Source organism: Streptomyces sp. MUM 203J (genome assembly GCF_022414595.1).
In the GTDB taxonomy this organism is placed as follows: domain Bacteria; phylum Actinomycetota; class Actinomycetes; order Streptomycetales; family Streptomycetaceae; genus Streptomyces.
This window is the reverse complement of sequence record NZ_JADWYO010000054.1, coordinates 1-43,236: the sequence shown is the minus strand read 5'-3', so window position 1 is coordinate 43,236 and position 43,236 is coordinate 1. Positions and strand designations below refer to the sequence as shown.

Below are 43,236 nucleotides of genomic sequence, written 5' to 3'. Positions count from 1 at the left end.
CGAGCGTCTACGTGATCTACTCACCACCTGAAACCAAGTGGTGTTGCGACGACCCCTGGAACCCAAGCATCGAGCGGGGCCCTCCGCCGTGCGCCGATCCGGTCGGCTACCGGCTCCGGCGCCGGCCCTCCAGGGTCGTACGGACGTCCGCGTCGTGGTAGTAGGTGCGTCCGCCCTGGGACCGGCGGCGCCACTGGTGCTCGCTGGCATGGCGGTACACACTGCCGGGCGCTATCCCCCACAGTGCGGCGATGTCACCGGCGGCGATCCAGCGCACCTCCTCCGCCGGGGAGTTCCCGGAGTCTCCCGGCTCCCGGACGGACTCCGCCCCGCGCTGCCCCGCCATGAGGCGGCTCAGCTGAAGCCACTCGTGGCCCAGCCAGCGGTGCGCCGGGTCCGTGTCGCAGGTGATCTCGGCCGGGAACCGCGCGTGGCTCGGCCGAACGGTGGCCGTCAGTCCGCCGCTGCAGTCCGGCTTCGTGCAGGCGCCGATCGTCACCCGGCGCAGCGGTTCCGGGTCGATGACCCGCCGTGCCCGGCGCACCAGCCGGGCGACCTCCTCCGAGACCTCACCGGCGGCGTCGTGCGCGGCGAGCCAGTCGGAGTGCCGTACCAGGAAGGCGGCCAGCTCGGCCACAGTGCCGGGCGTCCGTATCGCCGCGGCGTGCCGGCCGCCCCCGAACCGGTCGTCGAGGACCATGGCCGCCCAGGAGCGGAGGACGCCCACGACGGACGAACGCGCCTCGGCTGCCGCGGTGTTGAACGGCATGCCCGGCAGCGGCCCCCCGCTCGTCCGCTCGCGCGGCTGGTCGGAGCCGGCGAGCAGCGTCCCGCACTCCTCGTACAGGCCCGGCAGTGCCTTCAGTTCCGCGACGAAGCGGTGTCCGCACCCGGAGCACAGCCGGGTGTTCTGTTCGGCGTGGCGGCGGGCGCGGCCCGCGGCCTCCTGGCGGCGGCACCCCGCGCCCTCGCACGCCGTCACGACCGCGGTAGTCCGGAACGTTCCCTGGCTCATCAGTTCCCCCATTCGTCGAACCGCCCTCAACTTATTCGCGCGTTTGAGCGAGGACAAGGCGGCGGCTTATCATTTGTGATTCCCGTGTAGTCAATTTCTGCTACCGCTGGGACACCTGTGCCCGATCTGCGGAAGCGCTGCGGTTTTTCGCACCTCTGTAGACCGCCTGACAGAACGTGACAGAGATCTGAGACGAAGCCGGTTGACTCCCGACCCGGAAGCGAAGAAGCTCTTTCGTAGCCTCCGCTGAACTGTGTGGAGATCAGGTCCCGCAATCGACGCACGGACCGTCCGCGCATCTTCGAACCGGTTGCCAGAGTCCCTTCCGGCTATTCCCGTCAGCGGTTTCCGATGCCTATTCGGCTGCCCTTCCAGGCATTCTTCCGGCTGTGCCTTCAGTCGCTTCTCACGCCTTTTTCGACCACACCCAAGGAGAGGTACATGGACGCTGCGGTGATCATCGCGGGCGCCGGTCCGGCGGGGCTCATGCTCGCCGGGGAACTTCGGCTCGCGGGAGTGGAGGTCATCGTCCTGGAGCGGCTGGCTCAGCGGACCGGGGAGTCCCGCGGTCTGGGCTTCACCGCGCGGACGATGGAGGTCTTCGACCAGCGTGGCCTGCTGCCCCGGTTCGGCGAGATCGAGACCAGCAACCAGGGTCACTTCGGTGGTCTGCCGGTGGACTTCGGCGTGCTGGAGGGCGCCTGGCAGGCGGCCAAGACCATCCCGCAGTCCGTCACCGAGACACAGCTGGAGGAGTGGGCCACCGACCTGGGCGCCGACATCCGGCGCAGCCATGAGCTGCTGTCCCTGACGGACCACGGGGACAGCGTCGAGGTCGAGGTGCGCGGCCCTCAGGGTGTGCACACGCTGCGCGCCTCCTACCTGGTGGGCTGCGACGGCGGGCGGAGCACGATCCGCAAGGCCGCCGGCTTCGACTTCCCCGGCACCGCCGCCACGCTGGAGATGTTCCTGGCGGATGTGAAGGGCCTCGACCTGGAGCCCCGCATGATCGGGGAGACCCTGCCCGGCGGCATGGTCATGGTCGGCCCGCTGCCCGGCGGCATCACCCGGCTGATCGTCTGCGAGCGCGGCACCCCGCCGCAGCGGCGCACCGAGGCGCCCACCTTCGAGGAGGTGGCGGCTGCCTGGAAGCGGCTCACCGGTACGGACATCACACACGGCGAGCCGGTGTGGGTCAGCTCCTTCGGTGACGCCACCCGTCAGGTCACCGAGTACCGGCGCGGCCGCGTCATCCTGGCCGGCGACTCGGCGCACATCCACCTGCCGGCCGGCGGGCAGGGCATGAACACCAGCATCCAGGACTCGGTGAACCTCGGCTGGAAGCTGGCCGCGGTGGTGAACGGCTGGGCCCCGGAGGGCCTGCTGGACACGTACCACGGCGAACGCCACCCGGTCGGGCAGCGGCTGCTGATGAACACCCGCGCCCAGGGCCTGCTCTTCCTGAGCGGTCCCGAGGTGCAGCCGCTGCGTGACGTGCTGGGCGAACTCATCCAGTACCGGGACGTCAGCAAGCACCTCACGGGCATGGTCAGCGGTCTGGAGATCACGTACGACGTCGGCACGGGAAGCCACCCGCTGCTCGGCAAGCGCATGCCGCACCTCGAACTGGTCGGCGAGTCCCGCAAGACCAGCAGCACCGAGCTGCTGCACGCGGGCCGGGGCGTCCTGCTCGACCTGGAAGACAACCCCCGGCTGCGGGCCAGGGCCGCCGCCTGGTCGAGTCGTGTGGACATCGTGACCGCCGCCCCGCACGGGGTCTCCGAGGACGGCGCGCTGCACGGCACGTCCGCGGTCCTGATCCGTCCCGACGGCCATGTCGCCTGGGCCGCCCCGGGCTGCCACCACGACCTGCCGATGGCCCTGGAGCGCTGGTTCGGCGCCCCGGTCGGCCACCTCACCGTCTGACGGCCACCGCACCCGCCCGTCGGCGTCCCAGGTGCTGACCACAGGGACCGCCCGACCGTTCAGGAGCCACCCATGACCCCACACCCCGTCATGCTCACGCCTCCGCGTCCCGGGCCTGCGGAGGAGGGCCGCGCCATCGAGCGCGCGGCACTGAAGGTCTTCGCTCGCGAAGGATGCACCCGGACCCGGCTCGACACCGTCGCCGCGGAGGCGGGTGTCTCCGTGAGCACGCTGCTGGAGCACCACCGTGACCGGGACCGGCTGCTGCTGGCGGTCGTCCTGAACAGTTCCGCGTCGGTCGCCGCCGCCTTGGCGGACATCGCGGAACGCCAGTTGTCCGGCGGCGGCCGTACCGACCTGGAGGCCGACCTCGTCGCCTTCGGCAAGGCCTGGCTGCGGCCGCTCGCCGACTTCCCCGAGCACTTCGCCCTCGTGCGGCAGCTCACCGCCGAGGTCGAGCGGCTGCCGGCGGATGTCCTGGAGGTCTGGCGCAGCTCGGGCCCGCAGCGGGCCGAGCAGTCGCTGGCCCGGGCGCTGCGGAAGGTGGCCGAGCTGGGGCTCCTCGACATCGAGGACGCCTGCGGAGCGGCCGAGCGCTTCGTCCTGCTGGTCGCGGGTCCGGTCGCCCAGCGGTCGTTCCACGGCGCCGTCCCGTTCACCGACGCCGAGACGGACGCGCTGGTCACCAGGGGCGTACGGGACTTCCTGCGCCTCTACCGGCCCGCGACGGCCGGCTGATCTCCCGGCCGGTCTCCGCCGGTCCGGCCGCCCCCATCCGCCCACGGAAGAGAGAGAAGCATGCACAGCACCCTGATCGTGGCCCGTATGGATGCCGAGTCGAGCATCGACGTGGCCAAGCTCTTCGCGGAGTTCGACGCGACCGAGATGCCCCACCGCATGGGCACCCGCCGTCGTCAGTTGTTCTCGTACCGGGGCCTGTACTTCCACCTGCAGGACTTCGATTCCGACAACGGCGGCCGGCTCATCGAGGAAGCCAAGACCGATCCGCGCTTCGTCGGAATCAGCGAGGACCTCAAGCCCTACATCGAGGCGTACGACCCGGCGACCTGGCGGTCCCCGGCCGACGCGATGGCCACCCGCTTCTACAACTGGACGGCCTCCTCGTGAAGCCGTCCGCCGACATCATGGGAGGCGGTTCCTAGTGGAACGCCGCGTAGTAATCACCGGAATCGGAGTGCTGGCCCCAGGCGGTATCGGCACCAAGAACTTCTGGAGCCTGCTGAGCGAAGGCCGCACGGCCACGCGTGGGATCACGTTCTTCGACCCCTCCTCGTTCCGTTCCCAGGTCGCCGCCGAGGCCGACTTCGACGCCGAACTGCACGGCCTCGGCCCGCAGGAGATCCGGCGGATGGACCGGGCCGCCCAGTTCGCCGTGGTCACCGCCCGGGAGGCGCTGGCCGACAGCGGTCTGGACCTGGCGGGTTTCGATCCCCACCGCACCGGGGTGACCATCGGCAGCGCGGTCGGCGCGACCACCGGACTCGACGACGAGTACCGGGTGGTGAGTGACGGCGGGCGGCTCGACCTGGTCGACCACGCATACACGCCGCCGCACCTGTACAACCACTTCGTGCCGAGTTCCTTCTCGGCCGAGGTCGCGTGGGCGGTCGGCGCCGAGGGCCCCAACACCGTGGTCTCCACGGGCTGCACCTCCGGTCTCGACTCGGTCGGACACGCCGTCGAGCTGATCCGCGAGGGCAGCACGGACGTGATGATCGCGGGCGCCACGGACGCGCCCATCTCGCCCATCACCATGGCGTGCTTCGACGCGATCAAGGCGACCACCCCCCGCAACGACGACCCCGAGCACGCCTCACGGCCGTTCGACGGCACCCGCAACGGGTTCGTCCTCGGCGAGGGCTCCGCGGTGTTCGTCCTGGAGGAGCTGTCGGCCGCCCGGCGGCGCGGCGCCCATGTCTACGCCGAGATCGCCGGCTACGCCTCCCGCTGCAACGCCTTCCACATGACCGGGCTGCGCCCGGACGGCCGCGAGATGGCCGAGGCGATCACGGTGGCGCTCGACGAGGCGCGGCTGAACCCCGAGGCCGTCGACTACATCAACGCGCACGGTTCGGGCACCAAGCAGAACGACCGGCACGAGACGGCGGCGTTCAAGCTGAGCCTCGGAGAGCACGCGTATCGCACTCCGGTCAGCTCGATCAAGTCGATGGTGGGGCACTCGCTGGGAGCGATCGGTTCCATCGAGATCGCCGCGTCCGTGCTGGCGATGGAGAACAACGTGGTGCCGCCCACCGCGAACCTGCACACCCCCGACCCCGAGTGCGACCTCGACTACGTGCCGCTCACCGCGCGGGAGCACACCACCGACGCGGTGCTGACGGTCGGCAGCGGATTCGGCGGGTTCCAGAGCGCGATGGTGCTGGCCCGTCCCGAAAGGAGCGTGGCATGAGCGCGCGTACCCCCCGGGCCGTCGTCACCGGAATCGGAGTGGCCACCCCCAACGGGCTCGGCGTGGACGACTTCTGGTCGGCCACCCGGGTCGGCAAGAACGCCATCGGCCGCATCACCCGGTTCGACCCCTCGCCGTATCCGGCCACGCTGGCCGGTGAGATCCAGGGGTTCACAGCCGAGGACCACCTGCCGAACCGGCTGATCCCGCAGACGGACCGGATGACCCGGCTGGCCCTGGTGGCCGCCGACTGCGCCTTCGAGGACGCCGGGGTGAAGCCCGGTGACATCCCCGAGTACGACATGGGGGTCGTCACCGCCAGCACCTCCGGCGGGTTCGAGTTCGGCCAGAACGAGCTGAAGAAGCTGTGGAGCAAGGGCAGCCAGCACGTCAGCGCCTACCAGTCGTTCGCCTGGTTCTACGCGGTCAACAGCGGCCAGATCTCCATCCGCAACGGAATGCGCGGGCCCAGCGGAGTGGTCGTCAGCGACCACGCCGGCGGTCTCGACGCCATCGCCCAGGCACGGCGGCAGATCCGCAAGGGCAGCAAGCTGATCTTCTCCGGCGGCTTCGACGCGTCGATCTGCCCCTGGGGCTGGGTGGCGCAGCTCGCCAGCAACCGGATCAGCACCCGCACGGAGCCCGAGCGCGCGTACCTGCCGTTCGACGCCGACGCCAGCGGATACGTGCCGGGCGAGGGCGGGGCGCTGCTGATCCTGGAGGAGGCCGAGGCGGCCCACCGCCGGGGCGCGCAGAACGTGTACGGCGAGATCTCCGGCTACGGCGCGACGTTCGACCCCAAGCCGGGCTCGGGCCGGGAGCCCGGGCTCCGGCGGGCGATCGAGCTGGCGCTGGCCGACGCGGAGCTGGCTCCGGACCAGATCGACGTGGTGTTCGCGGACGCCGCCGGCACGCCCGCGCTGGACCGCGCCGAGGCCGAGGCGATCAGCGCCGTGTTCGGCGCCGGCCGGGTGCCGGTGACCGCGCCCAAGACGATGATCGGCCGGCTGTACTCCGGGGCCGCGCCCGTGGACGTCGTCTCAGCGGTGCTGTCCATGAGGGAGGGGCTGATCCCGCCCACGACCAATGTGACCCTGTCGCCGGAGTACGACATCGACCTGGTCGCCCACCAGCCGCGCGCCGCCTCGGTGCGGGCCGCACTGGTCCTCGCCCGCGGCTACGGCGGCTTCAACTCGGCCGTGGTCGTCCGCGCCGCCGACTGAGCCGAATCGATTCTTCCCGGGCCGCGCACCACGGCCACGGGATTCCACCACCACTCATGAGGGAGACCCACATGTCCGACAACGAGTTCACTCTCGAGGCTCTCAAGCGCATCCTCCTGGAGGGCGCCGGCGCCGACGAGGGCGTCGACCTCGACGGCGACATCCTCGACACCGAGTTCGAGGAGCTGGGCTACGAGTCGCTGGCCCTGCTGGAGACCGCCGGCCGGATCGAGCGCGAGTTCGACATCGTGCTCGACGACGACGTCTTCACCGAGAACCCCACCCCGCGCGGGCTCATCGCCGCCGTCAACGCGCAGGTCCGGATCTCCGTCGCGGCCTGACCCTCCTCCGGCCCCCCACAGCACGAAACCCACACCCCCCACGCCCCACACCCCGCGGCCGTCGTGCCGACCGGCCTCGGCACGGTCGGCACGACGGCCGCGGCCACATCACCACCCTGCATTGGAGAAGAGATGTCGCAGCAGGACCAGCGCGTCGCCCTCGTCACCGGCGCGACCAGCGGGATCGGCCTCGCCGTCGCCCGCCTCCTGGCGAGCCGGGACCACAAGGTGTTCATCGGGGCGCGCAACGCGGAGAACGTCGCCCTGACCGTCAAGCAGCTCCGCGACGAGGGCCTGGACGTCGACGGCGCCGCCCTCGACGTGCGCTCCGCAGACGGTGTGCGGTCCTTCGTCCAGGCCGCCGTGGACCGTTTCGGCACCGTCGACGTCCTGGTCAACAACGCCGGGCGCAGCGGCGGCGGCGTCACCGCCGACATCGACGACGAGCTGTGGGACGACGTCATCGACACCAACCTCAACAGTGTCTTCCGGATGACCAAGGCGGTGCTGAACACCGGCGGCATGCGGCACAAGGACCGGGGCCGCATCATCAACATCGCCTCCACCGCGGGCAAGCAGGGCGTCGTCCTCGGCGCCCCCTACTCGGCCTCCAAGCACGGCGTCGTCGGTTTCACCAAGGCCCTCGGCAACGAGCTGGCGCCCACCGGCATCACCGTCAACGCGGTCTGCCCGGGCTATGTCGAGACCCCCATGGCCCAGCGCGTCCGCCAGGGCTACGCCGCCGCCTACAACGCCACCGAGGAAGCCATCCTCGAGAAGTTCCAGGCCAAGATCCCGCTCGGCCGCTACTCCACCCCGGAGGAGGTCGCCGGCCTGGTCGGCTACCTGGCCTCGGACACCGCCGCCTCCATCACCTCGCAGGCCCTCAACGTCTGCGGCGGCCTCGGCAACTTCTGACCGGCCCGGCGGACCCGCCGACGGACACCGACAGACATCGACGGACAAGGACCCGAAAACCATGACCAAAGAGGTCGAGCACGAGATCACCGTCCAGGCCCCGGCCGCCGAGGTCTACCGCCTGATCGCCGAGGTGGAGAACTGGCCGCGGATCTTCCCTCCCACCGTGTACGTCGACCATGTCGAGCGCGGTGACCGCGAGGAGCGCATCCGCATCTGGGCGACCGCCAACGGCGAGGTGAAGAACTGGACCTCGCGCCGCACCCTCGACCCCGAGGAGCTGCGCATCACCTTCCGCCAGGAGGTCTCCGCACCGCCGGTCGCCTCCATGGGCGGCACCTGGATCATCGAGCCGCTGGCCGACGGCGCGTCCCGGATCCGGCTGCTGCACGACTACCGGGCGGTCGACGACGACCCGGAGTCGCTGAAGTGGATCGACGAGGCCGTCGACCGCAACTCCCGCTCCGAGCTGGCCGCGCTCAAGACCAACGTCGAACTGGCCCACGCCGCCGCGGAGGTGACCTTCTCCTTCGAGGACACCGTCCAGATCGACGGCTCCGCCAAGGACGTCTACGACTTCGTCAACGAGGCGGACCGCTGGGAGGAGCGCCTGCCGCACGTGGCGAGCGTCCGCCTCGACGAGGTCTCCCCGGGCCTCCAGGTCCTGGAGATGGACTCCCGCGCCAAGGACGGGTCCACCCACACCACGAAGTCGTACCGGGTCTGCTTCCCGCACCACCGGATCGCGTACAAGCAGGTGACCCTTCCGGCGCTGATGTCCCTGCACACCGGCTACTGGACGTTCACGGAGAACGAGGACGGCGTCGCCGCCTCCTCGCAGCACACCGTCGTGCTCAACACCGAGAACATCACCAGGATCCTCGGCCCCGAGGCGGGCGTCGCGGAGGCCAGGGAGTACGTGCGGACCGCCCTGAGCACCAACAGCCGGGCCACCCTGGGGTACGCCAAGAACCACGCCGAGCAGCAGCGCTGACCATGGCCCAGGACTTCACGGAGACCCAGGTGGTCGTGGTCGGCGCCGGACCCGTCGGGCTGATGCTCGCCGGCGAGCTGCGGCTGGGCGGAGCGGAGGTGGTCGTCGTCGAGCGGCTGGCCGCCCCCACCACGGAATCGCGGGCGTCCACCCTGCACGCCCGCACCATGGAGATCCTCGACAGCCGCGGCCTGCTCGACGAGCTGGGCCCGGTGCCGAACGACGTCATGGGCCACTTCGGCGGCGTTCCGCTCGACCTCACCCTCCCCGGCCCCTACCCGGGCCAGTGGAAGGTCCCGCAGGTCCGCACCGAGGAACTGCTCGGGAACTGGGCGACCGGCCTGGGCGCGGTCCTGCTGCGCGGCCACGAGCTGCGCGAGCTGACCGTGACCCGGGACCACGCCGAGGCGGTCGTGCACGGCCCCGACGGCCCCGTACGGCTGCGCGCGAAGTGCGTCGTCGGGTGCGACGGGGAGCACAGCACCGTACGCCGCCTCGGCGGGTTCGACTTCCCCGGCACCGACGCGACGCGCGAGCTGATCCGCGCCGACGTGGCCGGCATCGACATCCCCGGCCGCCGCTTCCAGCGGCTGGAACGCGGCCTGGCCATCGCAGCGCGCCGTCCCGACGGAGTGACGCGCGTGATGCTGCACGAGTACGGGCGCACGGCCGGGCCGCGTACCGGCGAACCCGGGTTCGAGGAACTCGCAGCCGCCTGGCTGCGGGTCACCGGCGAGGACATCAGCGGCGGCACCCCGATCTGGGTCAACGCCTTCGGTGACGTGTCGCGCCAGGCCGAGCGGTACCGCGACTTCCGGCTGTTCCTGGCCGGCGACGCCGCACACGCCCAGATGCCGATCGGCGGCCAGGCGCTCAACCTCGGGCTGCAGGACGCCGTCAACCTCGGCTGGAAACTGGCGGCCCAGGTCTGCGAACGCGGCCCGGACGGCCTGCTGGACAGCTACCACACGGAACGGCACGCGGTCGGCCGCCGGACCCTGGGCAACATCGGGGCGCAGTCCCTGCTGCTGCTCGGCGGCGAGGAGGTCGAGGCGGCCCGCGAGGTCGTCGCGGAGCTGGTGCGGCACGAGGACGTCCGCACCCACCTGGCCGGCATGATCTCCGGCCTCGACGTCCGGTACGACGTGGGGCCGGGCGGTCACCCGCTGCTCGGTGCCCGCCTCCCGCACCTCGGCCTCACCACCGAGGACGGTCCCACCACCAGCCTGGCGCTGCTGCGTTCCGGGCGGGGACTGCTGCTCGACCTGTCCGCCGACGCGGACCGCGCCGCCGGGCTGCGTGCCTCGGCCGCCCCGTGGGCCGGTCTGGTGGACACGGTGGCCGCCGGACCCGTCGGCGGGCAGGACGCCCTGGCGGGCGCCGCCGCCGTCCTGGTACGCCCCGACGGCCACATCGCCTGGACCGGATCCGACGGCGAGTCGGATCTCACCACCGCGCTGCGCCGCTGGTTCGGCGCCCCGGAGCTCATCGCCGCGGCGCCTTCCGCGGCCGGCGCGACGGCCGCGACCGGAACGGTCCCGGCCGCGCCCCACACGTCAACGAAGCGGAGAGAACACGACATGGGCAGGCTCAGCGGAAAGACAGCACTCGTCACGGGATCGAGCCGGGGCATCGGCCGGGCCACGGCCGAGCGGCTGGCACGGGAGGGCGCGCTGGTCGCCGTTCACTACTCCTCGAACCGGGAGGCGGCCGACGAGGTCGTCGCCTCGATCGAGAAGGACGGCGGCCGGGCCTTCGCGGTCCGCGCGGAACTGGGCGTCTCCGGCGACGTGCACGAACTGTTCCTCGGCCTGGAGAGCGGCCTCAAGGAGCGCACCGGCGCGACCGACCTGCACATCCTGGTCAACAACGCCGGGGTGATGGGCGGGGTGGCCCCGGAGGACACCACGCCGGAGCAGTTCGACCGGCTCGTCGCGGTCAACGCCAAGGCGCCGTTCTTCATCATCCAGCGGGCCCTGAAGAACATGCCGGACGGCGGGCGGATCATCAACATCTCGTCCGGTCTCACGCGCTTCGCGAACCCGCAGGAGATCGCGTACGCCATGACCAAGGGCGCCGTCGAGATGCTCGCCCTGCACTACGCCAAGGCACTGGGCCCGCGTGGGATCACCGTCAACAGCGTGGCCCCCGGCATCACGCGCAACGGCAACCCGGCCTTCGACATCCCGGAGGTCGTCGAGCAGATGGCCGCCCTGTCCACCTTCAACCGCGTCGGCGAACCCCAGGACGTGGGCGACGTGGTGGCGTTCCTCGCCACCGACGACGCCCGCTGGATCACCGGCGCCTTCATCGACGCCAGCGGCGGCACGCTGCTCGGCTGAGAGCCGTCGGCGCGCCCCACTCCCCCCGCCCGGCGCGCCGGCCCGGCCGGCCGCAAGCCCTTCCTCGCGGCCGGCCCCACCCGCTCCGGGCCGGGTGACCCGGACCCCTCCCCCCGGTCCCGTCACCCGGCCCGGCCCACGCCCCGTCCGGCGGACCCCCGACCGGACGACCCCCGACGGAACAGAACCTCTGGGATGGGACCATGACGCTTCCGACCAGCACCCCGGCCCGCGGGCGGACGATGTCCGACGCCCGCTGGAGCCCGGCCCTGTGGGGCCTGCTGTTCGTCCTCGCCGGCAACATGCTCATCGACGCCCTGGAGGTCTCCGTCGCGGTCGTGGCACTGCCCGCGATCGGCGCCGACCTCGGCATCCCGGCGCGTCAGGTGCACTGGGTGGTCACCGCCTTCGCCGTCGGCTTCGGCGCCCTGATGCTGTTCGGCACCCGGGTCGTCGCGGTGCTCGGCCGCCGTCCGGTCTACCTCGCGGCCCTGCTCGTCTTCGCCGCGGCCTCCCTGGCCTCGGCGTTCGCGGACGGTGTCCTGCCGCTCGTCGCCACCCGCCTGCTCAAGGGCTTCTGCGCCGCGCTCACCGCGCCCACCGGGCTCGCCATCATCGCCGCGACGTTCCCCGAAGGACGTGCCCGCGGCCGGGCCGTGTCCGTCTACACCCTCTTCGGCGCGAGCGGCTTCTCCGCGGGCCTGCTGCTGTCGGGCCTGCTCACCGAGGCCGACTGGAGGTGGACCTTCGCCTTCCCCGCGCCGATCGCCCTGCTGCTGTTCCTGTGCGGTCTGCGGCTCATCCCGCGCGACGCCCCGAACCCCGAGCGGCCCCGCCACTACGACGCGGCCGGAGCGCTCACCCTGACCGGCGGCGTCGTGCTGCTGGTCCTCGCCATCGGCTCCGTCCCGGCGAGCGGCTGGGTCCATCCCCGTACGCTCCTGGCCCTCCTCGGGGCGGCCGTGCTCCTGACCGCCTTCGTACGGCACGAACTGACCACCCGTACGCCGCTGGTCCGGCTCGACCTGCTGGTCAACAGGCCCCTGGTCAGGTCGGCTCTCGGAGCGGCGGCCCTCAACGGGTCGTATCTCGGGATGCTCCTGGTCGTGACGGTGCACCTGCAGCGAACGGCAGGCTGGTCGGCCCTGCAGACCGGGCTGGCGATCCTGCCCGCGAGCGTGCCCCTCGCCGTGTCCGCGCTCCACTCGGGACGGCTCGTGAACCGCTTCGGGGCGGCCCGGCTCATCGCGCTCGGCGCGGTGTTCCCGCCACTCGGCCAGGCGGCGCTGCTGGCCGGCCTCGACGCCCCGGTGCGCTACACGACCGGGGTCCTGCCCTCGATGCTGCTGGTCGGCGCGGGCTTCGTCCTCTGCTTCACCGCCCTGCACCTGCAGGCGACCTCCGCCGTCCCGGCCGGACGCCAGGCCGAGGCGAGCGGCATCTACCAGACCGCCGTCCAGCTGGGCGCCGTGCTGGTGCTCGCCCTGGTGGCGGCGCTGCAGCCGATGGGCCACCGTGCCGCGCTGCTGCTGGTCACCGCCGTCGGCGCACTGGGCCTGATCATCGCCCTCGGCGGCGTGCTGCCCCGCCGTGAGCGTCCCCTCAACCCGACTTTGGAGAACGAGAGATGACCCCCACGCACACCATGGAAGGGGGCTGGGACTGGGACGACTGGGAGGACTGGGACCCCGAGCCCGGCCCACCGGTCGCGGTGGACCCGCCCGACCCGGCCCGCCTGGCCTCCGCCCCGCTCCCCGAGCGCACCCGCGTCATCGACCGGTACGTGCGCGAGGAACTCGGCCGCGTCCTCGGTGTGGCCCCCGAGCTGATCGACACCACCGGCCGCCCCATGCGGAGCCTCGGCATCGGCTCGATCACCGGCATGGAACTGCAGCACCGCATGGAGGCCGCCCTGCACGTCGAGGTCAACCTGCAGCGGCTGCTGCTCGCCAACAGCGCCGCCGAGCTGATCGACTGCCTCGCCGGGCAGCTCGGCGGGGACGGCCACTCCCACCCGTACCCGGCGCCCGCCCACACCCTGCCCCGGCACGTCGGTGCCACGGCCACGGCATGACGGGCCCGGCCCCGGTCCTCACCTCGCCCGCGGTGGCGCCCGGGCAACTCGACCTGTGGCTGGTGAGGCCCCCGAAGACCGGCGGCGCGGCCTCGCTGGACCTGTCCCCGCTCGACCGGAACGAACGGCACCGCGCGGCCTCCTTCGTGCGTCCCGCCGACGGGCTGCTGTACGCCTCGGCGCACCTCGCCCTGCGCCGGCTGCTCGGCGCGTATCTCGGCATCGCGGCCCGCGACGTCACCTTCGTGCGCGAGCCCTGCCCCTGCTGCGGGAAGTCGCACGGCAGGCCCGCCGTCGCCACGCCGGACCCGCCGCTGCACTTCTCCCTCTCGCACAGCAGCGGACTGGCCCTGGTGGCCGTCGCGGCGGTCACGGTCGGCGCGGACCTGGAGAAGCTGCCCCGCGCCGAGACCGTCGCGATCTGCTCCGAGGCCCTGCACCCCGGCGAACGGGAGGAGCTGGCGCGCGTCCCCGAGACGGAGCGGCAGGAGCTGTTCAGCAGGCTGTGGACGCGCAAGGAGGCGTACCTCAAAGGACTGGGCACCGGACTGAGCCGCTCCCCGTCCGCGGACTACCTCGGCGCGGACCCGGCCCGGCGGCCCGCGGGCTGGTCGGTGATCGACATCCCGAGCGGCCCCCGGCACGCCGCCGCGGTCGCGGTCAAGGGCGTCGCCCCCGTCCGGGCCACGGTCCGCCGGCTGGCCATGGAGTGGCTGTACACCGACGACGTCGCAGCCCTCTTCGACGCGTCGGCGCGGGAGGAGCGGGCGGTGTGACCGCCTCCCCCGCCCCAGGCCGGCAGCCGCCCCACCGAAGGACCGAAGGAGAGAGGCGTACGCCATGAACAGGACCGCTTTCGTCTTCCCGGGCCAGGGATCCCAACGCGTCGGCATGGGGCGCCACCTCGTCGAACGCTGGCCCGACCTCGTCGACACGTACTACCGCCCCGCCGACGACCTGCTCGGGCTCCCCCTGTCCCAGTTGTGCTGGGAAGGGCCTGCCACCGCCCTCCAGGACACCCCCGTCACCCAGCCCGCCGTGTTCCTCACCAGCCTGGCCACGCTCGACGTGCTGCGCAGGCACGGAGTGCGGCCGGACGTCGTGGCGGGGCACAGTCTGGGCGAGTACGCGGCGCTGGTGTGCGCCGGGGCGCTCGACTGGCGGGACGCCCTGTCGCTGGTGCGGCTGCGCGGGGAACTGATGGCCACGGTCAACGACCGGGCGCCGGGCGGCATGGCCGCCGTCATCGGCCTCGGCCCGGCGGACCTGAAGCGGATCTGCGCCGGTGTCCGGGCGGGCCGAGGCCGTCTCCGGGGTGATGCGGGAGGCGCGCCTGGCGGGCGCCCGCCGGGTCGTCGACCTCGGCGTCCACGTCTCGTTCCACAGCAGCCTGATGGCGGGCGCCGAGGCGGAGTTCGCCGAGGCCCTCTCCCGGACCGCGTTCCGCGCCCCGGAGATCCCGGTGCTCTCCGCCACCACCGCGAGTCCCGTCACCGACGCGGCCGAGGCCGCCGCCGTGCTGCGCCGCCAGCTCAGCGGACGGGTGCGGTGGACGGACACCGTACAGCGCCTCACCGCGGCCGGCGTGGACCGGTTCGTCGAGGTGGGGCCCGGCAGGGTACTGGGCGGGCTGTGCCGCCGCATCGCACCGGGCGCGCGGGTCCGTACGACGGACGACGCGCGCCGACTCGACCAGGCACTCGGCGCGGTCGCCGCCGCCTGAAGCCGTCCGACCTTTCACCTACCTGGAGTTGGGGGATCAGCATGACCACGCACCCTGTACAGGAACGGCTCGACGAACTCGGCGCCATCAAGGAAGCCGCCCGGGCGGGGCTCGACCCCTCCGCCACCGAGCGGCAGCACGCCAAGGGCAAGCTCACCGCGCATGAGCGCATCGAACTGCTGCTGGACAAAGGCTCGTTCAACGAGATCGAGCCACTGCGTCGGCACCGCGCCACCGGATTCGGACTGGAGGCGAAGAAGCCGTACAGCGACGGCGTCATCACCGGCTGGGGCACCGTGCACGGCCGCACGGTCTTCGTGTACGCCCATGACTTCCGGATCTTCGGCGGTGCCCTCGGAGAGGCGCACGCCGAGAAGATCCACAAGGTGATGGACCTGGCCGAGGCCGCGGGCGCCCCTCTGGTGTCGCTGAACGACGGCGCCGGAGCGCGCATCCAGGAGGGCGTCACCGCGCTCGCCGGATACGGCGGCATCTTCCAGCGCAACACCCGCTGCTCCGGTGTCATCCCGCAGATCTCGGTGATGCTCGGCCCGTGCGCGGGCGGCGCCGCCTACTCTCCGGCGCTCACCGACTTCGTGTTCATGGTGCGGGAGACATCCCAGATGTTCATCACCGGACCGGACGTGGTGAAGGCGGTGACCGGCGAGGAGATCACTCAGAACGGCCTCGGCGGCGCGGACGTCCACGCGGGCACGTCCGGTGTCGCGCACCTCGCGTACGACGACGAGGAGAGCTGCCTGGAGGACGTCCGCTTCCTGCTGTCCCTGCTGCCCTCCAACAACCGCGAGCTCGCCCCGGTGGAACACGCCGGTGACCCGGTGGACCGTGCCACCGACGCGCTGCTGAGCCTGGTGCCCGCGGAGCCGGGCCAGTCGTACGACATCCGCGCCGTGATCGAGGAGATCGTCGACAACGGCGAGCACTTCGAGGTGCACCCCGCCTGGGCCGGCAACATCGTCTGCTCGCTGGCACGGCTCGACGGCCATGTGGTCGGCATCGTCGCCAACCAGCCCGCGGCCATGGCCGGAGTGCTGGACATCGAGGCCTCCGAGAAGGCGGCCCGCTTCGTCCAGTTCTGCGACTCCTTCAACATCCCGCTGGTGACCCTCGTGGACGTGCCCGGGTTCCTGCCCGGCGTCGACCAGGAGCACAACGGCATCATCCGGCGCGGCGCCAAGCTGCTGTACGCGTACTGCAACGCGACCGTGCCGCGGATCTCCCTGGTGCTGCGGAAGGCCTACGGCGGGGCGTACATCGTCATGGACTCCCGCTCGATCGGCGCGGACCTGGCTCTCGCCTGGCCCACCAACGAGATCGCGGTGATGGGCGCGGAGGGCGCGGCCAACGTCATCTTCCGCCGGGAGATCAACGCCTCCGACGACCCGGAGGCCGTGCGGCAGCAGCGCATCAAGGAGTACAAGGCCGAGCTGATGCACCCGTACTACGCCGCCGAGCGCGGACTGATCGACGACGTGATCGACCCCCGGGACACCCGCACGGTGCTGATCAAATCGCTGGCCATGCTGCGCGCCAAGCACGCCGACCTGCCCTCCCGCAAGCACGGCAACCCCCCGCAGTGACCCCGGGCCCTCCCGGACGCCCGCCCACGCCCCGCCGAACCACCCATCACACGAGGACATCCATGTCGAAGAAGAAGACCTTCCTGGTCACGGCCGCCACCGGAAACGTCGGACCGCACGCGGCCGCGCAACTGCTGGAGGCCGGCGCCGCCGTGCGCGCACTGGTGCTGAAGGACGACCCGAACACCGGACGGCTGCCCGAGGGCACCGAACTGTTCCACGGTGACCTCACCGACCCGGACAGCCTGGACGCGGCCCTGGACGGCGTCGACGGCGTGTTCCTGATGTGGCCGTTCTTCACCACCGACGTCACGACCGCCCCGGCCGTCACCAAGAAGATCGAGGAGAGCACCCGCAGGGTCGCCTTCGTCTCGTCGGTGGGTGTCCACATCGGTCTGGAGCGGGTGGACAACAACTGCCACGCGTACATCGAGGAGCTGCTGGAGGCGACCGCCCTCGACTGGACTTTCCTCCGTACCACCGGCTTCATGGCCAACGCCCTCGGGTTCGCCGGGCAGATCCGCGACGACGGCACGGTCCGCTTCCCCTACGGCGCCGCCGTGCGTACCTCGGTGCACGAGGCGGACCTCGCCGCGGTGGGGGTGACCGCGCTGCTCACCGGAGCACACACCCAGAGGAAGTACCTGGTCACCGGGCCGGAGGAGCTGTCCCAGCAGGAGCAGGTGCGGATCATCGGTGAGGTCGTCGGACGCGAGCTGCACTGGCAGGACGTGGAACACGACTCGGCCCGCGCGGCGATGGTGGCGTCCGGCTGGCCCCCCGCGTACGCGGACGGCGCACTCGACTACTTCTCCATGATCACCGAGAAGGCGGAACTCGGCTCGACCGTCGTCGAGGACGTGACCGGCCGGCCGGCCAGGACCTTCCGCTCCTGGGCCGAGGAGCGCGCCGATGACTTCCGCTGAGCCCGCCGCGGAGCCCGGCTTCGTCTCCTTCGGCATGCTGCGGGCGGACGGTCCCGAGACGGCCGACGCCCTGGTCGGGCTGCTGACCGGGGAGACGACCCGCTGGGTGCGGCACACCCCGGGATTCGTCTCCTCGCGTGTGCACGTCGGCACCGACGGCACCACCGTGGTCAACCGCGGGGAGTGGACCGACGAGGAGACCTACCGGACCTCCTTCGAGGAGCATCCGGAGGGCGGGTTGCTGCGCTCCCTGGGCACCCGGCGGGGTGTCCTCGCGGCGACCGTCTTCAGGGGCAGTCCCGCCGCCCCGCGGCTGGAGGGCCCCGCGGCGCACGCCCGGCCCGGCGTCGCCGTGGTCGCGACACGGCACCTGGGCGACCGCGCGGCGGCCGACGCCGTGCTGGAGATGCTGGCCGACAGCGGCGCCTGGAAACGGCACCACCCCGGCTTCGTCTCGGCCACGCCCTGCGTCGACCGGAACGGCACCACCCTCGTCAACTACCCCACGTGGACCGACGAGACCGCCTACCGGGAGTGGATGGCCGACCCGCGGATCTCCGAGGGACAGGAGAAGCTGGCGCGCCTCGAAGTCGCCCCGCCCGAGTACGTCCTCTGCCGGGTGGCGGCCCAGATCGACGCCGCCTGACACCCGTCGGTTTGCGCGTACGTGACATCCGTTTCACCGGCTTCTGACATCCGGACAGAAACTTGCAGGACTTCACCGGGATATGTACCGGGGCCTCTTGAAGTTCCTTTCCGAGCCGAAGAAGCTGGTTACTAGAGTCAGCTGATGTGTCTTGTCCGCTGCCAGGGGGTCAGTTATGAATACGTCCGGCCAGGACCATTTCATCCGCGTCGAGAAAGGCTCTCCGAGCGCCGAGGAACTGGCGGCGCTCACCGCCGTGGTGCTCGCCGTGACCGCGGCGCGCACAGCGGAGGACGGTGCCGAGCAGGGTGAACAGCGTACCGCCGGCTGGCGTCGGCCCGAGCGGCAGTCCGGATTCCGCGGACCCCGCACCTGGCGTGAGAATGCGCCGGTCACCGTGCACGACTGAACAACGGGCGTCCGGCGGTATTTCCCAGAGCCGGGCCATCCCGGCTTCATTGCAATTCGAGAGGTCTCACATGTCCGAGAATCCCATCAAGCTCGCCGTCATCATCGGCAGCGTGCGCGGCGGGCGCTTCGGTCCGACCGTGGCGAACTGGTTCGTGGAGCAGGCGAAGGCGCACGGCGACTTCACCGTCGACCTGATCGACCTGAAGGAGTTCCCGCTGCCGGTCGAGATGCCGGCGTTCGGCGAGGAACCGGACGCCGAGACGAACGCGGTGCAGGAGCGGCTGAGCGCCCGGCTCCAGGAGGCGGACGCGTTCGCCGTCGTCACGCCCGAGTACAACCACACCTTCCCGTCCTCGCTGAAGAACGCCGTCGACTGGTTCTTCGACGAGTGGATGGCCAAGCCGGTCGGCCTGGTCTCCTACGGGGGCATGGGCGGCGGCCTGCGCGCCTCTGAGCACCTGCGGCAGGTGTTCGCGGAGGTCCACGCCACGACCGTGCGCGACATGCTCAGCTTCCACAACGCCTGGACGGACTTCGAGAAGGACGGCCGGCCGGTCAGCCCCGAGGGCAGCGAGGACGCCGCCAAGAACCTGCTGAACCAGCTCGGCTGGTGGGCCGAGGCGCTGCGCGAGGCCCGGGGGAAGCGTCCGTACAAGCGCTGAATCTCCCGCTGCGCCCACGCGGCGGCCGCTCCGCGCCGGACTCCGCCCCGATCCGCGCCTGCAGCACACCCGCCGCGCCGGAAACACCCCCCGCGCACGATCCCGCCGGGTGTCGGCCCCTCCGCCGACGCCCGGCGTCCACGCCCCGCCACCGGGCTTCCAGGTCCTTTGCCCCACAACGGAGTTCCCCAGATGAGCCCCCGCCCGGCCTCCCGTCCGGCCCCCGGTCCCCTCCGCCGGGCCGAGAAGGGGTCCACCGCCTTCCGCGTCCGGATCGCCACCGCCCTGGCCACGCTGCTGGCAGGCGTCCTGACCGTCCCCGCGACCGCCCACGCGGTCACCCCCGCGGCAGCGGCTCCGCCGCCGGCCGTGCGGGCCGCCGCGGAGCACACCGCGGGCGTCCGCACGGTGAGCGTCAGCTCCACCGCGACCTCCCTGCACGCTCCTGCGACCCTCGCCCCCGGCATCGTCACCTTCCGCACGACGACCACGGACACCGCATCCGGTTGGATCGGCCTCGCGCGGCCCCGGCCGGGCGTGACGTGGGAGCAGTTCCGCAGCACCCTGATGAAGATCATCAACGCCCACGGTCCGGACATCGTCGAGGGCAGCGAGGAGATGCTGTCCACCGCCGACCTGCTGGGCGGAACGGTCATCTACCCCGACCGGCCCGCCACGTTCACCCAGAAGCTGAACCCCGGTCGCTACTTCCTCTTCGACTACCGGCACATCCGTGACGCCCAGCCGCGGTACCGCACCCTCGCCGTCGAGGGCCGGCCCCACGGCTCGGCGCCCGGCGTCGGCGCCGTCGTCACGGCCAGGATGACCGAGGGCGCGCCGCGCTACGAGGTCACCGGCACCGTGCGGGCGGGCCGGCCGCTGCTCTTCAGGAACGCCATGCCCGAGGGCCAGCCCGCGGAGGCGATCTTCTTCCCGCTGCCGGACGGCGTGACGGAGGAGGAACTGGTCGCCTGGTTCGACAAGTTCGGGGACAGCGGCCGGTTCCCGGAGGACCCCGGGCCGCTCGGTGAAGGGCCCGGCGGCCTGCCGATGTCCTCCGGCGTCTCCTCGGTGCTCCGGCTGCCGCTGCAGCCCGGCCGGTACGTGATCATCGACTGGCTCAGCAGCGCCGAGGACGGCCGCATGCTCCTCAAGCAGGGGCACTACGAGATCATCCGGGTCCACTGACCCGGCCCCACGACAAGGGGAGCGAGCCATGACAGCGACGAACGGGCCGGTCACCGAGCCGGGATTCGTCACCTTCGGCATGCTGCGCACCGCGAGCCCGCAGGCCGCGCGGGAGCTGGTCGGCCTGATCACCGCCGAGGTCACCCGGTGGGTCCGGCACACCGACGGCTTCCTGTCCGCGCGGACCCATGTCGGCGTCGACGGGACCACCGTGGTGCAGTCCGGCCTATGGGCCAGCGAGGAACACTACCTGGCCTCCTTCCCGCACCACCCGGAAGGGAGTGTCCTGCACACGCTCTCGGAGCGGCCGGAGGTCCTCTCCGCGCGCGTGTGCAGCGGTGTCCCCGCGGCCGGTGTGCGGGGACCGGCGGCGGACCGCGCACCGGGCCTGGTCGGATTCGCCGTCCGCCGCCTCGACGGGCCCGGATCCGCCCGCACCGTGCTCGGGCTGCTGGCCCGGAGCGGCCGCTGGAAGAGGACGTCGCCGGGGTTCGTCTCCGCGACGCCCTACGTCTCGCGGGACGGCACGACCTTCGTCAACTGCCCCATGTGGGTGGACGAGGAGGCGTACGACTCCTACATGGGGCACCCGGACCTCCACGAGGGACTGGAGGAGGTGTCCCGGCTGGAGACCGCTCCGCCGGCGTTCCTGCTCTGCACGGTGGCCGCCGACATCGGGGCGCCGGGGCAGAGCCGCTGAGCCGCGGCCGCGACAAGGGCGAAGAGCACCGAGAGGGAGACAGATGACGCAGACCGCCGCACCGAGGACCCACAGCACGGGTTCCCTGAACCAGGGCAAGGTCTCACCGCTCGACCAGGTCCAGTTGTTCGAGAAGAAGTACGATCCGGGGACCCGGAAGATCATCGAGGGGCTCCCCCTCGAACGGCCTTGGCGCTGCCTGGAGATCGGCGCCGGCGGCGGGTCCATGTCCGGCTGGCTCGCCCGGAAGGCGGATCTGGGAACGGTCCTGGCCGTGGACATCGACACCTCCCACCTCAGGGCGGTCCACGCCGACCCGGTGCCGAACCTGACTCTCCGCCAAGCCGATCTCTCCGAGGCGGACTTCACGCCCGGATCGTTCGACCTCGTCCTCGCCAGGGCGGTGTTCGAGCATCTCCCACAGCCCGCGGCCGTGCTGGAGCGGGCCGTGAACTGGCTGGCCCCGGGCGGCTGGCTGGTCGTCGAGGACTTCTACTACCTCCCGCCCGAGGACGCTCCCAGCACGGTCGGCCGGACCCTGCTGGAGGGCTACCTCAACCGGATGCGCGCGCAGGGCGCGGACCTGTGGTGGGGCCGCCGGCTGCCCGCCACCCTCGCCTCGGCCGGGCTGACGTCCGTGTCCTCCCGGATCACCCCGGCCGGGCCCGGCCAGTCCGCCGTCGACGACGAACTGATCGGCCTGCGCCTCGGCCAGGAGGGCCACGTCCTCGTGGAGAACGGCGTGGTCACCGCCGACCGGCTCGCGGAGTTCGTCGGTTCGCTCGGAGATCCCCGGAAGCAGGACATGACGACGCTGCTCGTCTCGGCCTGGGGCCGGCGCCCTCCGGCCTGACGGCCTCCACGGGCCCACCGCACCGCCCCTCCTCCGCACACCGCGGCACGCTGAACCAGGAGTCGTCCATGAAGTCCCCAACGAGCGCCGGACGCGGCGCCGTGCTGCCGATCCTTCTGCTGGCCTCGACACTCACGGTCATGGCCGGGGCGGTCGTCGCGCCCGTGCTGGAGGTGATCCGAGACGACCTCGGGCTCAGCGGCACCGCGGCCGGCATGATCCTCACCGCTCACGGACTGTCCATCGCCATCGCCAGCCCGGCCGTCGGCTGGGCGATCGACCGCTTCGGCGTCCGGGTGCCGCTGGCCGGCGGGCTCGTGCTGTACGGGCTGGCCGGCGGCGCGGGCGCGTTCCTCGACTCCTACGCGGCGCTGATCGCCACCCGTATCGCCTTCGGGGTGGGCGCCGCCGCGGTCTTCGCCGGGACCACGGTGGCCCTGCTCTCCTACTACCAGGGCGAGCAGCGCGACACCGTGATGGGCTGGCGGTCCACGGCCATCAGCCTCGGCGGTGTCGTCTGGCCGCTGCTGGCCGGCGCGGTCGGCGGGCTGTCCTGGCACGCACCCTTCGCGATCTACCTGATCGGTGTGCCGCTCGGCCTGCTCGCGCTGGCGGCGCTGCCCTCGGCTCGGCCGGCCCCCGCACCGGCCGGGACCGTCAAGGAGCGCATCCTTCCCCTCCTGGCGCGCCGCCCGGCGCTGCTCGGCTTCTACGGCCTGCTGATCGCGGCCTCGCTGCTCCTCTACGGCCTGGCCGTGTTCAACCCGTTCCGGCTGGCCGAGATCGGCATCGACAAGCCCTTCCACGTCGCCCTGATCAGCACCACGGCGTCCGTCACCATGAGCCTGGTCGGCTTCGGCTACGCCAGGCTGCGGGCCGCGTTCGGCTACGGTCAGCTGCTGCGGATCACCGCGGTGACCTGGACGCTCGCCTTCGCCCTGCTCGGCCTCACCGGCCACGCCGCGCTCATCGTCGTCGGCAACGGTCTCTTCGGCCTCGGCATGGGCATCCTCATGCCCGCCGTGACCGTGCTGATCGGTGACACCGCCCCGCCCGCGCTGCGCGGCCAGGCCACCGCCCTGTCCGGGACGGCCTCCTTCGCCGGGCAGTTCGTCTCCCCGCTGATCCTCGGCCCCCTCGTCGACAACACGTCCATCACGACCGGGTTCCTGGCCTGCGCGGGACTGGCCGCCGTACTGCTGCTGACCCTGCTCGCCGTCCGCATCACCGATCCGGAGCCCTCCCCGCAGGAACAGGGAGAGCCCGAGCAGGCCGCGGCCTGACCCCGTGTCCCAGGAGGAACACATGAAGTGTCTGTTCATCCCCGGGGGAAGCCCCGCCACGATCTTCGGTCTCGTCCCGCTGGCCCAGGCGGTGCGCGGGGCCGGGCACGACGTCCTCATGGCCTCGACCGAGGACATGATGCCGGTCGTCACCGCGACCGGCGTCCCCGCCGTCGCGGTCACCCCGCACGACATCTGGCACTACATCACCAAGGACCGCGAGGGGAACCTCAAGGAGATCCCCGGCGACCTGGAGCGGCAGGGGCCGTTCGTCGGCCGCTGGTTCGCCCAGATGGGCGCCGACGGCCTGCCGGTCCTGCTCGACATCACCCGCGGCTGGCGGCCCGACCTCGTCGTCGGCGGGTCGATGTCGTACGCCGCGCCGCTCCTCGCCGCGCACCTCGGCGTCCCGTACGTGCGGCAGGCCTGGGACACCGACGACTCCAACGCCCAGGACCGGGGTGCCGAGGCCGAACTCCGGCCGGAACTGCGGGCCCTCGGCCTCACCCGGCTTCCGGAACCGGACCTGCGCATCGAGATCTGCCCGCCCGCCCTCACCCCGCCCGAGGCCCCACCGGGCCGGCTGATGCGATGGCGGCCCGGCAACACCCAGCGCGCCGTGGAGCCGTGGATGCTCACCCGCGGCGAGCGGCGCCGCGTGTGCGTCACCGCGGGCAGCCGGGCCACCCCGGAGCGCACGTTCACGTTCCTGCGGGGCCTGGTCGAGCAGATCGCCCCGCTGGACGTCGAGATCGTCGTTCCCGCCCCCGAGGAGCTCGCCGCCCGGCTGCGTGCCGAACTCGACGTGCGTACCGGCTGGATCCCCCTCGATGTCCTCGCCCCCACCTGCGACCTCGTGGTCCACCACGCGGGCGGCGCCACCACCATGACCGCCATGGACGCCGGGGTGCCGCAGCTGATCATCCCCGAGGCCGTCGTCTTCGACGCTCCCGCGCGGCGCATCGCCGACTTCGGCGCCGCCCTGACCATGTCCCCGGACGCGGCCACCCCCGAGCGGGTAGCCGCGGCCTGCGAGCGGCTCCTGAACGACCCGTCGTACAGCGAGCGCGCCCGGGCGCTGTCCCGGGAGATCGCGGCGCTCCCGCTGCCCGCGGAGATGGTCGGTGAGCTGGAGAAGCTCGCCGCGCGTGCTCCCGCCTAGGGGGAGTCCGAGCCTTCTCGCCCTGTCCCGCCGCCCGGCCGGGCAGGGCTTTCTGCTGCCCGCCTCGCCCCACCAACCCACCAGGAGACATCCGTGATCAATCTCTTCCAGCCGAACGTGGGCGAGGAGGAACTCGCCGCCGTCGCCGAGGTGTTCGACAGCCGCTGGCTGGGCCACGGTCCGCGCACCAAGGCCTTCGAGGCCGCCTTCGCGGAACACGTCGGCGTCGACCCCGAGCAGGTCGTCTTCATCAACTCGGGCACGGCCGGGCTCTTCCTCGCCCTGGAGGCGCTGGACCTGGCCGAGGGAGACGAGGTGGTCCTGCCCTCGCTCAGCTTCGTCGCCGCGGCCAACGCCATCGGCTCCACCGGCGCCCGCGCCGTGTTCTGCGACGTCGACGCCCGCACCCTCAACCCCACCGCCGAGGACGTCGAACGCGCCCTCACCCCGCGCACGAAGGCCGTGATCGTGCTGCACTACGGCGGCTACCCGGGCGACATCGTGCGCATCTCCGAGCTGTGCCGCGCCCGCGGCGTCGCCCTCGTCGAGGACGCCGCCTGCTCCCCCGCGTCACGCGTCGACGGCAAGGCCGTCGGCACTTTCGGGGACCTCGCCATGTGGAGCTTCGACGCCATGAAGGTCATGGTCACCGGTGACGGCGGCATGCTCTACGTACGGGACCGGGACCGGGCGGCGCGGGCCAGGCGGCTGGCCTACCACGGGCTCGCCCAGCCCAGCGGCTTCGGCTACGCCAAGGTCTCGCACCGCTGGTGGGAGCTCGACGTCCCGGAGATCGGCCGACGTGTCATCGGCAACGACCTGACGGCCGCGATCGGCTCCGTGCAGCTGCGCAGGCTGCCCGGGCTCGTCGCCCGCCGCAAGGAGATCGTCGACCTGTACGACCGGGAGCTGGCCGGCCTCGACGCGGTGCGGACCCCGCCGCCGCTGCCCGGGGGGCACGACTCCAGCTACTACTTCTACTGGGTCCAGATGAGCCCGGAGATCCGCGACGAGGTCGCGTCCGAGCTGTACGCGGCGGGCATCTACACCACCTTCCGCTACGCGCCCCTGCACAAGGTGCCCGCCTACCAGGCCGAGGACCAGGTGCTGCCCGCGTCCGACCGGGCCTCCGGCGAGACGCTCTGCCTGCCCCTGCACCCGGGGCTCACCGACGAAGACGTCCGTACCGTGGCCGCCGCTCTGCGCAAGGCCGTCGAAGCGCGCCACAAGTGACCACTCACACGAGGAGACTCCCCATGAAGGCTCTGGTGCTGTCGGGCGGTGCGGGTACCCGGCTCCGGCCGCTCAGCTACTCCATGCCCAAGCAGCTCGTCCCCATCGCCAACAAACCGGTGCTCGCGCACGTCCTGCAGAACATCAAGGATCTCGGTGTCAAGGAGATCGGCGTCATCGTCGGTGACTGGGCCCCCGAGATCGCCGATGTCATGGGCGACGGCGCGCAGTGCGGCACCCGTGTCACCTACATCCGGCAGGACCAGCCGCGGGGCCTGGCCCACTGCGTGGAGATCGCCCGCGACTTCCTCGGCGACGACGACTTCGTGATGTACCTCGGTGACAACATGCTCCCCGACGGCATCACCTCCATCGCGGAGGAGTTCCGGGCCAACCGGCCGACCGCCCAGGTCGTCGTGCACAAGGTGCCCGACCCGCGCGCCTTCGGCGTGGTCGAACTGGACGCCGAGGGCGGTGTCGAGCGTCTCGTGGAGAAGCCCCGGCAGCCGCGCAGCGACCTCGCCCTGATCGGCGTGTACTTCTTCACGCCCGCCATCCACGAGGCCGTCGCCTCGATCGAGCCCAGCGCCCGCGGTGAACTGGAGATCACCGACGCCATCCAGTGGCTCGTCGAGAACGGCGCCGACGTCCGCGCCAGCGAGTACGACGGCTACTGGAAGGACACCGGCAACGTCGACGACGTGCTGGAGTGCAACGCGCACCTCCTGGACCGGATGGACGCCCACATCGCCGGCGAGGTCGACGAGCACAGCGTGGTCGACGACCAGGTCGTCGTCGGAGCCGGTGCACGCATCGTCCGCTCCCGCGTCCGGGGTCCGGCGATCATCGCGGAGAACACCGTCGTCGAGGACAGCGACATCGGCCCGTACACCTCAATCGGCCGGGACTGCGAGCTCCGCTCCAGCACCGTGTCCGGCTCCATCGTGCTGGACCGGGCACGGATCTCCCACGTCCGCAACCTGCGCGACTCGCTCATCGGCCGTGACGCGACGGTCGGTACGGGCGAGCTGAACGTGCCCCATCACCGGCTCGTCGTCGGCGACTTCACCCGCGTCGAGGTGGCGGCATGAGGCTCCTGGTCACCGGCGGCGCCGGGTTCATCGGCTCCCACTTCGTACGCACCCTGCTGGACGGCGGCTACCCGGGCCACGAGTCGACCCGGGTCACCGTGCTCGACAAGCTCACCTACGCCGGCAACCGGGACAATCTCCCGGCCGCGCACCCCCGGCTGGAGTTCGTGCACGGCGACATCTGCGACCCGCGGCTGCTGCGGTCCCTGCTGCCGGGCCACGACGCCGTGGTGCACTTCGCCGCCGAGTCGCACGTCGACCGGTCCGTGGAGTCCGCCGCCGAGTTCGTACGGACCAACGTGGGCGGCACGCAGACCCTGCTCGACGCCTGCCTGGCCACCGGTGTGCGGCGGGTCGTGCACGTCTCCACCGACGAGGTGTACGGCTCCATCGCGGAGGGCTCGTGGACCGAGGAGTGGCCGCTCGCGCCGAACTCCCCGTACGCCGCCTCCAAGGCCTCGTCCGACCTGCTGGCCCGCGCCTACTGGCGCACCCACGGCCTGGACGTGTCCATCACCCGCTGCTCCAACAACTACGGCCCGTACCAGCATCCCGAGAAGCTGATCCCGCTGTTCGTGACCAACCTGCTGGAGGGCCTGCCCGTGCCGCTGTACGGCGACGGGCGCAACATCCGCGAGTGGCTGCACGTCGACGACCACTGCCGGGCCATCGCCCTGGTTCTGGACAAGGGCCGGGCCGGCGAGGTCTACAACGTCGGCGGCGGCAACGAGCAGACCAACCTGCACATCACCGAGCGACTGCTCGACCTGTGCTTCGCGGACGCCTCCATGGTGCGCAGGGTCGCGGACCGCAAGGGCCACGACCTGCGCTACTCGCTCGACGAGACCAAGATCAGGCGGGAGCTCGGGTACGCCCCGCGCATCCCCTTCGAGCAGGGTCTCGCGGACACCGTCGACTGGTACCGCGACAACACGCACTGGTGGAAGCCCGTCAAGCACCCCGGCGACGACGCCGGCACCCCGAGCCGAGAAGGGAACCGGTCATGAGCGACCACAAGGCCCAGGTCCTCGAAGCAGCCAGGAAGTACCACGAGGACGTCCGGAACAAGGCGCCCTTCGAGCCCGGGGTCACCGAGATCTGGCCGTCCGGCGCGGTGCTGGAGGAGGAGGACCGGCTGGCGCTGGTCGAGGCGGCGCTGGAGATGCGCATCGCGGCCGGGCCCAGCTCACGGAGCTTCGAGTCGCGCTTCGCCCGCCGGATGAAGCGCCGCAAGGCGCACCTGACCAACTCGGGTTCCTCCGCGAACCTCCTCGCGATGACGGCGTTCACCTCGCATCTGCTGCAGGACCGCCGGCTGAAGCCCGGCGACGAGGTGATCACCGTGGCCGCGGGCTTCCCGACCACGGTCAACCCGATCCTGCAGAACGGGCTCGTCCCCGTCTTCGTCGACGTCGAACTCGGCACGTACAACACCACCGCCGACCGGGTCGCGCAGGCGATCGGGCCCAGGACGCGGGCCATCATGATCGCGCACGCGCTGGGCAACCCCTTCGAGGTGGCGGAGATCGCCCAGCTCGCCCAGGAACACGACCTGTACCTCATCGAGGACAACTGCGACGCCGTCGGCTCGACGTACGACGGGCAGCTGACCGGCACCTTCGGGGACATCACCACGGTCAGCTTCTATCCCGCCCACCACCTGGCCATGGGTGAGGGCGGCTGCGTGCTGACGTCCAACCTGGCGCTGGCCCGCATCGTGGAGTCCCTGCGCGACTGGGGCCGGGACTGCTGGTGCGAGCCGGGCGAGAGCAACAAGTGCCTCAAGCGGTTCGACTACCAGATGGGCACCCTGCCCGCCGGGTACGACCACAAGTACATCTTCTCCCACGTCGGTTACAACCTGAAGGCCACCGACATCCAGGCGGCCCTCGGGCTCACCCAGCTCGCCAAGCTGGACCGGTTCATCGACGCCCGCAAGCGGAACTGGCGGCGTCTGCGCGACGGCCTGGACGGGCTGCCGCACCTGGTGCTGCCGGAGGCCACCCGGCGCAGCGACCCGAGCTGGTTCGGCTTCGCTCTGACCGTGGATCCCGGGGCTCCGTTCCGGCGGGCCGAACTGGTCGACTTCCTGGAGGGCCGCAGGATCGGCACCCGCCGGCTGTTCGCCGGCAACCTCACCCGGCACCCGGCCTACATCGACCAGCCGCACCGTGTCGTGGGCGACCTCACCAACAGCGACATCATCACCGAGCAGACCTTCTGGGTCGGCATCTACCCCGGGCTGACCGACGAGATGACCGACTACATCGTCGCGTCCGTCAAGGAGTTCATCGCGGCCCGCGGCTGATCCCGGACGATCCGGCGTCCCTCGTGGGCCCGGACCGTCCGGCCCGGCGTCCCCCGCGGACCCGGACCGTCCGACGCGCCCCGTCCGCCCACCCCGTCAGCCAGACCCTCCAGGAGCACGACATGCCGTCCACCCTCACCCCCGGGCCGCCGGCCGCGCCGTCGTCCACGCTGCGGCCGCGGTCCGACGCCTCGGTCGCCGTCCGGATCGCCCGCTCGGCCGCCGAGACCTCCGGTGCCCGGCTTCACACCGACGACTTCCCCCGGTGGCTCGACGAACGCCGCAGGGCCCACCGCTTCCAGGTCGACCGCATCCCGTTCGCGGAGCTGGACGGCTGGTCGTTCGACGACGCCACCGGGAACCTCGTCCACCGCAGCGGCCGCTTCTTCACCGTGGAAGGGCTGCACGTCACCACCGGCTCCGGTCCCCACCGCGCATGGCACCAGCCCATCATCAAGCAGCCGGAGGTCGGCATCCTCGGCATCCTCGTCAAGGAGTTCGACGGGGTGCCGCACTTCCTGATGCAGGCCAAGATGGAGCCCGGCAACCGCAACCTGCTCCAGCTCTCCCCCACCGTCCAGGCCACCCGGAGCAACTACACCAAGGTGCACAAGGGCGCCGACGTGAAGTACATCGAGTACTTCACCCGGCCCGGGCGGGGGCGGGTCCTGGCCGACGTCCTGCAGTCGGAGCACGGTTCCTGGTTCCTCCACAAGAGCAACCGCAACATGATCGTCGAAGCCGTCGGAGAGGTGCCGCTCTACGACGACTTCTGCTGGCTGACGCTCGGCCAGATCGGTGAACTGCTGCGCCTGGACAACGTGGTGAACATGGACGCGCGGACCGTCCTGGCCTGCGCCCCCCTCCCCGACGGCGACACCGGTGCCCTGCACTCAGACACCGAGCTGCTGTCCTGGTTCACCGCCGAGCGCTCCCGGCACGACGTGCGGGCCCGGCGCATCGCGCTCGACCAGGTGGCCGGGTGGCGCCGCGGCGAGTGGTCCATCGACCACGAGGCGGAACGGTACTTCCGCGTCGTGGCCGTCGCCGTCCAGGCCGGAAGCCGGGAGGTCACCGGCTGGACCCAGCCGCTGTTCGAGCCCGTCGGCCTCGGTGTCACCGCCTTCCTCGTCCGGCGTGTCGGGGGCGTGCCCCATGTCCTCGTCCACGCCCGTGTCGAGGGCGGCTTCCTGGACACCGTCGAAATGGGCCCCACCGTCCAGTACACGCCGGAGAACCACGCCCACCTGACGGGTGAGGACCGTCCGCCGTTCCTCGACCTGGTGCTCGGGGCGGACCCGTCCCGGATCCTGTACGAGGCGGTGCACTCCGAGGAGGGCGGCCGGTTCCTCAACGCGGAGAGCCGCTATCTCCTCGTCGAGGCCGACGAGGACCAGGCCCCGCTCGACGCTCCCCCCGGCTACCGCTGGGCCACCCCCGGCCAGCTGACCTCCCTGGTCCGCCACGGCCACTACCTGAACGTGCAGGCCCGCACCCTGCTCGCCTGCCTCAACGCCTCCGGGGTGCGCGCCTGATGGCTGCCGTACGCATCGGGGTGCTCGGCTGCGCCGACATCGCCCGGCGCCGCATGCTGCCCGCCATGGCGGCCGCGAGCGGCGTCGAGATCGCCGCCGTCGCGAGCCGCGACCCCGGCAGGGCCCGGGAACTGGCGGAGCGCTTCGGCACCCGCCCCGTGCAGGGCTACGACCGGCTGCTCGCCCGCGACGACGTCGACGCGGTGTACGTACCGCTGCCGGCGGCGCTGCACGCCGAGTGGACGGAGGCGGCACTGCGGGCGGGCAAGCACGTCCTGGCGGAGAAGCCGCTGACCACCGACCCCGCCGCCACCCGCCGGCTCGTCGAGCTGGCGGGGCGGTCGGGGCTCGCCCTGATGGAGAACGTCATGTTCGTCCATCACTCCCAGCACACGGCGGTGCGCCGGCTGGTCGCCGAGGGCGCGGTCGGTGAACTCCGCGCCTTCCACGCGGCCTTCACCGTGCCGCGACTGGCCGACCACGACATCCGGTACCGCGCCGACCTCGGCGGCGGGGCGCTGTGGGACACGGGTGTGTATCCGCTGCGCGCGGCCCTGCACTTCCTGGGTGACGGTCTCCGTGTCGTCGGCGCCGCCCTCGGCAGCGGGCCGGGCCTGGCCGTGGACACGGCCGGTGCCGCGCTGCTGACCACCCCGGACGGAGTGAGCGCCCAGCTCTCCTTCGGCCTGGACCACGCCTACCGCTCGCGGTACGAGATCTGGGGAAGCCAGGGCCGGATCACCGTCGACCGCGCCTTCACCCCGCCCGCCGACGCCGCGCCCCGGATCGTCCTGGAGACCAGCACGGGCAGCGAGGACGTCCGCCTCCCCGCCGACGACCAGGTCGCCCGTACCGTCGCGGCCTTCGCGCAGGCCGTCCGCACCGGAGCCGCACCGGACCCCGTGGTCCTGCGGCAGGCCGCACTGGTGCAGGCGGTACGCGAACGGGCCGCCGCCTGAACCCCCAGCGTCCCCGACCCGACCCCACACATCCCCGGGAGCACCCCATGGCATCACGCGCCGCGACCGACGAGACCGGTACGCGCTCCGACCAGGTCGCATCGCTCGTCGCCCGGCTGAGCGAACTGGCCGACCGGCTGGAGATCGGGGATCTCGTCAACCGCTACGTCGTCGCGCTGGACCGGGCCGACGAGCCCGGTTACGACGACTCCTGGTACCGCACGGTGTTCACCGAGGACGTCCGGTTCGCCTTCCCCATCGGTGTCCACCGGGGCGTCGAGGGCTTCGCGGAGTTCCAGCGGGCCGCGAAGGCCCGGTGGGCCAGGACCCACCACCTGTGCGGGAACGAGATCATCGAACTGGACGGCGACCAGGCGCGCGTGCGGGCCCACCAGGTGGCGACGCACCTCCACCACGGCGGGGACGCCGGGGAGCCGTTCGTGGTGAGCGGGTACTACGACGCCCGCGCGGTACGCACCACGGACGGCTGGCGGTTCGACGAGCTGGCCTTCCACGTCGTGTCGGCCGTCGGCAGACCGCTGCCGACGATGGCCGGCGTCGCGTTCTGACCGCACGGGGCACCCGGCGGGCGGGAGCGGCGCGGCTCCGCTCGCACGGAAGGAGAGACCAGAGTCATGAACGGCACCGTCCCGGTCCACCGGCTGGTCCGGCGGCGCGTCACCCGGTGCGTGCGCGCCGTCAGGCCGCGGCGGTGGGCTCCGCCGGCTCCGCCGGGAAGGCTCCCGCAGCCGCGGCCGTCGCGATGAACGAACCGGCCAGCTCGGTGAGGCGGGCGGCCCCCTCGGCGCCCAGCCGCTCGTACGGAGCCCGGTCGAGCCGGTCCGTCTCGGCCTCCAGGTCCGCGCGCATCCGTACGCCCCGAGCGGTGAGCCGGCCCTCGCCGTCCATCAGCCCCCGGTCGCGGAGCCGCCGCTCGGCGCCCGCCCAGTCCTCCTCGGTCCAGCCGTGCCGTTCCATGACGAACTCCTTCGGCAGGCCGTCGCTGCTCGCCGTGTGCGAGACGAGCGCGTCCAGACCGAGCACCCCGGCCGCGGTGAGCGCGGCGACATGTCCGTCGCCCCGGTACTCGCGCAGCAGCGTGGCGGCGTGCCACAGCGCGAGGTGCGGCTCGTCCGGTGCGGGATGGTCGGCGTGGGCCGCGTACATCGGCCGTCCCCTCCGGCCGCACGCCCCGGCCGCCCGGAGTGCGAGCGCCGCGGCCTCGGTCATCTCCGCGGAGGCGACGGTCTCGTCGCCCAGGTGGCGTCGCAGCAGAGCGTCGACGGCCCGCAGGCGCAGGGTGAGCACGGTGCCGGGATCCACCCGCCGCCAGAGGGCCGGCAGGTGGCGGGCGATCAGCTCGTGCTTGAGCCCGTTGAACGAGGCCGTGACCGGTCCCGCGCCGACCGCGCCCCACGGCGCGGCCCGGCTCGCCAGGTAGACCGCGGCCGGGTCGTCGACACCGTACGCGGCCAGTTCCGCACCGAGATCGGGCGCGAAGTAGACCATCGCGTGCACCGAGTTGAGCATGTCCGCGCAGCGCGGTCCCGCGCCGCCGGGCAGTGGGGTCATGTCCATGCAGGGACGCTACTGAGCCGCATGTCAGGGGTGGGAAGGATCTCCTTGAAGAAAACTGAGACCGACGTCCGAGAAGAGTCAGACACCGCGAACGGGTACGCCGCCGGGAACGCGGCCCCGGCCGGGGCCGGTCTCGCGCACGCGGATCAACGCCGGGTCCGCGAGATCGTCCTGGATGCCGGCGGCATCCCGATCTCCGGCCTGCTCGCGGAACCGGACGCACCCGCGCCCCGCGCCGTGGTGGTCGCCCTGCACGGCGGCGGCATGCGTGCCGGGTACTTCGACAGCCGGGCCCGCCCGGGCCTGTCGCTGCTGGAACTCGGAGCGGCCCTCGGCTACACCGTGCTGGCCCTCGACCGGCCCGGCTACGGCCGGTCCGCGGCCGCGCTGCCCGCCGGGCAGACGCTCGCCGACCAGGCCGACACCCTGCACCTCGCCCTGGCGGCGTTCGCCCGCGACCACGAGCTGGGCGCCGGCGTCTACGTCGTGGCCCATTCCAACGGCGGCAAACTGGCACTGCGGGCGGCGGCACACGAGCACGGCGCCGACTGGCTGGGACTGGACGTCTCGGGCCTCGGCAGCCGGTACGCGGTGGACCTGCCGCAGCTGCCCGGAGCCGATGTGCGCGGTGCGTGGCGGCGGCACTGGGGAGCGCTGCGGCTCTACCCGCCGGGCGCCTTCGCCCTGGGGCGTGCGCTGGTGGCGCCCGTGCCCGCGCTGGAGGCGGAGGAGCTGCCCCGGTGGCCGGAGCTGTACCCGGACATCGCCGCCGGGGTCCGTCAACCGCTCCGGCTCACCTTCGCGGAGCAGGAGCAGTGGTGGTGCCACGACGACCGGTCCGTACGGGAGATGACGGACCTGCTCGCGACGCGCAGGGTCACGGTGGCGCGCCAGCGCCATGCCGGGCACAACATCAGCCTCGGCTGGGCGGCCCGCAGCTACCACCTGCGAGCGCTCGCGTTCCTGGAGGAGTGCCTCCTGGCGCGCGAGGCCTCGGGCGCACCGTCCCCGGCCCGGCGGAGCCTAGGGAGCCATGAGCCTGCGGGGACCCGGGCCCTGGGCGCCGAGCCGGTCGTCCGGGTTGGCGAGCGCGCACGTGCTGAGGGACATGCAGCCGCAGCCGATGCACGCGTCGAGCTGGTCCCGTAGGCGTTCGAGCTGCCGGATACGGCTGTCGAGATCCTCCTGCCAGTAGCGGGAGATGCAGGCCCAGTCCTCGCGGGTGGGTGTGCGGTCCTCGGGCAGCAGTCCGAGGGCGTAGCGCACCGTGGCCAGCGGGATGCCCAGCCGCTGCGAGACCCGCACGAAGGCGACGCGGCGCAGGACGTCCCGGCTGTAGCGGCGCTGGTTGCCGGACGTACGGCGGCTTCTGATCAGTCCCTCACGCTCGTAGTAGCGCAGCGCCGAGGCCTGGACGCCGCTGCGCGCGGCCACCTCACCCACCGTCAGTTCCGGCCCGCTGAAGGACGTCTGAGACATACGCCTCACAGTAGCTTGACTTCAACCTTGGTTTAAGTCGGAGAGTCGACCCATGGATCCGAACACCACCACCCAGCGCTCCGTCGAGTTCGTTCTCGACCTGATCTGCGTCCACTCCTACATCGCGTTCACCCGGTTCTCCCGGGCCGCGCAGCGCTTCCGCGACTCCGGCGGGCAGGTCGACGTGACCTTCCGCCCCTTCCAGATCGCCCCCGACGCGCCGGCCACCGGACGGCCGCTGTTCGACGTCCACAAGGAGGCCTTCGGCGAGGACACCGCCCGCGCCATCGCGGAGGACACCTCCTTCGGCGCCGAGGACGGACTGGACATCCGGTTCGAACGTGCCGTCCACACCAACACCCTCGACGCGCACCGGCTGGTCGCCGCCGCCGCGTCCCAGGGAGCGGCCGAGGCCATGGCCGAACGTCTCTTCCGCGCCTACATGACGGAGGGGCTGAACATCGGCGACCCCGCCACCCTCGCCCGGCTGGCCTCCGAGGTCGGGGTCGAGCCGCCCGAGGACGGCGCGTCCGCGGTACGTGCGGAGATCGACCGCATGCGGCGGCTCGGTGTCACCTCCGTGCCGCTCGTGCTGGTCGACGACGGCCCCGCCATGTCCGGCGCGCAGCCGGAGGACGCCTATCTCAAGGCCCTCGCGACACCCCCCGCCCCAGCCCGCGGCTGAAGCGGTCCGCCCCCTGGCGGGTGTGCCCGGTCCGACCGGGGGCACCCGCCTTCCGTGTTCCCGCCCAGGAAAGGTCGTCCCACGTGATCTCCGCACTGCTCGACCCCGAGGCCGTCCGACTCGACGAGACCGTCACCGCACCGCCGGTCCTGCTCGCCGGGGAGGACCACGAGGAACCGGCCGACCCGCACATCGTCCGCGGCATCGACTGACCGCCGCGGGAACACGAGCGCGCCGACCGGGACGAGCACCACGGCGCCCGAGCACGAGGAGCCGGAGTGAACCTCCTGAGGCGGACGTTCGAAACCCTGACCATCCGCAACTTCCGGCTGTTCGCCGCCGGTCAGCTGCTGTCCGTCACCTGCACCTGGATGATGATCATCGCCCAGGACTGGCTGGTGCTGTCCCTGTCCGGCGACTCCGGAACCGCGCTGGGCGTGGTCACGGCACTCCAGTTCACCCCCATGCTGCTGCTCACCCTGTACGGAGGCCGGCTCGCCGACCGGCACGACAAGCGCCTGTTGCTGATCGCCGCGAACCTGGCGTCCGGGGCGCTCGCCCTGCTGCTGGCCGTGGCCACCCTGACGGGCGAGCTGCGGCTGTGGCACCTCTGGGTGTTCGCGGCGGCGCTGGGCACCGTCAACGCGGTGGAGGCGCCCGCCCGCATCGCGTTCGTGGGCGAGATGGTCGGTCCCGCGCTGCTGCCGAACGCCTCGGCGCTGAGCGCCGCGTACTTCAACGCGGCGCGGGTCGTGGGGCCCGCCCTGGCCGGGCTGCTGATCAGCCGCTTCGACGCCGGGCCGGTGATCGTGCTCAACGCGGTCAGCTACCTGGCCAGTGTGCTCGCGCTGGTCCTGATGAATCCGGCCGAACTCCACCGGGGCGCCGGGCGCCCGAGCCGGGCCGGTGTCATGGACGGTCTGCGCCATGTGGGAGCGCGTCCCGATCTGCTGCTGACCCTGGTGCTGGTCGGCGTGATCGGCATGTTCGGGTTCACCTTCCAGCTGACCCTGCCGCTGATGGCGAAGACGGTGTTCCACGCGGACTCCGCCTCGTTCGGCCTGCTCGCCAGCGCGCTGGCCGCGGGGTCCCTGCTCGGCGCGTTCGCCGCCACGGGCCGGCGGAGCCGCCCGTCCGCGGCCCTGGTCATCGGCACCGCCGCCGCCTTCGGACTGCTGGAGACCGCCTCCGGGCTGGCTCCCGGCTACCCCGTGGCGCTGCTGCTCCTGGCCGGTACCGGCTTCGCGATGATCTCCTTCGCGCAGGCCGCCAACCACCGGCTTCAGCTGGGCGCCGACCCCCGCTACCGGGGTCGTCTGATGGCCCTCTACACCCTGACCGTCCAGGGCTCCACACCGGTGGGCGCGCTGCTCGTCGGCTGGCTCAGCGAACACTGGGGCGCCCGCGCCGGTCTGTCCGCCGGAGGCATGGTCTCGCTCGCCGCGGCCCTGCTGGCCCTGGCCGCCCACCGGCGCGGGGCCGCCAGGGCGGCAGCCCCCGGGCCCGGCAGTCCCCCCGTTCCGGCCGAGGCCGCGGGCCCGCCGAGCCGGGTCACCGGATCACCGGTTCCGCGGCCGCACGACCGGGACGCGGCACCGCCGGTCTGAGGCCTGGCCGGAGCCCTGCGGCACCCGCCTCCCGGCCCCCTCGGCGGCTTCGGGCCGGTCGTGCGGTCCGGAGCCACCACGCCCGCCCCGCCCCGGGGGCGAGTGCTACGGGTTCGGCCGGCTCCGTGTCCCGGCGATCACGGCGACGACCGGGCGGACCTGCTCGTACCCGGCCAGGGGACACGCGGGCGGGCGGCCTCGGGGCGCCGGACCGGCCGGGCACACCTCCTGCTCCGGATGCGACGGTCCGCGGTGCCGCTGCGGGCGGACCGCGCCCGCTCCCCGCTCCTGCTTCGACACATGCCAATATGGACCGGTGCCGCCTGCGAAGGGCGCCGCACCCGGCGGGCTGTGACGGCCCCGCGGCCCCTTGCCGCCCGCCGCTGGCCGAGCGACCCATGACCGGGGAGGAGTCCGAGCCCACCGTGCAGACGTTCAAGGCCCTCGGCGACCCGATCCGGCTCCGCCTCCCCTCCGCCGTCGCGTGCCACGCGGGCGCGGATGCGCGCGCGAGCGGCGCCTCCCGAAGTCCAGACGGCCCTTCGAGACCTCGTCGACGCGGATGCGCGCGCGAGCGGCGCCTCCGGTGCCGGGGGCCCGCAGTCGGCCGTCTCACGGCCCCCGGAGAGACCCGGGGAGGCCGGACTGCCCGGCTCCGGGCGGCGCGGCGCCCGGGGCCTCCACCACGCCGAGCCGTCCGCCCTCGCCGCGACGGGCACCCGTCTCACCGGCGCCGCCACGGCGGCCCGGCCCCCGCGACCGGAGACCACGCACATGTGCAGCGCCACCACCCGCCCGTCCGGCACACGCGTCGTGCCGATGACCGCCGAGCACGCCGAGCAGGTCCTGGCGATCTACCAGGCCGGGATCGACGGGGGCGACGCCACCTTCGAGACCGCCGCACCGGACTGGAGCGCCTTCGACGCCGCCAGGCTGCCCGCCCACCGGTTCGCCGCGCTCGACGAGCGCGGCGCCGTCGCCGGCTGGGTCGCGGCCACCGCGGTGTCCGACCGGTGCGCGTACGCGGGAGTCGTCGAGCACTCCGTGTACGTCCACCCCCGCGCGCGCGGGCGCGGGGTCGCGTCCGTGCTGCTCACGGCACTTGTCGAGTCCACGGAGGCCGCGGGGATCTGGACGATCCAGTCCGGGATCTTCCCGGAGAACGCCGCCAGTCTCGCCGTACACCGGCGCGCCGGATTCCGGGTCATCGGCACGCGGGAACGCATCGGCCGCCACCACGGCCGCTGGCGTGACGTCGTGCTCGTCGAACGCCGCAGCCCCGCCGTCAGCTGACGAGCAGCTCCGCGATCTCGCGGGCGGCCCGGCGAGCCGGGCGGCCGACGCCGATGAGGGTGGCGGAGGCGGGGCCGGTCCAGTCGCCGTAGCCGAGCAGATGCAGGCGCGGTTCGGCCAGGACCCGGGTGCCGCGCATGGGGATGCGCCCGCGAGGGCCGCGCAGGCCCAGCGGGGCGAGAGGGGAGAGCGCGGGCCGGAAGCCCGTGCACCAGATGACCGCGTCGGCGTCCGCCGTCGAGCCGTCGGCCCAGGCCACGCCCGTCGCGGTGAGGCGGTCGAACATGGGCTGCGCCTTGAGCAGCCCGGCCTCCCGCGCCGCCCGTACGGGTGGTACGGCCACGATGTCACCGAGCGACGCGACTCCGCCAGTGTCGGTACGGCCCTCGTCGAGCGCGCGGCGCCGTGCGGTGGCCACGTCGAAGAGGACGCGCCCGTCCACGTCGTCCGGCAGGAAGCGCGGTTCGCGCGGGGTGACCCAGATCAGGTCGGCCGCGCCGGCGAGGTCGGCGGCGATCTGCGCCCCGGAGTTGCCGCCCCCGACGACGATCACCTTCCGCCCCGCGAAGTCGCGCGGCCCCCGGTAGTCGACCGTGTGGAGCTGGACCCCGGCGAAGTCCTCGCGCCCCGGTACGGAGGGCAGGAACGGGCGGCTCCAGGTGCCCGTCGCACACACGACCGCCCGCGCCCGCCAGGTGCCCGCGTCGGCCTCCACCCGCAGCGCGGCGCCGTCACGGTGGACGCCTTCGACCCGTACGGGCCGGTGCACGGGCAGCTCGTACCGCCGCTCGTACTCCCGCAGATACGCGACGACATGCGCCGCTTCCGGGTACGTCTGCGTGGGCTGCGGCGGCATCATCCACCCCGGCAGCGAGGAGTACGCGGCAGGGGAGAACAGCCGCAGGGAGTCCCAGGCGTGCCGCCAGGCACCGCCCGGCGCCTCCTGCGCGTCCAGGACGGCGAACTCCACTCCCAGGCGGCGCAGATGGTAACCGGCGGCGAGCCCGGCCTGCCCGCCGCCGATCACCACCACGTCGAGGGTCCCGCTCACGCGGGCCTGCCGCGCAGGAAGATGACGGCGACCAGCCCCAGCCCCACGACCGCACCCGCCAGTTGGGCCAGAACGAACGCCGGGACGGAGGACGGGGCGATACCCGCGAAGGTGTCCGTGAAGGCCCGGCCGACCGTCACCGCCGGGTTGGCGAAGGACGTGGACGAGGTGAACCAGTAGGCCGCGCCGATGTACGAGGCGACCGCGACCGGCGCGAAACGCAGCCGGTCGGTACGGGCCAGCCCGAAGATCAGCAGGATCAGCCCGGCCGTGGCGACGACCTCGCCCAGCAGCAGGTTCCCGGCCGACCGGTCGTGCGTGGACCAGGTCACCAGGGGCCGCCCGAACATCGCGTCCGCCAGGATCGCGCCCGCGATCGCGCCGGTGATCTGCGCAGGCACGTAGACGCCCGCCTCGCGCGCGGTGACCCCGGAGCCGCCGCGCCTCCCGGTCCACCACTCGGCCAGGGTGACGGCCGGGTTGAAGTGGGCGCCCGAGACCGGACCGAGCAGCGCGATGAGCACGCCGAGCCCGAAGACGGTCGCGGTCGAGTTCGCGAGCAGTTGCAGGCCCACGTCCCGGGTCAGTTCGGCGGCCTGGATCCCGGAGCCGACCACCACCGCGACCAGGGCTCCGGTACCGACCAGTTCGGCGGCGGCCCGTGCCACCAGAGGCGTACGAGGAGCGCCGCCCGGCGCGGGTCCGGCTGCGGGTATGGCGGCAGCCGAGGCGGTCTCGGTGCTGGCGGTCAAGAGGAACTCCTCGTTCAGGGGGCGCAGGCCCGCTTGTTGTCGGCGGCGGAGGAGGCGCGAGCGGTCTCGGCCAGCTCCGCGAACTGCCCGGCCAGCACGGCGATGACCTCGGGCCTCAGCCGGTAGTAGGTGAAGCGGCCGCACGGCTCGGTCTCCACGACTCCGGCCTCGCGCAGCACTCTCAGATGGTTGGAGAGGTTGGTCTGCCGGGCACCGGTCTCCTCCACCAGGTGGGTGGTGCAGAGGGTCTCACGGGCGAGCAGGGTCACGATCCGGAGTCTGAGCGGGTCGGCCAGGACTCGGATGAGCTCAGCATCGACTGACGTCATCATGGGCTGATACTGTCACATCAGCGGTGACTGACACCACTGGACGGTGACACGTGCCGCGCGTCCACCCCGTACGGCAAGAGAGGCCGCGATGCCCGACCAGCCCTCCGTGCTCTTCGTCTGCGTGCACAACGCCGGGCGCTCCCAGATGGCCGCCGCATGGCTCGCCCACCTGGCCGGGGACCGCGTCGAGGTCCGCTCGGCCGGTTCCGCCCCCGCCGGCCAGGTCAACCCGGCCGCCGTCGAGGCGATGCGCGAGGTCGGCATCGACATGTCCGCCGAGACGCCGAAGATCCTGACCGTCGACGCGGTCAGGGCCTCCGATGTCTGCATCACCATGGGCTGCGGCGACACCTGCCCCGTCTTCCCCGGCAAGCGCTACCTCGACTGGAAGCTCGACGACCCGGCAGGCCAGGGCGTCGAGGCGGTCCGCCCGATCCGCGACGAGATCAGGAAGCTGGTGGAGGGCCTCATCGAGGAGATCGCCCCGGAGTCCTCACCGGGCGGGCGGTGAGCGACAATCGGTCGGGGCATCGCTCCGACCGGACCGGCCCACCCACCTGAGAGGCCCAGCACGACGGTGAACCTCGACCTCGTCGCACTCGACGACCCGGTGGGCGCGTCGCTCGGCGGCCATCACAGCCATCTCGCCCGCCGCGTCGGCCGGGCCGCGACATACCTGCCGGACGTGGCGACCTTCGTCTCGGTCTCCACCGAACCCGGCCCGGCGGAATGGGACGACCTGGCCCGGCTCCTCGGCCCGGGCGGGTTCGCCGACATGTTCAGCTGCCCGGCGACCCCTCCGCCGGACTGGGAGCCGGTCTTCACTCTCGAAGGCCGCCAGATGATCTGGGCGGGAAGCACGCCCACCGGCCCCCCGTCCGCCGGGCCCCGGGACGAGGTGGCCGAACTGGACGCGGACAGCGTGCCCGAGATGCTCGGCCTGGTCGCGCGGGCCCAGCCGGGCCCGTTCTGGCCACGCACCCACGAGCTCGGCACCTACCTCGGCGTCCATGACGGCGGCACGCTGGTGGCCATGGCGGGAGAGCGGCTGCGGCCTCCGGGATGGACGGAGATCAGCGCCGTCTGCACCGCGCCCGAGGCGCGCGGGCGCGGGTACGCCGCCCGCCTGGTGAGTGCGCTGGTCACACGCATCCTGGGCCGAGGGGAGCGCCCGTTCCTGCATGTGGCCGAGGCGAACTCCGGCGCGATCGCGCTCTACGAGCGGCTCGGCTTCGTCACCCGCAAGCCGGTGACCTTCCGCGGCTTCCGCACCCCCTGACGGCCGACGGCGGGTGACGCCGCACGTGACGCCCGTACCCCGCGGGCCGGTCCGCGCTGCCCGCTCGGCGGACCGGCGTCCGGCGGGTCACTCCGGGGCGCGGCTGCGGCGGGCGTAGGCGCGGGCCGCGCGGGCGCGGTCGCCGCAGCGGGTGGAGCACCAGTGACGGCGGCCGTGGGTGCGCAGGAGGAAGCGGTCGCAGGGCGCGGACCCGCAGGCGGCGAGGAGCTCCCCGTCCGGGCCGGTGAGCAGGTCGGCGGCGTCGGCGGCGAGCGTGGCCAGCGCGTGGTTCACGGCCTGGTCGGTGGGGTGCGCCTGCACGCGGTGCGGCCCCCGCGGCCCGTCCCAGGCGAGCAGCGGAGCGGTGGGCAGCGCCGTGAGCGCGTCGTTCACCGCCCGCAGGGACTGCTCGGGCGGTGCGGAGCCGTCGACCCGCGCGGCGAACACGGCACGGATGTGATCGCGCAGGGTGCGCATCCGCAGTGTGCACACCTCGTACAACCGCACGTCGGAAGCGGTCAGTTCCTGGGCGGCGAGCCAGCGCATGGCGGATCCGGGGGTGGCCAGCAGGTCGTACCCCTGGCCCGCGGGCAGTGTCGCGGTGGTGTCCGCGAAGTCCAGCGAGCGGTACCGGTCCGCGCCCGGGGCGGGCGGCAGAACGGCCTGCGTGGCGTCGGCCACCGCGGTCTCCTTCATTCCCTCATGGTAGCGCTTGCCTTTTTCCGTGATGCCTGCCTAGCCTGAGCCGCATCACGGAAAACTTCCACTCCATCCGTGAGAAATGAGGAGTGACGAGCATGTCCCCGCACCACGCCGAGCAGTTCCCGGTCCGCGCCCTCGGCGGCCCCACCGCCGTCTTCGCCTACGGCGGCCTGCGCTTCCTGACCGACCCGACCTTCGACAAGCCCGGCGACTACACCGAGTCCGGGGTGACCCTCTCCAAGACCGCCCCGTCCGCCGCCGCCCCGGACGACCTCGGCCCCGTCGACGTGGTCCTGCTCTCGCACGACGAGCACGCCGACAACCTCGACACCTCCGGCCGGGCCCTGCTCGCGACCGTCCCGCTCACCCTGACCACCCCCGGCGGCGGGCAGCGCCTCGGGGGGAACGCGAAGGGCCTGGCCGACTGGGAGTCCGTCGAGCTGAAGCGCCCCGACGGCGGCACGGTCACCGTGACCGGGGTCCCCGCGATCCACGGCCCCGGACCGCGCGAGGCCATCGAACCGGTCACCGGACAGGTCGTCGGCTTCGTCCTGACCGGCGAGGACCTGCCCACGGTGTACGTGAGCGGCGACAACGCCCAACTCGCCCTGGTCGAGCAGATAGCCGAGCGGTTCGCCCCGGTGGACACCGCCCTCCTCTTCGCCGGAGCACCCCGCTTCCCCGTGCTCTTCGGCGGCGCGACGATCGTCCTGGACAGCGCCCAGGCCGCCGAGGCCGCCCGCATCCTGGACGCCCGCCGCGTCGTCCCCGTCCACTACGACGGCTGGGCCCACTTCACCGAGGGCCGCGACGACATCCGCGCCGCCTTCACCGCCGCGGGCCTGGCCGACCGCCTGGACTGGGGCCGGGACGCCTGAGCCCGCCGGGCGCCCGGCGCCCGGCGGGGCGCCCTCCGGTCCGGCGGCTCAGGAG

The 43,236-nt window shown here is 72.6% G+C and carries 44 protein-coding genes and 2 pseudogenes; 39 read left to right on the top strand and 7 right to left on the bottom strand.

The genetic code is table 11. From position 1 onward, the window contains the following. Positions 1 to 106 precede the first annotated feature (106 nt). The gene (locus I3F58_RS23000) at positions 107 to 1,015 is read right to left on the bottom strand and encodes a hypothetical protein (RefSeq protein WP_240110563.1); all 909 of its coding nucleotides are present in this window, start codon (positions 1,013 to 1,015) and stop codon (positions 107 to 109) included. Between the two features lie 441 nt (positions 1,016 to 1,456). On the opposite strand from I3F58_RS23000, the gene I3F58_RS22995 reads away from it, so the two are divergent. From I3F58_RS22995 to I3F58_RS22845, 31 genes and pseudogenes are all read left to right on the top strand, one after another. Beyond that, positions 1,457 to 2,941 carry an FAD-dependent monooxygenase gene (locus I3F58_RS22995; protein WP_240110562.1) on the top strand — a complete coding sequence of 495 codons (1,485 nt, stop codon included), beginning with the start codon at positions 1,457 to 1,459 and terminating at the stop codon, positions 2,939 to 2,941. 72 nt (positions 2,942 to 3,013) lie between these two features. Beyond that, positions 3,014 to 3,679: a TetR/AcrR family transcriptional regulator C-terminal domain-containing protein gene (locus I3F58_RS22990; protein ID WP_240110561.1), complete on the top strand. Its 666-nt coding sequence runs from the start codon at positions 3,014 to 3,016 to the stop codon at positions 3,677 to 3,679. Between the two features lie 60 nt (positions 3,680 to 3,739). After that, positions 3,740 to 4,069 carry a TcmI family type II polyketide cyclase gene (locus I3F58_RS22985; RefSeq protein WP_240110560.1) on the top strand — a complete coding sequence of 110 codons (330 nt, stop codon included), beginning with the start codon at positions 3,740 to 3,742 and terminating at the stop codon, positions 4,067 to 4,069. 34 nt (positions 4,070 to 4,103) lie between these two features. Continuing rightward, on the top strand, positions 4,104 to 5,372 hold the full coding sequence (locus tag I3F58_RS22980; protein WP_240110559.1) for a beta-ketoacyl synthase: 1,269 nt from the start codon (positions 4,104 to 4,106) through the stop codon (positions 5,370 to 5,372). After that, a complete protein-coding gene (locus I3F58_RS22975; RefSeq protein ID WP_240110558.1) occupies positions 5,369 to 6,595 on the top strand; it encodes a ketosynthase chain-length factor in 1,227 nt (408 codons plus the stop codon). The genes I3F58_RS22980 and I3F58_RS22975 overlap by 4 nt, the downstream gene beginning before the upstream one ends. Positions 6,596 to 6,666: 71 nt before the next feature. Next, the gene (locus I3F58_RS22970; protein WP_240110557.1) at positions 6,667 to 6,936 is read left to right on the top strand and encodes an acyl carrier protein; all 270 of its coding nucleotides are present in this window, start codon (positions 6,667 to 6,669) and stop codon (positions 6,934 to 6,936) included. 132 nt (positions 6,937 to 7,068) lie between these two features. After that, on the top strand, positions 7,069 to 7,854 hold the full coding sequence (gene fabG, locus I3F58_RS22965; protein WP_240110556.1) for a 3-oxoacyl-ACP reductase FabG: 786 nt from the start codon (positions 7,069 to 7,071) through the stop codon (positions 7,852 to 7,854). A gap of 61 nt (positions 7,855 to 7,915) precedes the next feature. After that, positions 7,916 to 8,848 (top strand): aromatase/cyclase, encoded by a 933-nt coding sequence (locus tag I3F58_RS22960; protein ID WP_240110555.1) that lies wholly within the window; start codon positions 7,916 to 7,918, stop codon positions 8,846 to 8,848. Between the two features lie 2 nt (positions 8,849 to 8,850). Then, positions 8,851 to 11,190: an SDR family oxidoreductase gene (locus I3F58_RS22955; RefSeq protein ID WP_240110554.1), complete on the top strand. Its 2,340-nt coding sequence runs from the start codon at positions 8,851 to 8,853 to the stop codon at positions 11,188 to 11,190. A gap of 203 nt (positions 11,191 to 11,393) precedes the next feature. Further along, positions 11,394 to 12,821, top strand: coding sequence for an MFS transporter (locus I3F58_RS22950; protein WP_240110553.1), 1,428 nt, complete (start codon positions 11,394 to 11,396; stop codon positions 12,819 to 12,821). Beyond that, entirely contained in the window at positions 12,818 to 13,264 is a 447-nt protein-coding gene (locus I3F58_RS22945; RefSeq protein ID WP_240110552.1) for an acyl carrier protein, read from the top strand. The genes I3F58_RS22950 and I3F58_RS22945 overlap by 4 nt, the downstream gene beginning before the upstream one ends. Then, positions 13,261 to 14,040, top strand: coding sequence for a 4'-phosphopantetheinyl transferase superfamily protein (locus I3F58_RS22940; protein ID WP_240110551.1), 780 nt, complete (start codon positions 13,261 to 13,263; stop codon positions 14,038 to 14,040). Before I3F58_RS22945 ends, I3F58_RS22940 begins: the two co-directional genes overlap by 4 nt. 64 nt (positions 14,041 to 14,104) lie before the next feature. Next, a pseudogene (locus I3F58_RS22935) lies at positions 14,105 to 14,449 on the top strand (ACP S-malonyltransferase); the annotation flags it as partial. A 100-nt stretch (positions 14,450 to 14,549) separates the two neighbouring features. Next, positions 14,550 to 14,987, top strand: a complete 438-nt coding sequence (locus I3F58_RS22930) for an ACP S-malonyltransferase (protein ID WP_240110568.1) — start codon at positions 14,550 to 14,552, stop codon at positions 14,985 to 14,987. 41 nt (positions 14,988 to 15,028) lie between these two features. Beyond that, positions 15,029 to 16,588, top strand: coding sequence for an acyl-CoA carboxylase subunit beta (locus tag I3F58_RS22925; protein ID WP_240110567.1), 1,560 nt, complete (start codon positions 15,029 to 15,031; stop codon positions 16,586 to 16,588). Between the two features lie 62 nt (positions 16,589 to 16,650). Beyond that, positions 16,651 to 17,514, top strand: a complete 864-nt coding sequence (locus I3F58_RS22920) for an NAD(P)H-binding protein (protein ID WP_240110550.1) — start codon at positions 16,651 to 16,653, stop codon at positions 17,512 to 17,514. After that, complete coding sequence (locus I3F58_RS22915) at positions 17,501 to 18,160, top strand: antibiotic biosynthesis monooxygenase (RefSeq protein WP_240110549.1); 660 nt, start codon at positions 17,501 to 17,503, stop codon at positions 18,158 to 18,160. Before I3F58_RS22920 ends, I3F58_RS22915 begins: the two co-directional genes overlap by 14 nt. A 175-nt stretch (positions 18,161 to 18,335) precedes the next feature. Then, positions 18,336 to 18,569, top strand: a complete 234-nt coding sequence (locus I3F58_RS22910) for an acyl-CoA carboxylase subunit epsilon (protein WP_240110548.1) — start codon at positions 18,336 to 18,338, stop codon at positions 18,567 to 18,569. A 70-nt stretch (positions 18,570 to 18,639) separates the two neighbouring features. Beyond that, positions 18,640 to 19,233, top strand: a complete 594-nt coding sequence (locus I3F58_RS22905; RefSeq protein ID WP_240110547.1) for an NADPH-dependent FMN reductase — start codon at positions 18,640 to 18,642, stop codon at positions 19,231 to 19,233. A 192-nt stretch (positions 19,234 to 19,425) separates the two neighbouring features. Continuing rightward, positions 19,426 to 20,421, top strand: coding sequence for a hypothetical protein (locus I3F58_RS22900; RefSeq protein ID WP_240110546.1), 996 nt, complete (start codon positions 19,426 to 19,428; stop codon positions 20,419 to 20,421). 28 nt (positions 20,422 to 20,449) lie between these two features. Then, positions 20,450 to 21,121 carry a hypothetical protein gene (locus I3F58_RS22895; protein ID WP_240110545.1) on the top strand — a complete coding sequence of 224 codons (672 nt, stop codon included), beginning with the start codon at positions 20,450 to 20,452 and terminating at the stop codon, positions 21,119 to 21,121. A 43-nt stretch (positions 21,122 to 21,164) separates the two neighbouring features. Continuing rightward, positions 21,165 to 21,974 carry a class I SAM-dependent methyltransferase gene (locus tag I3F58_RS22890; RefSeq protein WP_240110544.1) on the top strand — a complete coding sequence of 270 codons (810 nt, stop codon included), beginning with the start codon at positions 21,165 to 21,167 and terminating at the stop codon, positions 21,972 to 21,974. A gap of 68 nt (positions 21,975 to 22,042) precedes the next feature. Further along, entirely contained in the window at positions 22,043 to 23,257 is a 1,215-nt protein-coding gene (locus I3F58_RS22885; protein ID WP_240110543.1) for an MFS transporter, read from the top strand. A gap of 22 nt (positions 23,258 to 23,279) precedes the next feature. Then, entirely contained in the window at positions 23,280 to 24,419 is a 1,140-nt protein-coding gene (locus tag I3F58_RS22880; RefSeq protein WP_240110542.1) for a nucleotide disphospho-sugar-binding domain-containing protein, read from the top strand. Between the two features lie 93 nt (positions 24,420 to 24,512). Continuing rightward, positions 24,513 to 25,652 carry a DegT/DnrJ/EryC1/StrS aminotransferase family protein gene (locus tag I3F58_RS22875; protein ID WP_240110541.1) on the top strand — a complete coding sequence of 380 codons (1,140 nt, stop codon included), beginning with the start codon at positions 24,513 to 24,515 and terminating at the stop codon, positions 25,650 to 25,652. Between the two features lie 23 nt (positions 25,653 to 25,675). Continuing rightward, the gene (locus I3F58_RS22870; RefSeq protein ID WP_240110540.1) at positions 25,676 to 26,743 is read left to right on the top strand and encodes a glucose-1-phosphate thymidylyltransferase; all 1,068 of its coding nucleotides are present in this window, start codon (positions 25,676 to 25,678) and stop codon (positions 26,741 to 26,743) included. Then, on the top strand, positions 26,740 to 27,750 hold the full coding sequence (gene rfbB, locus I3F58_RS22865; protein WP_240110539.1) for a dTDP-glucose 4,6-dehydratase: 1,011 nt from the start codon (positions 26,740 to 26,742) through the stop codon (positions 27,748 to 27,750). Before I3F58_RS22870 ends, rfbB begins: the two co-directional genes overlap by 4 nt. Beyond that, positions 27,747 to 29,051 (top strand): lipopolysaccharide biosynthesis protein RfbH, encoded by a 1,305-nt coding sequence (gene rfbH, locus I3F58_RS22860; protein WP_240110538.1) that lies wholly within the window; start codon positions 27,747 to 27,749, stop codon positions 29,049 to 29,051. The genes rfbB and rfbH overlap by 4 nt, the downstream gene beginning before the upstream one ends. Positions 29,052 to 29,173: 122 nt before the next feature. Further along, positions 29,174 to 30,586, top strand: a complete 1,413-nt coding sequence (locus I3F58_RS22855; RefSeq protein ID WP_240110537.1) for an NDP-hexose 2,3-dehydratase family protein — start codon at positions 29,174 to 29,176, stop codon at positions 30,584 to 30,586. Further along, positions 30,586 to 31,545, top strand: a complete 960-nt coding sequence (locus tag I3F58_RS22850) for a Gfo/Idh/MocA family protein (RefSeq protein WP_240110536.1) — start codon at positions 30,586 to 30,588, stop codon at positions 31,543 to 31,545. The genes I3F58_RS22855 and I3F58_RS22850 overlap by 1 nt, the downstream gene beginning before the upstream one ends. Positions 31,546 to 31,592: 47 nt before the next feature. Further along, on the top strand, positions 31,593 to 32,114 hold the full coding sequence (locus tag I3F58_RS22845) for a nuclear transport factor 2 family protein (RefSeq protein WP_240110535.1): 522 nt from the start codon (positions 31,593 to 31,595) through the stop codon (positions 32,112 to 32,114). A 130-nt stretch (positions 32,115 to 32,244) separates the two neighbouring features. On the opposite strand, the gene I3F58_RS22840 is transcribed toward I3F58_RS22845, so the two are convergent. Continuing rightward, entirely contained in the window at positions 32,245 to 33,123 is an 879-nt protein-coding gene (locus tag I3F58_RS22840) for a hypothetical protein (RefSeq protein ID WP_308355059.1), read from the bottom strand. 165 nt (positions 33,124 to 33,288) lie between these two features. On the opposite strand from I3F58_RS22840, the pseudogene I3F58_RS22835 reads away from it, so the two are divergent. Beyond that, a pseudogene (locus I3F58_RS22835) lies at positions 33,289 to 34,152 on the top strand (alpha/beta hydrolase); the annotation flags it as partial. On the opposite strand, the gene soxR reads toward I3F58_RS22835, so the two are convergent. Further along, the gene (soxR, locus tag I3F58_RS22830; RefSeq protein WP_240110534.1) at positions 34,147 to 34,602 is read right to left on the bottom strand and encodes a redox-sensitive transcriptional activator SoxR; all 456 of its coding nucleotides are present in this window, start codon (positions 34,600 to 34,602) and stop codon (positions 34,147 to 34,149) included. The pseudogene I3F58_RS22835 and the gene soxR overlap by 6 nt on opposite strands. 52 nt (positions 34,603 to 34,654) lie before the next feature. On the opposite strand from soxR, the gene I3F58_RS22825 reads away from it, so the two are divergent. From I3F58_RS22825 to I3F58_RS22815, 4 genes are all read left to right on the top strand, one after another. After that, positions 34,655 to 35,287: a DsbA family protein gene (locus I3F58_RS22825; protein ID WP_240110533.1), complete on the top strand. Its 633-nt coding sequence runs from the start codon at positions 34,655 to 34,657 to the stop codon at positions 35,285 to 35,287. A gap of 83 nt (positions 35,288 to 35,370) precedes the next feature. Further along, positions 35,371 to 35,499 carry a hypothetical protein gene (locus I3F58_RS29460; protein WP_275678837.1) on the top strand — a complete coding sequence of 43 codons (129 nt, stop codon included), beginning with the start codon at positions 35,371 to 35,373 and terminating at the stop codon, positions 35,497 to 35,499. A gap of 66 nt (positions 35,500 to 35,565) precedes the next feature. Further along, positions 35,566 to 36,894 (top strand): MFS transporter, encoded by a 1,329-nt coding sequence (locus I3F58_RS22820; RefSeq protein ID WP_308355057.1) that lies wholly within the window; start codon positions 35,566 to 35,568, stop codon positions 36,892 to 36,894. A 774-nt stretch (positions 36,895 to 37,668) separates the two neighbouring features. Next, positions 37,669 to 38,187, top strand: a complete 519-nt coding sequence (locus tag I3F58_RS22815; RefSeq protein ID WP_240110564.1) for a GNAT family N-acetyltransferase — start codon at positions 37,669 to 37,671, stop codon at positions 38,185 to 38,187. On the opposite strand, the gene I3F58_RS22810 is transcribed toward I3F58_RS22815, so the two are convergent. From I3F58_RS22810 to I3F58_RS22800, 3 genes are read right to left on the bottom strand one after another with little or no spacing between them, the layout of a single operon-like run. Then, entirely contained in the window at positions 38,180 to 39,238 is a 1,059-nt protein-coding gene (locus tag I3F58_RS22810) for an ArsO family NAD(P)H-dependent flavin-containing monooxygenase (protein ID WP_240110532.1), read from the bottom strand. The two genes, I3F58_RS22815 and I3F58_RS22810, sit on opposite strands and share 8 nt — an antisense overlap. Beyond that, positions 39,235 to 39,990 (bottom strand): MIP/aquaporin family protein, encoded by a 756-nt coding sequence (locus I3F58_RS22805; protein ID WP_240110531.1) that lies wholly within the window; start codon positions 39,988 to 39,990, stop codon positions 39,235 to 39,237. Before I3F58_RS22805 ends, I3F58_RS22810 begins: the two co-directional genes overlap by 4 nt. A 14-nt stretch (positions 39,991 to 40,004) precedes the next feature. Then, a complete protein-coding gene (locus tag I3F58_RS22800) occupies positions 40,005 to 40,322 on the bottom strand; it encodes a metalloregulator ArsR/SmtB family transcription factor (protein ID WP_240110530.1) in 318 nt (105 codons plus the stop codon). A gap of 88 nt (positions 40,323 to 40,410) precedes the next feature. On the opposite strand from I3F58_RS22800, the gene I3F58_RS22795 reads away from it, so the two are divergent. Both I3F58_RS22795 and I3F58_RS22790 read left to right on the top strand, forming a co-directional pair. Then, positions 40,411 to 40,833: an arsenate reductase ArsC gene (locus I3F58_RS22795; protein WP_240110529.1), complete on the top strand. Its 423-nt coding sequence runs from the start codon at positions 40,411 to 40,413 to the stop codon at positions 40,831 to 40,833. Between the two features lie 66 nt (positions 40,834 to 40,899). Beyond that, positions 40,900 to 41,601, top strand: coding sequence for a GNAT family N-acetyltransferase (locus tag I3F58_RS22790; protein WP_240110528.1), 702 nt, complete (start codon positions 40,900 to 40,902; stop codon positions 41,599 to 41,601). An 87-nt stretch (positions 41,602 to 41,688) separates the two neighbouring features. On the opposite strand, the gene I3F58_RS22785 is transcribed toward I3F58_RS22790, so the two are convergent. Next, entirely contained in the window at positions 41,689 to 42,297 is a 609-nt protein-coding gene (locus I3F58_RS22785; RefSeq protein ID WP_240110527.1) for an ABATE domain-containing protein, read from the bottom strand. Between the two features lie 101 nt (positions 42,298 to 42,398). Here I3F58_RS22785 and I3F58_RS22780 point away from each other — a divergent pair, with 101 nt between their 5' ends. Beyond that, a complete protein-coding gene (locus I3F58_RS22780) occupies positions 42,399 to 43,181 on the top strand; it encodes an MBL fold metallo-hydrolase (RefSeq protein ID WP_240110526.1) in 783 nt (260 codons plus the stop codon). Positions 43,182 to 43,236 lie beyond the last annotated feature (55 nt).

Coding starts and splice junctions, on each gene's coding strand:
- I3F58_RS22850 (WP_240110536.1), top strand. CDS start 30,586: ATGGCTGCCGTACGCATCGGGGTGCTCGGCTGCGCCGACATCGCCCGG.
- soxR (WP_240110534.1), bottom strand. CDS start 34,602: ATGTCTCAGACGTCCTTCAGCGGGCCGGAACTGACGGTGGGTGAGGTG.
- I3F58_RS22985 (WP_240110560.1), top strand. CDS start 3,740: ATGCACAGCACCCTGATCGTGGCCCGTATGGATGCCGAGTCGAGCATC.
- I3F58_RS22975 (WP_240110558.1), top strand. CDS start 5,369: ATGAGCGCGCGTACCCCCCGGGCCGTCGTCACCGGAATCGGAGTGGCC.
- I3F58_RS22910 (WP_240110548.1), top strand. CDS start 18,336: ATGAATACGTCCGGCCAGGACCATTTCATCCGCGTCGAGAAAGGCTCT.
- I3F58_RS22880 (WP_240110542.1), top strand. CDS start 23,280: ATGAAGTGTCTGTTCATCCCCGGGGGAAGCCCCGCCACGATCTTCGGT.
- I3F58_RS22895 (WP_240110545.1), top strand. CDS start 20,450: ATGACAGCGACGAACGGGCCGGTCACCGAGCCGGGATTCGTCACCTTC.
- I3F58_RS22925 (WP_240110567.1), top strand. CDS start 15,029: ATGACCACGCACCCTGTACAGGAACGGCTCGACGAACTCGGCGCCATC.
- fabG (WP_240110556.1), top strand. CDS start 7,069: ATGTCGCAGCAGGACCAGCGCGTCGCCCTCGTCACCGGCGCGACCAGC.
- I3F58_RS22815 (WP_240110564.1), top strand. CDS start 37,669: ATGTGCAGCGCCACCACCCGCCCGTCCGGCACACGCGTCGTGCCGATG.
- I3F58_RS22780 (WP_240110526.1), top strand. CDS start 42,399: ATGTCCCCGCACCACGCCGAGCAGTTCCCGGTCCGCGCCCTCGGCGGC.
- I3F58_RS22995 (WP_240110562.1), top strand. CDS start 1,457: ATGGACGCTGCGGTGATCATCGCGGGCGCCGGTCCGGCGGGGCTCATG.
- I3F58_RS22905 (WP_240110547.1), top strand. CDS start 18,640: ATGTCCGAGAATCCCATCAAGCTCGCCGTCATCATCGGCAGCGTGCGC.
- I3F58_RS22800 (WP_240110530.1), bottom strand. CDS start 40,322: ATGATGACGTCAGTCGATGCTGAGCTCATCCGAGTCCTGGCCGACCCG.
- I3F58_RS22945 (WP_240110552.1), top strand. CDS start 12,818: ATGACCCCCACGCACACCATGGAAGGGGGCTGGGACTGGGACGACTGG.
- I3F58_RS22795 (WP_240110529.1), top strand. CDS start 40,411: ATGCCCGACCAGCCCTCCGTGCTCTTCGTCTGCGTGCACAACGCCGGG.
- I3F58_RS22825 (WP_240110533.1), top strand. CDS start 34,655: ATGGATCCGAACACCACCACCCAGCGCTCCGTCGAGTTCGTTCTCGAC.
- I3F58_RS22990 (WP_240110561.1), top strand. CDS start 3,014: ATGACCCCACACCCCGTCATGCTCACGCCTCCGCGTCCCGGGCCTGCG.
- I3F58_RS22785 (WP_240110527.1), bottom strand. CDS start 42,297: ATGAAGGAGACCGCGGTGGCCGACGCCACGCAGGCCGTTCTGCCGCCC.
- I3F58_RS22960 (WP_240110555.1), top strand. CDS start 7,916: ATGACCAAAGAGGTCGAGCACGAGATCACCGTCCAGGCCCCGGCCGCC.
- I3F58_RS22900 (WP_240110546.1), top strand. CDS start 19,426: ATGAGCCCCCGCCCGGCCTCCCGTCCGGCCCCCGGTCCCCTCCGCCGG.
- I3F58_RS22870 (WP_240110540.1), top strand. CDS start 25,676: ATGAAGGCTCTGGTGCTGTCGGGCGGTGCGGGTACCCGGCTCCGGCCG.
- I3F58_RS22920 (WP_240110550.1), top strand. CDS start 16,651: ATGTCGAAGAAGAAGACCTTCCTGGTCACGGCCGCCACCGGAAACGTC.
- I3F58_RS22855 (WP_240110537.1), top strand. CDS start 29,174: ATGCCGTCCACCCTCACCCCCGGGCCGCCGGCCGCGCCGTCGTCCACG.
- rfbH (WP_240110538.1), top strand. CDS start 27,747: ATGAGCGACCACAAGGCCCAGGTCCTCGAAGCAGCCAGGAAGTACCAC.
- I3F58_RS22970 (WP_240110557.1), top strand. CDS start 6,667: ATGTCCGACAACGAGTTCACTCTCGAGGCTCTCAAGCGCATCCTCCTG.
- I3F58_RS22845 (WP_240110535.1), top strand. CDS start 31,593: ATGGCATCACGCGCCGCGACCGACGAGACCGGTACGCGCTCCGACCAG.
- I3F58_RS22940 (WP_240110551.1), top strand. CDS start 13,261: ATGACGGGCCCGGCCCCGGTCCTCACCTCGCCCGCGGTGGCGCCCGGG.
- I3F58_RS22840 (WP_308355059.1), bottom strand. CDS start 33,123: ATGGACATGACCCCACTGCCCGGCGGCGCGGGACCGCGCTGCGCGGAC.
- I3F58_RS22950 (WP_240110553.1), top strand. CDS start 11,394: ATGACGCTTCCGACCAGCACCCCGGCCCGCGGGCGGACGATGTCCGAC.
- I3F58_RS22890 (WP_240110544.1), top strand. CDS start 21,165: ATGACGCAGACCGCCGCACCGAGGACCCACAGCACGGGTTCCCTGAAC.
- I3F58_RS23000 (WP_240110563.1), bottom strand. CDS start 1,015: ATGAGCCAGGGAACGTTCCGGACTACCGCGGTCGTGACGGCGTGCGAG.
- I3F58_RS22915 (WP_240110549.1), top strand. CDS start 17,501: ATGACTTCCGCTGAGCCCGCCGCGGAGCCCGGCTTCGTCTCCTTCGGC.
- I3F58_RS22885 (WP_240110543.1), top strand. CDS start 22,043: ATGAAGTCCCCAACGAGCGCCGGACGCGGCGCCGTGCTGCCGATCCTT.
- I3F58_RS22955 (WP_240110554.1), top strand. CDS start 8,851: ATGGCCCAGGACTTCACGGAGACCCAGGTGGTCGTGGTCGGCGCCGGA.
- rfbB (WP_240110539.1), top strand. CDS start 26,740: ATGAGGCTCCTGGTCACCGGCGGCGCCGGGTTCATCGGCTCCCACTTC.